Origin of the sequence: Thalassospira alkalitolerans (assembly GCF_002115745.1) — a bacterium.
GTDB classification, from domain to species: Bacteria; Pseudomonadota; Alphaproteobacteria; order Rhodospirillales; family Thalassospiraceae; genus Thalassospira; species Thalassospira alkalitolerans.
Window position 1 is genome coordinate 1 of record NZ_JFKB01000017.1, and the last position, 57,671, is coordinate 57,671.

A 57,671-nucleotide genomic window follows, 5' to 3' on the forward strand; every position below is an offset into this window, starting at 1 on the left:
ATTCTGACAAATCATGAAACGCTCTAGTGGCCACCACCCGGCGCAAAGAAATCATCAGATGACAGACCGCTTTTTTGCAACTGAGCCGTAACCTGAGACTTCAAACGATCCAGACCAGCTTCATCAGCTGCTTCACAGCGGGCAACGATAGCTGGCTGGGTATTTGAAGCACGTAACAACCACCAACCATCTTCGGTACTGACACGCACACCATCAATACCACTGACTTCGGCACCAGCCTCAGACAGGCGGGCGCGGACTTCTTCGATCAGGGCAAATTTGCGATCATCGGAGCATTCAATCCGTGTTTCTGGCGTATTGACCGCAACCGGCATTGCATCACGCCATGCATCAAGGCTTTTGCCGCTTTGGACCAAAATACGATACAGGCGAATAGCCGCATACATCGCATCGTCATAGCCATAGTAACGTTCGGCAAAGAAGATATGACCGCTCATTTCGCCGGCAATCGGTGCCTTTGCCTCGACCATTTTGGTTTTGATCAACGAATGACCAGTCTTCCACATGATCGCGTCACCGCCAAGACGGGTGACTTCATCAAACAAAGTCTGGCTGGCTTTGACATCGGCAATGATCGAGGCGCCTGGCAGACGGCCCAGGACATCGGCGGCATAAATCTGCAATAGCTGATCGCCCCACAGAACACGCCCCTGCCCGTCAACCACACCGATACGGTCACCGTCGCCATCAAAGGCAACGCCCCAATCCGCATCAAGCTTGGCAACCAGCGCCTTAAGATCAACCAGATTGGCCTCAACCGTCGGATCCGGATGATGGTTAGGGAAGGTTCCATCAATTTCATCAAACAGCAGATGATGATTACCCGGAAGCTTGGCAGTCAATTTACGAACCACATCCCCCGCAGCGCCGTTGCCGCAATCCCAAACGATGGTCATCGGCTTTGCCACGTCGCAATCAAGTTCCGCCAGAAGTCTTTCGACATAGCGGTCCTCGATATCGATATCCGTCACCGAACCCGCACCTGTTTCAAAATCGCCCTTGGCTGCGATACGACCCAGTTCCTGAATAGCCTCGCCAAACACCGACTTACCAGCATTCAGCATCTTAAAGCCATTATAGTCGGATGGATTGTGCGATCCGGTAACCATGATACCCGCATCGGTTTTTTGATCGTAAACCGTGAAATACAGCATCGGGGTCGGGCCGCGCCCAACCCGAACGACATCACAACCGGTCGCAGCGATACCGTCGACCAGCGCATCTGCCAGTTCGGGCGAGCTTAAACGCCCATCGCGGCCAACGGCCACGCGCTTTCCGCCAGACCGGCGCACAGTCGTACCGAATGCCTTGCCCAAGGCACGTGCATCGGCCACATGCAGGGTTTTGCCAACAACACCGCGCACGTCATACTCACGCAGCACAGAAGGATCAAACTGATGTCCGGCAGAAATGGTCATACTTTAACTTAGCCTCCGATTGATGCACGTCCGACGCAGGTATAGCTGAAACCCTGTTCTGCCATCTCGCCAGGTTCATAGACATTTCGCAGATCCACCACAATCGGGTGTTTCAGCGTAGATTTGATACGGTCCAGATCCATCCCGCGGAACTCGTTCCATTCGGTCAGAACGACCATTGCATCGGCCCCTTCGATGGTCTCGAAAGCGCCGTCGCAGTAAACAATATCGCCCAAAAGCTTCTGGGCTTCTTCCATTGCCTCTGGATCAAAGGCCCGAACCGTCGCGCCTGCTTTAATCAGTGCCGGAATAATATCAAGGCTTGGCGCATCACGCATATCATCGGTATTTGGTTTGAATGCCAAACCAAGGATGCCGATGGTCTTGCCCGCAACCGAACCACCACAGGCTGAAATGATACGATCCGCCATGGCTTTTTTGCGTTTGGCGTTCACATCGACCACAGTTTCAATAATGCGCAACGGGCTGCCATGTTCCTGTGCGGTACGAACCAGCGCCAAGGTATCTTTTGGGAAACATGACCCACCATAACCCGGCCCGGGATGCAGGAATTTCTTGCCAATACGGCCATCAAGGCCGATCCCGCGCGCAACATCATGAACATCGGCGCCAACTTTTTCACAAAGGTCAGCGATTTCATTGATGAAGGTAATCTTGGCCGCCAGAAAGGTATTGGCAGCATATTTGATCATTTCCGACGTCTCGCGGGACGTGAATACAATCGGCGTTTCGATCAGATATAGCGGACGATATATATCGCGCATCACGTCACGCGCACGTTCATCCGTCGTTCCGATAACCACACGATCCGGGCGCATAAAATCACCAATCGCCGACCCTTCACGCAGGAATTCCGGATTGGAAACCACGGCAAATTCCGCATCTGGTCGCTTTGCACGGATGATGCGCTCAACCTCACGCCCTGTTCCAACCGGAACGGTTGATTTCGTCACGATCACCGTAAAGCCGTCCATTGCCTCGGCGATCTCTTCGGCAGCGGCGTAAACATAACTCAGATCGGCATGACCATCACCACGGCGCGTTGGCGTCCCGACAGCAATAAACACCGCATCAGCATCCTTCACCCCAACCTTAAGGTCGGTTGTGAATTTCAGACGTCCCGCCTTAACGTTGTTTTCAACAAGAACATCCAAACCTGGCTCATAGATCGGCATGATGCCGTCCTCAAGACGGGCAATCTTGGTTTCGTCCTTGTCGACACAGATCACATCCGTGCCAAATTCCGAGAAACAGGCACCGGAAACGAGCCCCACATATCCGGTACCAATCATTGCTACGCGCATGGAAATTCTACCCTAGTCATGATGGCTGGCAGGTGTCTGTCCCGGCACCTGCCAGCAAGTTTGAATTTGGTTTCTGCTATTCTGCAGCTTCGCCTTCGGCAAACTCTTGAATGAGTTTGCGAACATCGTCACGCATGTCTTCGCGTGCGAGCGCAAAAGACATGGTGGCTTTCAAGAAACCAATTTTATTACCGCAATCGAAACGACGGCCTTCGAAACGATAACCATAGAACGGCACCTTGCCGATCATCGCCGCTAATGCATCGGTCAGCTGGATTTCATTGCCAGCACCGCGCGGAATATTTTCAAGAACCTCGAAGATACCCGGATCAAGAATATAACGCCCGATTGCCGACAGGGTCGAGGGTGCGTCTTCCGGCTTTGGCTTTTCAACCATGCCACAGGCACTGACCAGACGTCCATTGGTGCCTTCGACTTCAAGCACACCGTAACGCTGGGTTTCTTCGCGCGGCACATCCATTACCGCAACCATGTTGCCACCAGTCCGGCCATAACTTTCGACCATCTGCTTCATGCAAGGGACCTTTGACTGGATAAGGTCATCAGCCAGCAGAACAACAAACGGTTCGTCACCAACCAGCGACTTGGCACATAAAACCGCATGACCAAGGCCCAACGGGTTGCCCTGACGGGTATAGGTCACACGACCATGCTCCGGGATCATCGCAAGTGAGGTCACCAGCGCGTCATGCTTGCCGCGCTCCATCAAAATTGCTTCTAGTTCGGCAGAACGGTCAAAATGGTCCTCGATTGCGGTTTTGCCACGGCCGGTCACAAAGATGAACTCTTCGATGCCCGCAGCAATTGCCTCTTCGACGGCATATTGAATAAGCGGCTTATCGACAACCGGCAGCATTTCCTTGGGCATTGCCTTGGTTGCAGGCAAAAAACGGGTTCCCATACCTGCCACCGGGAATACAGCCTTCCTGATTCGTTTCGACATGCCTTCTTTCCTCTGTTTTGACCGCGCCATACCCGCATTCTCCGCATTCGGCCAATCTATGCTTCTGCCACATTTCAGAAATGCGGATCAAGCAAGCGCGCTGTGTAACCTATTCAATCTTTACAAAGCTGTAACAGAAGGCTTCGCGCAGCGTTGATCTTGGATGCAAGATAATCTGATCCGCCGTGGTCCGGATGGACCGCCTTGATCAGAACCTGATAGGCCCGGTTGATCTCTTCGCGGGTTGCGTTATCCGCCACACCAAGGATCTTTCTGGCCTCGCCTGCATCCATTTCTCCGCTGCGAAATCCGTTCTCAGCTTGCTCGTTATTCTGTCCGGCCTTGCCGTTTCCATGGTCATCCGCATTTCGGGACGCCTGCCAGTTACGCCAGCCGGAACAATCCGGTCGCCGATCCAGATAGGTTTCCAGAACGATCTGACTCTGATCTTGTGCGCCGCAACATTCAACATAAAATGACTGCAGTTCGTCAACCCCAAGTGTATCAACATCCCGTCCGGCCATTGCGCCTCGCACAATTGTACCGCCCAATTGTCCGTTATCGTGATCAAGATACATATGCAGATAATTGGTTTTTATTTCGGACACCCGACCGGAACCAACACCGGAACGCCCAGAAGAACGTCCAGCACCGCCCCGCGACCGGGCAGCTCCAAACATCCTGCGCAATAATGGCCACAATAAGCCAATTTTGAGGATTCTCGCGACGAATGGTATGGCAGCAACAAGGGCAGCAACCATAGCTGCAAGTTTACCCGTCAGCAGTAACCAGCCTGCTAGCAAAACAAGGACTAAAACAACCGCCCAAGCCCCAAGCTTTCTGACGTCCTTTGGTTCAGCGGCGGAAAGCCATTTAATGGCAAAACCAGCCCCGACAAAAAGTCCGATCCCCATCAAAAACCACTGCATCAGGACCGCTTCCGCAACTGGGCGCTCAGCAATTTGACGTCCTTGGCCGCGTTCCTGCCTGCGTAATCATCAAGTGCGGCAATCCCGCCAACGGCGAAACTTGCCACAGCGCCCAGCAACGCCCGCAGATGATCCGCCGCATTGGCATCAAAACGGGCAAAGGCCCCGCCGGTAATCCGGGCAATTTCGCGAAAGGCAGTTTCCGCCTTTGGATCAAATCCTTCCTGAAACATGAAAGCCCGAACACCTTTTAGTGCCAATTGCCCTGCAACCCCGGCCAGATTATCAAGGTCCTCTTCAAAGCAATCGCCGACATAAATTAAGGCATTAATCTTTTTATCGCGGGCTTGGCCTTCGACATGAGTTAACACGCGACCAAGCTGTGTATGCCCGGCACGACACGAGACCTTTGTCATATAATCGCGAAGTCTGGATGCATCCCGACACCACCCACTGGCTTTGCATTCAGACAGGCCGCAAAAAAATACCAGTTGGATATCAAGTGTACTGCCAATCCCTGATACTGCGTCAAACATTTCCGCCTGAAGAACGGCGGCGTTGTCCCAGCTTGGCTGGCGACTGGCCGTGGCATCCATGGCAAAGATCAGGCGCCCGTTTGCCGGGCCGGATGCAGGGGCGCCCTTGGCCAGGGTATTTGCCTTGGTCAAAAACGCGGCAACATCCGCCCGGCTTGATGCTTCGGGCGTGATATTGTTTTTCGACGCTGTTTTTTCTTTCGGCACGTTTTCTTTTGGCACAGACACCAACCAATTTTATCGGGCACGACCGTCGTGATATAGGGCGGCATATGTCAGATCGGCAACTCTTCACCGTCAGCAGGCGAAAATCCGACAATTTCCAAAAGCGCCCTAACTTCCTGACGGGCTGCCATATGTGACATGCTCATGGGGATGCCAACGCCCTTCTCGCGAAGATCCAAAAGCGTCAGCCCTTTAAGGAATAATTCCCTGTAAATTACACGTTCCCCAAAGCCCGGTGCGACACGGAACCGAATGCGACTGGCAAGCTTGTCGACGATTTCGGCAATGTCGCGTTTGTTCCGCGCATCAAGATGTGACAGACGATTACGCATAACGATCCAGTCAATGGTCCCGCCATCAACCCCGGCCCGGCGTTTGCGCGCATCCCAGACCATTTCGGCGTAGATACTGGGGCCTTTAATATCAAGGGTATCGGGATCGATACGTGCCAGCATGTCAAGATCGATATAGCTGTCATTGATCGGCGTCACGAGTGTATCAGCGCATGCATGGGCCAACCGCGACAAATAATTGTCACTTCCCGGACAATCCATAACAACGAAATTGCAGCTCATGACCAATTCGCCCAGCGCCTTGGTAAAGCGATCCCGTTCGTCAAGCTTGGCAGCATTTCCGTCTTCAAGCGCGCTGCGATGGACCGGGAGGTGGTCGGGAATCGGCAGGTTTAACTTCTTTTTTTCGTTAAAGGAAATGCGATTTTCGACATAACGGGTCAGCGTTCCCTGACGGGCATCGATATCAAGCGAACCAACCGAGAATCCCATTTTCATCAGCGACACAATCAAATGCATCGCTGTTGTCGATTTCCCTGATCCACCCTTTTCATTACCGATCACGATCACGTGGGCGCGTTTTGCCCCGGGCTGTTTGGCGGTCGCGGTCTGTTGGCCCGCGCTGTCCCCGGTTGCGCCGGTCTCTTGCACCGTCATTGCAGTATGCTCCGTTATTCAGGCAATTATTCTGTCCCCAGGGTCAATACCCTTCCCCCAATGACCGTCTTTATTCACAAAAATCAAGAACAAAGAACGTCACCAGAAGCAAGTCGGTGACTGGCCCCTAGCCAATCTATCACCGTAGAGGTAAAGATAGGAGTAGGGAAAAAATGATTTCTCCAGCAATAACATAAAGAAAGGACGCAAAGTGACCAATCGGGGGGCCCTATTGGGCGGCGTAATGGCCGGCACTTTGATAATGACAGGCGGATTTTCCGCAATGGCGCAGGATACGGGCGGTTTTGAACAAATTCCGACCGACCAAAGCCCGCTTGCCTTTGCCGCAGACATGCCTGTCACCAGCGTTTTTTTGCGTCAGTACCGCGAAAACAGTACTGTTTTTGTTGGCCGGTGGTTTGTGCCACCACAGGAAGGTAGCCTTAAGAATACACGTAGCGACCTGTTCATCGAAACCGTCTATTCGACCTCAGCACCCGGTTTCACATTCAGCAGTGAAATGCCATCCAACCAATTGCTGGGCATGTTTGACGGATTGCGCGGCAACAGCACAGTCAATGGCGCCAATTTCACGCAAGATACGCGCTATGGCCCAATTGCCATGACGCCCTTTACACGGGCGGGATCACAATGCATTTCCTTTGTCGCGCAATGGAATCCGGACACGCCCACGACGCGTGGCAGCCGCCTGTTAGGCTATTACTGCGATCCGATCACACGCCAAAGCGGAACCGAATACCGCAAACCACCCGCAACACTTGGCATGATCGATGCACAGCAATTTGCCGCCGCATTCTTTGGCAAATTTGACATCCAACTTCCCGAAGGCGTCACAAGGCCAACAGCTCCCGACGCGATGGAAACCCCATCTGCCACCGCCCTTCCGGAAAACAATACTGCCCCCACCCCGCCAGAGGGCCAGCCCATCACCATCAACTGGCAAGGTGTGCGCGGTCAGGGGGTATTGAAGTTCGATCAGCCTTCCGGTGAAGGCACGATGACAATCGACAGTGATGTTCGCCATTGTGAAGGCATCTGGCGTCATGACGGCGGGGCTTATCAAACAGGCACTTTGCCTTTTGGCAGCTGGTATGTTTTCTGTGATGACGGTTCGTCTGCGCGCGGGCATTACACCAGCGAAGGCCCCGGCAGCGTCACCGGCGAAGGTCAGGATAATCAGGGCCAAGCCGTCTATTTTCGCCAACTGAACTCATAAGCCCCGGATAGCCGTGCAAGCATGACCACCGACATTCAAACCGTAATCATTGGGGCTGGCGTTGTTGGCCTTGCCTGTGCACGCGCCCTTGCAAAAACCGGGCGTGAAGTTCTGATCATTGAACGTCACGATATGATCGGCAGTGAAACCAGCGCACGTAACAGTGAAGTCATCCATGCGGGGATCTATTACCCCAAAGGCAGCCTAAAGGCGCAATTCTGTGTGGCGGGACGGGATATGCTGTATCGCTATTGCGCGGAAAACGGCATTGATCACAAGCGCACGGGAAAACTGATTGTCGCCACCCACGAAGATCAGATACCGGCACTACGCGACATCGAAAAACGTGCAAACGAAAATGGCGTTAACGATCTTGTCTGGCTGGATGGGTCACAGGCCATAGCGCGTGAACCGGCACTGAACTGTGTTGCCGCCCTTGAAAGCCCATCGACCGGAATTGTTGATTCCCACCAGTTAATGGTAACCCTTTTGGGCGAGGCAGAGGCAAATGGCGCGACACTTGCGCTCAATACCGACGTTGTCGCCGCGACATACGAAAACGATGTATTCACCATTGAAACGCGCGACCGCGATGGTCAGGAAATGAACCTGACCTGTGCGGAACTTTTGGTCGCAGGTGGTTTGCATAGCCAGACATTAGCCCATAACTTTACCGGCCTTGCACAAGCCAGCGTTCCACCGCAACATTATGCACGCGGGTGCTATTTCACCCTGTCGGGCAAGGCACCCTTTTCAACCCTGATCTATCCTGCACCAGAACAAGCCGGGCTTGGCATTCACTTGACACTTGACCTTGGCGGACAGGCACGGTTCGGACCAGACGTTACCTGGGTTGACGAACCAAACTATGACGTGCCTGCGGAAAAGCGCGCCGGTTTTGCCGCCGCCATTCGCAGATATTATCCGGATCTGGACGAAAACGCCCTTCAGACCGGTTATGCGGGTGTTCGCCCCAAAATACAGGCGCCGGGTGAAGCCGCACGGGATTTCCTGATATCGGCCCGTGATGCACATGGCATTGATGGTCTGATAATGCTGTATGGCATCGAATCACCGGGATTGACGGCAAGCCTTGCAATAGCAGACCATGTCGAAAACATCCTGTCCCGGCAGAAGTTAAAGGCGGCATCGTGATGACAGAAACTGACAGGCAATTAACACAGTTTTCAAACCAGATCATGCGCGCGACCACATATCACCCCCACCGAAAAACCACCTGTTCAACATCAGTTCGGTTTTCCTGGAAACGTATCATTGCGGTCGGCGGCATTGTGCTTGGTGGTTTGCTTGCCCCTTTGTCGAACGTCAGCACGGTTAACGCCCAACAACTTGAACCGTTCGTGCCTGCACCCAACAGCCTTTCGAAACTCAACAATCAGACAGAATCCGGCAAACCGAATGTCGAATTTGCGGATGAAATGCGTGATTTTGTCATCCAACTGAGCCGCTGGGCGAAATCCTATCGCAGTGACTTTTCGATCATTGCCCTAAACGGACTTGAATTGACCGAATACCTGGAAACCACATTGTTCGCAGTACGTGGAACAGCCGAACCAGCCCGCGATTATCTGCGCGCTTTGGACGGCATCATGATCGAGGCACCGTTCTACGGGTACGAGAAATACGGTGAACCAACCGATGGTGAGGAAAGCAAATATATCCTTGGCTTTATGGAGCGCCTGAAAGCCATCGGACTTAGGTATTTTGCGCTTGATTACACTGATAAAAGCGATGCACAGCAAGCCGCACGCCAGAAGATCCGCAATTTTGATGCGCTGTATTACGCCGCACCGCCCCCCGACAAGCAGCTTTCAACGCTGGCCAAAACACCCCGCACACCAATAGGTGCGAACCCGCATGTCATAGACAACATCCGCGACGCCAAGAATTACGCGATTGTTCTGGATAGTTCGCCCTATGGCACCAAGGAAAACTTTATCAACGCGCTGCTCGACACCAATTACGACGTTCTGGTCATTGATCCGTTCCATCGCGGGACAATCCCGTTGACCTATGATGACATGAAGCGTCTGCGCTATAAAAAAATTGGTACACCGCGTACAATTCTTGCCTATCTCAATATCGGAACGGCTGAAACATTCCGATATTACTGGAAAAATGGCTGGCGCCCCGGATCACCGGCATTTGTCGGCGAAGGCAATCTTTTGGCGCGCTGGGGGCAGGAACACCATGTCTTTTACTGGTCCAAAGAATGGCAGGATATCCTGTTTGGCAACGAGAACAGCTATCTTGGTGGGATCATGAAACTTGGTTTTGATGGTGTTGTTCTTGGCGGCCTTGACGAATATTCGTGGTGGCTTGATTATTAACTACGGTCCCTGCGCCCCCAAGGTAAACTCACGCCCGACTATTTTCATCACAAGTCCGAGATATATCATCTGGCCATTTGACGACTGCAAAGCAGATCGGGCAAGGTTGGCGCATTGAAAAACAATGTGCTGCGGTCCTGCAGCCTTCCGGAGGTCCCAAATGTCCACGCCGATCATCCACTATTTCTTTGTTCAGTCGCCATGGGCGTTTTTTGGATTTCGCCGCGCAACTGAAATCGCACGCAAACATAACACTCCGATCATCCATAAACCGGTTCGGTCCGCCGATGTTTGGCAGCATGGCGGCGGTGTTCCACTGGCCAAGCGCCCGATACCCCGTCAAGAATACCGCCTTGTCGAATTGAAACGCTGGTCAGATTTTCTTGGCATTCCGATCAATTTTCATCCTGCCCATTTTCCCGTGGATGAAACACTGGCCGCACGCACCATTATTGCGGTTCAGGAAGATGGTAAAAACCCGGCTGGCCTGATTGAAACGCTGATGGGGGATATCTGGCTGCGTGAACGTGACATCACCGCCCCCCAGACCGTCCGCGAGGCTTTGATCAGCAACAATCTTTCCGGTGAATACCTGGATCATGCGGATTATCCGGCAATCGCCAAAATATATGAAACCAACAGCGAAGCCGCAAAGACTGACAATATCTTTGGCGTGCCGACATATTTCGTCAATGGCGAAATGTTCTGGGGTCAGGACCGGCTTGAATTCGTTAACCGCGCCCTTTCCAAACAAGACGAACCAATACAGACCTGATTGGCAAATTCCAAAACAACAAGGGCAGGTTTAGCCTGCCCTTGTTGTTTTGGCCGAAGGCCGATATCGCGTTCTACCGGTCAGTCACGGCGTTTGACGTGATCGACAACAAACCCGTCATCAGACGGATAGGTGTTTTCGATCATGGCAAGTGCCTTGTATTCATCCTTGGCAGCAACTTCATGAGTCTGCACATCAGCCCAACGGTCGTCAAAAATCTCGTGGGAACGATTCTCTTTGACGCATTCACGAACGGCCTGGTTGTGCAATTCAACCTGAAATACGGTTTGACGATGGTCTGTAAATGCAGACATATCAGCCCGGTCTCCTTACGTTGATCGACGACATCCGCCCTAGACGCCGTCATGTCCTGAACCGAACATTTCACAAAATCGAAATGTCCAACCACGAGTGTGGAACAAGTGGCTTAACGAGCCGTAAATCGTCCGGCTGGATTCCATGTTTAATTGAAATAGTCCGGAATGATATGCGTCGGTTTTGCATAGCAGGGTCCGGAACCGCGTAATCCTGCGGTGCAGCACAGATTTACACCGCGCTGCACCTTCGTGGAATTCAATCCGCAGAAATTGAATTTTTCGGTCTTTCGCCGTAAATTTATCCACCAGAAAAACCATAAAAAGACTCTTCTATGTGCATTTTCCAAAATAGAAAATTGTTGGCCTGCCATAAATCCGCATTTTAGTACGCGAAAGATTATTTCAAAGCGCAGCCCCCACGATCACAAAATTCCATCTTATGTCAGTCGTTTTATGGAAACGGTCTTTTTTAACCCAGACGCGATTTTGAAATTGATCAAAAAGCCAAGACATCAAACATAAAGGGACAACCAAGGGTCACCCCTTGCAACATAACGCGCTTGCATCAGGAGGCGACAACAGAATGAACGTGTTTTCCGATACCGCATTTGACGGCCACGAACAGGTCGTTTTCGCCAGTGATCCCGACACAGGCCTGAAGTCGATCATTGCTGTGCACAATACCAATCTCGGCCCGTCACTGGGTGGGTGCCGTATGTGGCCCTATGCGACCGAACAGGAAGCCATTCATGATGTTCTACGCCTATCACGTGGCATGACCTATAAATCCGCCCTTGCCAATCTGCCGCTTGGGGGTGGAAAGTCGGTAATTATTGGTGATCCACGTAGTCAGAAAACCCCGCAACTGTTCCGGGCCATGGGCCGTGCCATCGAACAAGTCGGCGGGCGCTATATCGTTGCCGAGGATGTCGGCACCACCCCGGCAGATATGGTCCAAATCGCCAGCCAGACCAAACATGTCGGCGGCATCAATGATGGCAAAGACCCGGCACGAACCGGTGATCCATCGCCTTTCACCGCCTATGGCGTGTTTATGGGCCTGAAAGAAGCAGTTCGCTTCAAGAATGGTCACGATGACCTTGGCGGTCTGCGCGTGGCCGTTCAGGGCCTTGGCAATGTCGGATATCACCTGTGCCGTATGCTGCACAAAGCAGGTGCACAGTTGGTTGTCGCGGACCTGAACGCAAACAACGTGAATAACGCTGTTACCGAATTTGGTGCGACCACGGTGCCCGCAGATGAAATCCTATATGCGGATGTCGATATTCTGGCACCTTGCGCATTGGGTGGTGTGATCAATGATCACAGCATCAACAAAATTCGCGCCCGCATCATTGCCGGTGCGGCCAATAACCAACTGGAATCGGATCGTCATGGTGACATGCTGCGCGAAGCCGATATCCTTTATGCGCCGGATTATGTGATCAACGCCGGGGGTGTGGTCGAAGTTTACTATTGCCGCGAAGGCAAACCGGTAACCGAGACCAACAAACATATCGAAGGTATTGGTGCCACGGTGCGCGAAATCTTTGAACGCGCCAAACAGCAGAACCTTTCAACCGGATTTGTCGCGGATCGTCTTGCTGAAGAACGCTTTGGCTCAAAAGCCAAAACAGTGACCTAATCTGCCCCTGCTCCATGCTGAACACAAAACAAAAGGCGAAGCCCCATGGGTTTCGCCTTTTCAATCACGCATTAAAATTCTGATAGCCGACTATTCAGCAGCAATTGGCTTGATGTTAGCGGTAACAGCAGCCGCATCTTCGCAATCACAATTGCCACAGTTTTTTGTCTGCGACAACTCGGCGCGCATGTGACATGCACATTTCCCACATTGTGGGGCGCAACCATGAAAACGAAAAACATCGGCAGGACGCGAGGCACCACCTTCTACGGCAGCCCGGCGCACATCGCGTTCTTTTAGCGCGTTACAAATGCACACATACATCAGCTAAATTGCAATCAGTTATTAATTACAGCACCACACCAGTAATCTACTTGCGAATAGTTTTCAAACACTTTTGCAACAAATCCATAAAAAATATCCCCAGCAAATTGGCAGATTTGCTGGGGATTACGAAAAAATCTTTTAATCACAAGGTGATCAGATGGTTGCGATGTGGCTCACCACGCGTTTAACACCCTTGATGCGACGAACAATCGAAAGCACCTTATCGAGTTCCTCGCCACTTTGCGCATCGCCCATGATGTAGACAATGTTGCTTACCGACTGCCAACGATAGTTGACCGAGCTCACGCCTTTCTCAGCCAATAACAAGGCTTTGATCTGGCTTTCAATCCAGGTATCGGAAACACTTTGGGTCGCCGAATCGGTTGGGACAGCGTTTTTGCCATATTCATCTTCGGCCTTGTGATAGGCATCGATGGTTTCCGCGTCCGCGACCTCCAGATGGTCATAAACCGTTTTAATTCGGTCATCCTGTTTAACAATCGACATGACGTCGAAATACTTGCCCTTGGAATCAACCATGCCGGTGATCATCACCTGCTGTTTCCAGATATCGACATTCACATCGATCAAATAGGTATGGTCGACCTTTGAAAACTCGCCAAGAATGCCTGACTTTATTTTGGTATCGACCCACTGGTCATTCCCGGTGCGGTCTTCCAGCGGCATTTGCAGCGGACCACATGCCGCAAGCGGCATCGCCAAAACGGCACATACCGATACGGCCTTCATCGCGTCGCGCCAACCTCGGGAAATTCTGATCATCTAGGTGCTCCTCCTTATGCCGATACATCGGCATATTCAAATTTCCTGAACCACTAATACAGTGGATCGCAATATAACTTTAACGCCCTGAACTACCTGTGGTTCCGCATCATGTTGTTGCAGGTGATTATGACAAAAAAAAGCCCGCGCACAATGATGCGGGCGTCGGCGCGCTTTAAAAAAGCAAAAGGCCGGGGTTATGCCCCGGCCCAATCTGATTCATATCACGCCCGCGGGCATATCATCACCCCGGACCTTGATTAACCTGACCGGTGTGCCCCAGATCAGGTTTCGTCCTCAGCTCTCGCCCATCGACATCAAGGATGCGTTTCCACCAGCGGCTGTTGTATTGATCGTAACTGTTTTTTCTGTCGCAAACCGATGCAGGAAGATTTCATCAGGCAACGCACCGTCATCATCGGCACCACTGTCAGAAATCAATGACAGGATCGCACCATCGCGCTTGGCCAGCAGTTGCTTGAACGAGGTCACCCGATCAAGCGGCGCCACACATGAAACACCAGCAACGTCGCCATCATACATCACGGCAATGCCAACTTTCGATGCGACGACCGTTACAAGCTTGGCCGGAAGACCGGCATCGGCAGAAAACTTTACCAGTCCCCCCAGCCATTTCTGATCCCCGGCAACAATCACCGCATTGCCAGCGGCAAGGGCCGCCGCGATATGGCGGATCACACGCGATGCCTCGGCATCGTTTTCAGCTTGCACCAAATAAACACCACGTCCCAGCATATAAAGATCATTGGTTTCGCCGGTCGGCCCCGGCATCCGGGTGGGTGCGACAAATCCGTTTTCTGAAATGGCTGCAAAATGCGCAAACAGATCAGCATTTTCCGACAAATCGCTGACGCTTGCATCGACCATTTTCGCGGACAGGTTTTCAAGAATACGCACCCGTTCATTGCCATCAACCGCCTGCCATTTACCCTGTGCGTCCAGCATCGTGCGATAGTCGGCATCATTCAGGGATGCCTTGATCACAATCGGCGAACGATCATCGGCAATCGCATCGTTTTCTTGGGGCGCTGTTGCGGCGCTACTTACCGGTTTGGCAAAACGTTCAACATAGTGCGGGCCACCAGCCTTGGGGCCGGTACCGGATTTCCCCTGCCCGCCAAACGGCTGAACCCCGACAACCGCACCGATCATATTACGGTTCACATAGCAGTTACCAACACGCAGCTTCTGCGAAATCTGACGCACCGTGCTATCGATCCGCGAATGGATGCCCATCGTCAGGCCGTAACCCGATGCGTTAATCTGATCGAGAACCTTGTCCAGATCGCGCGCCTTGAACCGCACGACATGAACAACCGGCCCGAACACTTCGCGTTCCAGAACATCAATCGATGGAATTTCAAAGCAATGCGGGGCAAAGAAAGTCCCGTCGTCACATTCGGGTAAAATGTCGCAAGCATGAAGCAGTTTGGCTTCCTTGGTCATCCGTTGAGCATGGGCGACAAGGGTCTTGCGAGACCGTTCATCAATCACCGGCCCTACATCAATATCAAGAAATTTCGGATCCCCAACGCGCAGTTCCTTCATCGCGCCGACCAGCATGTGACAAAGCTTGTCTGCGATGTCTTCCTGAACAAACAGGACCCGCAATGCCGAGCAACGCTGACCGGCGGACTGGAAACCGGAGATAATGACATCCTGCACAACCTGTTCTGGCAATGCGGTTGAATCAACAATCATCGCATTCTGACCACCAGTCTCGGCAATCAGCGGCAACGGAACACCCGGGCGTTTCGCCAATGCCTGATTGATGATCTGTGCGGTTTCAGTCGATCCGGTAAAGGCAACCCCACCAATACGCGGATCATTAATCAAAAGGCTCCCAACCACACGGCCCGGCCCCGGCAATAACGTAAATGCCGAACCTGGCACGCCAGCGGCAAGGATCAGTTCCGCGGCCTTGGCGGCTACCAGCGATGTTTGCTCGGCCGGTTTGGCGATTACGGCATTTCCGGCGGCAAGGGCGGCACTGACCTGCCCCAGGAAGATTGCCAGCGGGAAGTTCCATGGGCTGATGCAAACGAAAATGCCACGACCTTCAAGGACACTTCCCTCGCGGAAACTTTCCTCGGCCCGGTTGGCATAGTAACGGCAGAAATCAACAGCTTCGCGGACTTCTGCGACACCATCGGAATAAAGCTTGCCTGCTTCGCGCTGACACAGGGCAATGAACTCGTCCATGTTATCTTCAAGAAGATCCGCAAGACGACGCAGGCAGGCCGCACGTTCCTTGGCCGGGGTTTTATTCCAAATCCCATAACCCTTGGTCGCAGCAAGGATTGCGGCCTCGACGTCTGGGGCACCGGCCTGAACCAGTTCACCAACTTTTTCCTTGCGATTTGCCGGGTTTAAAACGTCAATCGGCTCGCCCGAAACCAATTTGCCATCAATCAGCGGGGCTGCGTACCAGACCTTGCCCTGGATCGATGCCAATTTTTCTGCCAACGGCAGCAACTTGGTGGTGTCGGTCAGATCAATGCCCTTGGAATTGACCCGGCCCGGACCATAAAGATCAATCGGCGCCGGAATTTTCGGGTGCGCTTTTCGCGGCAGAGCTGCCATTTTCTCCACCGGGTCGGCGATCATTTCCTCGATCGGCAGTTGTTCGTCCTGAATGCGGTTCACAAAGCTGGTATTGGCCCCATTTTCCAAAAGACGACGAACCAGATAGGCCAAAAGATCTTCGTGGGTGCCGACCGGGGCATAAACACGGCACGGCACATTTTCACCGGCCTTATCGACAATCTGCTCATACATGGCTTCGCCCATGCCATGCAGGCGCTGGAATTCAAATGTCCGGTCATTACCAGCCATTTCCAGAACCGATGCCACAGTATGGGCGTTGTGACTGGCAAACTGAGAATAAAATGCATCACGGTGCGACAGCATAAAACGCGCACATGCCAAATAGGAAACATCGGTCGCGGCCTTGCGGGTAAACACCGGATAGCCTTCGAAACCGTTTTCCTGGCTATTCTTGACCTCGGTATCCCAATAGGCGCCCTTGACCAGACGCACCATCATTTTGCGACCAACCTTGACCGAAAGATCGGCAAGCCATTCCAGCACGTGGTAAGCGCGTTTTTGATAGGCCTGAACCGCCAGTCCGTATCCTTCCCAGCCATCCAGATCAGGATCGGCAAAGACAGCTCCGATCACGTCCAGCGACAAGTCCAAACGATTGGCTTCCTCGGCGTCGACGGTAAAGCCGATATCGTATTTTTTGGCCAACAGCGCAAGTTGCTTTAGCCGTGGCACCAATTCGTTAATGACGCGATCATAATTGGCGAAATCATAGCGGGGATGGATCGCCGAAAGTTTTACGGAAATACCCGGACTGTTGATCGGGCCACGGTTTTTGGCGACCTTACCAATATCGTTGATCGCATCGACATAGGATTTGAAATAGCGATCCGCGTCTTCCATCGTGCGGGCGGCCTCGCCCAGCATGTCATAGGAATAGCGATAGCCCTTTTCCTCGTTCACCTTGGCACGTTCGGCGGCCTCGGCAATGGTGCGCCCCATCACGAACTGACGCCCCATGATGCGCATCGCCTGATTAAAAGCCTTGCGGATTACCGGCTCGCCGGAACGCGCGATCATGCGTTTCAACAACGCACCGGGATCGGCCTTTTCAGCCTTGCCAAATTTGATCACCTTGCCGGTCAGCATCAGTCCCCAGGTCGAGGCATTGACAAAGAAACTATCGGAATGCCCCAGGTGGCTTTGCCAGTTAGCGTCAAACAGCTTATCCTGAATAAGCTTGTCGGCCGTCACCGCATCGGGCACACGCAAAAGCGCCTCGGCAAGGCACATCAAAATGACGCCCTCCTTGCTCGACAGCTCGTATTCATGCAACAGCGCATCGATGCCGCTTTTACCATTGTCAGCCTTGCGAACGCGGGCAACCAGTTGATAAGCGCGATCCTGAACGCGGGCGGCCTGTTCAGGGGCCAAACGTGCCGCGTCGATCATCTGTTCAGCAACCGCCTCTTCGTCAGTGCGGTACGTTTCACGGATTTTCGCGCGAATTTCATTGGCCTGGGGCATATCGATGCGGAACATGGCGATGGATTCTCCTTGCAAAAGCAAATCTATCGTTCCCAATCAGGAACACAGAGTTATCTTCTCTACAGGCACAAAAGATATATTCGCATTTAAAAAATGTGCTGCCATTTTCCTTTATTTTACGATATATCATCCACAGAAACACTTTTAGCGCAGTCATAAACACTGGTCATAAGATTAAAATGCAGAAGAATCACAAAAGCCTGGATAAAATCGACAAACAGATTTTGCGCGAACTTCAAAATGACGGTCGCATGTCCAATGTCGAGCTGTCACGCCGCGTCAATCTAAGCCCGACCCCATGCCTTGAACGTGTTCGCCGCCTTGAACAGCAAGGCTTTATTACCGGCTATATGGCGCTGCTTGATCCGCGAAAACTTAACCAGTCACTGGTGGTTTTTGTTGAAATCACGCTGGATCGTACCACACCCGATGTTTTTGACGTATTCGCATCTGCCATTCGCAAGCTGACCGAAATCGAAGAATGCCATATGGTTGCCGGTGGTTTCGACTATCTGATGAAACTTCGGGTTGCCGATATGTATGCCTATCGCGAATTCCTTGAACGCCTTTCTTCCGTACAGGGCGTCAGTCAAACTCATACATATGTTGTAATGGAAGAAGTAAAAGTCCGCCCGGGCATAACGATCTCATAGATCCGTTTATTTTGTTGCACGACAATTGCTTAGTAGGTCACTATCGCCAAACCATCCTGACGATGGTTGCGCACCCTTTGCGTTAAAGCTCTGTGTTTTACGTCAATGATTGCGGGTCCCACAACATGTCAGAAGTCACGTTCTATTTTGATTTTTCATCACCCTATGGCTATCTGGCGGCGGAACGTATCGACGCATTCGTCGACCGTACGGGCATCACGGCAAATTGGCGCCCCTTCATGATCGGGGCTGCTTTCAAGCAAACAGGGCAAAGCCCGTTGCTTAGCCAACCAATCCGTGGCGACTATTTCAAACGCGATATGGAACGTTGCGCCAAATTACAAAACACACCGTTCCACATCCCGGCCAACTTCCCTTATTCCGCTCTGACACCGACACGCGCGTTTTATTGGATCGCCTCAACAAAACCGGCAACCGCCATCAAATTCGCCAAAGACATCTATCGCGGTTATTTTGCCGACGGACTTGATATGTCCGACCCGGAAACCGTTTTTGCCACCGCGACCCGCCATTCCATTGATGCCGGCGATTTGCGCAGGGCCGTCGAGAACCCAAAATGGAAACAGCATGTTCGCAAGGTCACCGACGAAGCCATCGCGCACGGTGCTTTTGGTTCTCCGTTTTTCTTCTATGAAGACGAAGCCTTTTTTGGCAATGACCGACTGGAACAACTTGAACACTGGATCAAGTTGCATAACCAAACTAACGGCTGATCCTGCTAGCCACCTGTCCTTATCCGCACAGCAGACAAACATCCACAGCGACCTCAACTGCGGCTGAAACCCGTGATATTTAAATAACCCGACCGCCTTTGGCCATGTCAGCCCCACCCTGACACCTTGAAATTCTGGCTGAATCCCCCCAAATTTTTGATATAAGTAAATTCGGTACTAAATTACCTATTTAATATTGACGTTTACGTAAACTTCCACCATAAAAGCAGCCATAAAATGCCCTTCACTTCGGGTCCGATTTGCCTTTTCAATCCGGACCCCGCAACAGACGGTGTCGATTGACGATGACGGTACTGAAATCTGCGGTAAATCCCCGCTCGGAAGATTTCCGTTACAATGCCGAACAGATGGAAAAACAGGTCGCAGACCTGCGCAACCAGATCGGACAGATCAAGCTTGGTGGTGGTGAACGTGCACGTGATCGCCATACGGGGCGTGGCAAACTGTTGCCGCGTGAACGTGTTCGCCAGTTACTTGATATCGGGTCCCCGTTTCTGGAGCTATCGCAGCTTGCTGGATACGGCATGTATGGTGACGAAGATGTTCCGGCTGCAGGCATCATCACCGGCATAGGTCGGGTTTCCGGCGTTGAATGTGTCATCATTGCCAATGATGCGACGGTCAAAGGTGGGTCCTATTACCCGATGACCGTCAAAAAGCATCTGCGTGCACAGGAAATCGCACTCGAAAACAACCTGCCTTGTATTTATCTGGTCGATAGTGGCGGTGCCAACCTGCCACGTCAGGACGAAGTTTTTCCCGATCGCGACCATTTCGGGCGCATCTTCTTTAATCAGGCAACCATGTCATCGAAAGGCATTCCGCAAATCGCGGTTGTCATGGGATCCTGCACAGCGGGCGGCGCCTATGTTCCGGCCATGTCAGATGAAAGCATCATCGTTCGCAAACAGGGTACGATCTTTTTGGGGGGGCCGCCGCTGGTAAAGGCTGCAACCGGCGAAGTCGTTTCGGCCGAAGATCTTGGCGGTGCTGATGTTCATTGTAAAACATCTGGTGTCACAGACCATTATGCACAGGACGATGCCCATGCATTGTCAATCGCGCGTAATATCGTCAAGAACCTGAACTGGACGAAAAACCCCGGTTTGACCCTGACCGCACCGTGCGATCCGATCTATGCCCCGCGCGAGGTTTATGGCGTCATCCCCAGCGATTCCAAAAAACCCTATGACGTGCGCGAAGTGATTGCCCGCATTGTCGATGGCTCGGAATTCGACGAATTCAAGGCCCAATACGGCACGACGCTGGTCACCGGGTTTGCCCGAATTTTTGGTTATCCGGTTGGCATCATTGCCAATAACGGCATCCTGTTTTCCGAAAGCGCACTGAAAGGTGCGCATTTCATTGAACTGTGCACCCAGCGCGGCATTCCGCTGGTCTTCTTGCAAAACATCACCGGCTTTATGATCGGCCGCAAATATGAAAGCGGCGGCATCGCCAAAGATGGCGCCAAATTGGTTACCGCCGTTGCCACGGCCAAAGTCCCGAAATTCACCGTTCTGATCGGTGGATCATTCGGCGCCGGAAATTATGGCATGTGCGGCCGCGCCTATAGCCCGCGCTTCCTTTGGATGTGGCCCAATGCGCGTATTTCGGTCATGGGTGGGGAACAGGCGGCCAATGTGTTGACCCAAATCCGTGCCGATGCACAGGAAAAACGCGGTGAAACCTGGCCGATTGAAGAACAGGAAGCCTTTAAGGGGCCAATCCGCGATCAGTACGAGGAACAAGGCCATCCCTATTATGCCTCGGCCCGCCTTTGGGATGATGGTGTCATTGATCCAGCCGACACCCGTATGGTTCTGGGCCTTGGTCTTTCGGCGGCCCTGAATAAACCCATCGAGGAAACGCGCTTTGGCGTGTTTCGGATGTGAGGTCGTTATGAATAATGTAAACAACGATAACAAAACGCCGTCTACCGACGCTGTAATCTGCCAAATCAGCGCATCAGGTGTTGCCCGCATAACGCTTAACCGCCCGGAAATCCACAATGCTTTTGACGATGTTCTGATTGGCGATCTGACCACCAAACTTGAAACGTTGAATGCCGATCCTGCTGTGCGTGTCGTGATCCTGACCGGAGCAGGCAAAAGCTTTTCCGCCGGTGCTGATCTTAACTGGATGAAACGCATGGCCGGGTATGACCATGCGGAAAACCTTGCAGATTCCCGCGGGCTTGCACGCTTGATGAAGACGCTTAACTTTTGCAGCAAACCCACCATTGGTTTGGTCAATGGTGCGGCTTTTGGCGGCGGGGTTGGTCTGGCCGCATGTTGCGATATCGTCATCGCATCTGACCGTGCAAGTTTCTGTTTGTCCGAGGTCAAGCTGGGCCTGATCCCGGCGGTGATTTCGCCCTATGTGATCGAAGCTATCGGCATATCGCAGGCGCGGCGTTATTTCCTAAGCGCGGAACGCTTTGATGCCGCCACCGCACAGGCCATCGGTTTGGTTCATGAAGTGGTTTCAAGCGACGACCTGACAGCGCGTGGTGATGCGATGACAAAGCTTTTGTTGGCCAATGGTCCGAATGCCATGACGGCGGCAAAGTCACTGATTTCTGCTGTTGCCAACAAACCAATTGATGATGACGTGATTGACGATACCGCCAATCGGATCGCCCATCAGCGCGCAAGTGCCGAAGGCCGCGAAGGTGTCAGCGCATTTCTTGAAAAACGTCCCGCGAAGTGGAGTGAGAAATAATCATGCCGCGCAAAATTCTAATCGCCAACCGTGGTGAAATTGCCTGCCGCGTGATTGAGACTGCCCGCCGCATGGGTATTCAAACCGTCGCGGTCTATTCCGATGCGGACGCCAATGCCCTGCATGTCAAACGTGCGGACGAGGCCTATCACATCGGCGGGGCAGCCCCGAAAGACAGCTATCTGCGCACCGACCGCCTGCTTGAAGTCATCGCGCAATCCGGGGCCGACGCAGTTCACCCCGGGTATGGTTTCCTGTCGGAAAATGCCGATTTTGCCGAAGCACTTGAAAATATCGGCTGTGCCTTTGTCGGCCCGCCGGCAAGTGCAATCCGTGCCATGGGATCGAAATCCGAAGCCAAAAAAATCATGGGCAAGGCCGGTGTACCGCTGGTGCCGGGTTATCACGGCGAAGACCAAAACCCTGACCTTCTGGCGGCTGAGGCCGATAAAATTGGTTATCCGGTCTTGATCAAGGCATCAGCCGGTGGTGGCGGCAAAGGCATGCGTGCCGTTGAAAAATCAGCTGATTTCAAAGACGCATTGGTCAGCTGCAAACGCGAATCTGCCAGCAGCTTTGGCGATGATCATTGCCTGATTGAAAAGCTGATTGTCAAACCACGCCACGTTGAAATTCAGGTCTTTGCCGACAGCCATGGCAACGCAGTTTACCTGTTTGAACGTGATTGTTCCCTACAACGCCGCCATCAGAAAGTCATCGAAGAAGCCCCCGCCCCGAATATGCCCGAAGACCTGCGTGCGCAAATGGGCAAGGCCGCCGTTGATGCCGCCAAGGCGATTGGCTATCAGGGTGCCGGCACGGTTGAGTTCCTGCTGGATGCATCGGGTACATTCTATTTCATGGAAATGAACACCCGCCTTCAGGTCGAACATCCGGTGACGGAAATGATCACTGGCGAGGACCTTGTAGAATGGCAATTACGCGTCGCCGACGGTGAAAAATTGCCCAAAAAGCAGGGTGATTTGCGCATAAATGGGCATGCCTTTGAGGTGCGGATTTATGCCGAAGATCCGCATAATGACTTTTTGCCCGCCACGGGGAAACTCGTTCATATGCGCATGCCAACGGCAAATGATCATGTTCGGATCGATACCGGCGTTTACGAAGGCGGCGAAGTTTCCATCCATTATGACCCGATGATCGCCAAACTGATCACCTGGGACACAGACCGAAAATCCGCCCTTCGTCGCATGGCAACCGCCCTTAATGACGTGCAGATTGTTGGCGTTACGACCAATACCGCCTTCCTTGCCAATATTGCCCGCCATCCCGCATTTGAACGCGGTGAAGTCGAAACCGGTTTCATTGGTCAATATCTTGCCGACCTGATCCCCAACCCGACCACGCCCGATAACGAGGCACTGGCCTTTGCCGCCCTTGATATCTTGCTGCATCGTGATGCAGAGGCCACAAGCCATGCCGCCCAAAGCAGCGATCCTTACTCACCATGGCACAGTACAGCGGGATGGCGTCTAAATGACGATAATCATCATGACTTGATCCTGCGCCACGATGGATCGGACTTGCTGATTAAGGTGCATTACCGCAATCAGGGTTATGTCATCGACATGCCCGATGGCAGTGCCATCACGGCATCCGTCGAACTTGGCAATGACGGCGCGATCCATGCGACACTTGATAATGTTCGCAAGCGCGCCTGTGTTCTGCGCGATGGCAACCGGCTGACGATCTTCCGCGATGGCCGCTCTGACCGGCTGGAAATCTTTGATCCGGTCGCCGCAGCAGGCGGCAACGAAGGTGCCGGTGGCGGGTTAACCGCACCAATGCCCGGTAAAATCATTGCCGTTCTGTGCGAACCGGGGCAATCTGTTGTTGCGGGCGACAAACTTGTAGTGATGGAAGCAATGAAAATGGAACACACCATTTCAGCACCGGTTTCGGGCACAATTCGCGAAATATTCTTTGCTGTCGGCGATCAAGTCGATGACGGTGCAGAACTGATCGCGATTACGGAGGCAGAATAAGATGCCCCGCCTTTCGGACCTGCCCAAGCACGTCAAAATTGTCGAAGTTGGCCCGCGTGACGGGCTACAGAATGAAAAGACGATGGTTGCGACCGACACCAAGGTCGAACTGATCCATCGCCTGAACGATGCCGGATTGTCGGTGATCGAGGCCACCGCCTTTGTCAGCCCCAAATGGGTACCACAAATGGCCGATGCATCAGATGTAATGGCACGCATCACACGCAAACCCGGTGTAACCTATCCTGTGCTGGCCCCAAACCTTAAAGGGCTAGAAGCCGCCATCGCCGCCAATGCGACAGAAGTCGCGGTTTTCGGGGCTGCGTCGGAAAGTTTTTCGCAGAAAAACATCAATTGTTCGATCATAGAAAGCCTTGATCGTTTTCGTCCGGTCATTGATGCCGCCCGTGCGGCTGGTATTGCGGTACGCGGCTATGTTTCCTGTGTCCTTGGCTGCCCTTACGAAGGCGATATCGCACCGGAAAAGGTAGCCGAGGTTTCAAAGGCCCTGTTTGATATGGGTTGCTATGAAATCAGTCTGGGCGACACGATTGGCACTGGCACGCCGGGCAAAGCCCAAGCCATGATCGAGGCGGTTGGCAAGCATGTCACCATTGACAAACTTGCCGCCCATTTCCACGATACCTATGGTCAGGCATTGGCAAACCTTCTGGCGGTTCTGCAAATGGGGGTTACCACCATTGATAGTTCTGTCGCCGGTCTTGGCGGCTGCCCCTATGCCAAGGGCGCAAGCGGCAATGTCGCGACCGAGGATGTTGTCTATATGCTAAACGGGCTTGGCATCGAAACCGGTATTGACCTTGAAAAGCTTGCCGAAACCGGCAGTTGGATCACCGGAAAGATTGGCCGTATATCCGGCTCAAAGGCAAACCTGGCGCTTGCCGCCAATCGCGATACTGTCGGGGCCTGACGGCGATGACCGCCGCCGAAATATATCGTTTTCGGCGTGCCGTCCCCAACGACCTCCCCATGATCCGCCGCTGGCTTCATGTGCCTGAAATTATCCGCTGGTGGGGGGCCCCGGACGAGCAGATCGAATTAATTGCCGAGGACATTGAACTGCCGGAAATCGCCACGCTGATTGTGTCCTATCGCAATCGGCCGTTTGCTTTTGTCCAACATTATAATGCACACCATTGGCCGCAGGAACATTTCGCACATCTTCCTGAAAACGCGCGTTGTCTTGATGCATTTATTGGCATGACCAACATGATGGGCTGCGGGCACGGGCAGATGTTTCTGAAAACTCTGACACAGAGGCTATTTAAGCGTGGCGTCCCCATGATCGGCATTGATCCCGACCCCGAAAACGAGCGTGCTATTCGCTGTTACGAGGCGATCGGCTTCATTGCACAGGGCGAACATCAGACGACAGAAGGCTTGTGCCATCTGATGACGCTCCATCCTTAAAAGAAAACCTAAACCGTCCTAACTCCATTAAGGAATTCTTCCACCTTCTGACGCAGCAATTCTGATTGCTCAGACAGCTCTCCCGATGCACTTAAAACATCTTCAGCCGCCGCCCCTGTTGAAGTTGCAGCTTGGTTTACACCAATGATATTTTCAGAAACTTCAGATGTTCCAGCCGCCGCTTCTTGCACATTTCTGGTGATTTCCTGGGTCGCAGCACCTTGTTGTTCAACCGCACTTGCGATGGCCGCAGCAATTTCACTGATTTCTGAAATGGTGCTTGATATAGATGCAATTGCATCAACGGCACCATCGGTTTCCTGCTGAATGCTTGTGATCTGGGATGTGATATCGTCTGTCGCCCTAGAGGTTGCTGTCGCAAGATTTTTGACCTCTGCCGCAACGACGGCAAAGCCCTTACCTGCATCCCCTGCACGAGCAGCCTCAATGGTCGCATTCAAAGCCAGAAGGTTGGTCTGCTCGGCAATATCACTGATCAAGCCGACCACATCACCAATCTTCTGGGCCGCCGCAGCAAGGCCACGCACCTGCACATTGGTACGTTCGGCATCAATTACCGCACGACCTGCCACCGTCGAAGACTGACTGACCTGATGGGTGATTTCTGCAATGGATGCGCTCAGTTCTTCTGAAGCACTGGCAACGGTCTGCACATTGTTTGATGCCTGCTCTGCCGCAGCAGCGACGATGCTCGACTGTCGGCTGGTTTCCTCGGCCGTGCTCGTCATGCCCGTTGCGGTCGTTCTCATTTCGGTCGAAGCAGACGCAAGCGCCTTAAGAACCAAGGTCACATCCTGATCAAAGCCCGATGTTAGTTCATTGATTTTTTGGACACGTATTTCACGATTTTTGGCAGATTCCGCCTCTTGCGCAGCCAATTCGTCAGCACGGATCATGTTTTCCTTGAACACCAAAACGGCTTTGGACATATCACCGATTTCATCTTTGCGATCCTGTCCTGGGATTTCGGCCTGTTTGTTACCACCCGCAAGCCCATTCATCGCATCCGTGATCGCACGTATTGGGCGGGAAATACCCACACCAATTCCCCACGCGGCGAAAATGCCAAGAACGATCGCAATTCCAGCGAATATTTCGGTAACCAGAATGGATTGCTCGGCTGCCTTTGTGGCACGTGGTCCGATCTCATCCTGCTCGGCCTTTACAGCCAGTTTTAATTTTTCAAGGTTTTCGGCAATTATTGGCCCAATTCGATCCAACGTACCAGTCACCAAAGTGTCGCGTGCCGGATCATTTGCAGGCATTAATATAATCCTATCGAAAGCATCACGATAAGATTTCAGGTGCTCATCAGCGACCTGCGCCATTTTGTGATATTCGGGATTATCCAGAAGATTTATCAGTTGCTCATTCAATGTGATCGACGAAGAAAGGCGGTTTTTAACATTTTCAGCTGATGTTTCAGACCCGGTCAAAAGGTAACCTTTGACCGAAACACGTGCTTCAAGCAGATTGGCTTGGACACGACCGGCTTGATTGGATTGCAGGGCAATTTGACGGTAACGAATAAAATCGTCACCCACGCTGCTGATCGACAACACTGCAAACAGTGACATCACCGCGAGCAGCGCGAGCACAACACCAAAGCCACCAAAGACCTTTGTCGATATCTTTAAGTGGTTGAAAATAGATATCATTTCAGTCCCCATATAAGAAAAACAATTTTACCTGATATGGGAAAGGGAGATGTTTTTTACAACCCAAATGTATATATATCAAATCATACCAAAGTTAAAACACAACGACTTAGGTAGTAGACCCTATTTCCGGTTCGCCAGTGCAAGCTAAAGGCTGTGCTCGGCAAGCAACTCGGTAACTTACAATTCCTGTTACCGCACCAAACAAAACAATACCAGCCGCCTGCCCAGCCAATACGCCAACCGCCCCAAGATAATAACTGCCAAGCCAAACCAGCGGGATCACCCCCAACAGCTCCTTAGCAAGGTCAAAAACCATCGCAAGGTTCGGGCGACCGGTGACATTAAAAAAGGTATGCGATGAAAATTGTAGCCCCTGAAACACATAGAATGGTGCGGTAAAACTACAAAAGATTGCAAGATAGGCCGTTGTTTGGTCGGTCGCGCTGAACAGCCGGGAAATTTGCCCTTGAAACAGGAACAGCGCACTGCATACGACGACACCATAAACCGCAATCAGCGCCCAGACGTTATGCCAAATACGTCGTACCCGATCCATTTTTCCCGCAGCAAAATTCTGACCGATAATTGGCCCGATTGCCTGCGGCAGCGCCATGTAACCGACAAAGACAAAGGGCGCGATGCGCTCAATAATAGCCATAGCAGCCACCGCATCAGAACCAAACTTTGCCATGCTGGCCATGATAAAGGCACTGGCCATCGGCGGACCAACTTTTGCCAGACCAACCGGCACCGTTACCCGCGCGATATCGCCAATATCCTTGCGGAACAATTCCCCATTAAACCGGCCCAGCATATGGTGAACATTGCGCACGCCGTAAAAGGCCACCGCCATAATGGCGATGCGTGACAAAACAGTCGCCCATGCAGCCCCTTCAACACCCCAGTCAAAGCCGAAGATAAAGATCGGGTCGAGGATTGCATTAACGCCTGCGCCAACCATTTTCGACCACATGGCACGTTGCTTGGCCCCGATGGCGCGCAACAATGCGCCTGAAGACATGCTCAGCACCAACACCGGCAAACACAGAATGACAATCTGTACATAGGTTGCACCGATTTCATGCGCCTTGCCGACTGCCCCGAAAACACCCAGCATAAGAGGTGCTGCCAGCCACAGGACCACGGTCATCACGCCAGATAGAGCAAGACCAAACACCAAAATATGGGTGGCATATATTTTTGCCCGTTCACGATCACCAAGTCCCTCGGCGCGAGATACAAGGGCCGTCATGGCCGTTGAAATGCCAAGAGAAACGGCCAGTGTGAAAAAAATAATTGGCCAGGCAAAACCAAGCCCGGCGATAATTTCAACATCGCCCAGAAGGCTCAGAAAAAACAAATCCAGCGCATCGACCAGCACCATCGCCACCAGTGCAAGCATGCTGGTATGGGCCATCGAAAAGATATGGCGCAGGATTGAACCCGACACAAAATATTGCGACGCCATAGCCATTAGAAATTATACCCGCGCGAAGACATAAACACGATCAGCCATCATTGTTCGGCCGCAGGATATATTCGAATTCCCGTTCCTCGGTCGAAGCACAATCATCGCCGGATAAATGCGATATCCGTGCAGTTCGGGCATTCGCCAATTTCGGCAACGCCCCTTGAACGGTATCCCCCAGAACTGCATCCGGGCCGATTTTCCATTTTGCTGCAATCACACTGGGGTTTTCGGTATCAAATTCGTCAAGCTTGCGACGAATGCGCGATTGTATCACCGGGGCATATGGGAATTTCTGCGAGGTCCAGAACCGTTTTGACGATTGGAAATAACCGACCTCGTCAAGGAATGACACGCCGAAATAATAACAGGATTCAAGCGAGTTATAGAACTTGCTGTCCGGTACAAAACTGCCATCACGCTTTAGCGACTGGGCAAGGCACCAATCGAGCATCCCGGCAATCTGATCGCGCGCGAGTTCCCGTTCGCTGGAACGCATATGCGGCCAGCCATAACGAAATATTTTCGCAACATCGTAATTGTTGTGATTGTTAAATGCGCCCCGGCTGAGCCAACCTTGCGGGTATTCAAACGTGCTGCTTTCAAGGGTCGTCCGAATAATGTTTGGCCAATATCCAACCCGCCCCTTGCGGTAAGATACAATATGGAAAGTATAGCTCAGATCGTCATAGCGATAGGTCTTGCCATCCGACACATACCAAGGGCCCCAATAACCCGTTTCAGGGTTCTGGATTTCATCAAGAAAATCGCGAAACGCATCGACATAGCTTTGATCAAGCTCGATGCCCAATACATTTTCCTGCGCATAGCGGCGAAGCGACGGTTTGAAACACAGCTGCGCCAGACAGCATATAACGCTGCCAAATTCGTCACGCTGGTTGCGCCCGGTTGTCGCAATATCGGAAACCAGCAATTTTTCCAGATAGTCGCGCATGGCTGGTGCCGTTGCGATAGGTTCCAAGAAGCTTAGCGGATAACGCGGTGCACGCCCTTCGCGGACAAGCTCATGCAAACGGACGATGGTTGCATCGAATTTGTGATGGAATTCATTATATTGCCACCCCCACGACCCATCGATTGATGATTGGCGCGCAACATAACATTGATCAGCGTCATCAAAACTGTTTTCAAGCCGATCAACCATCCGATCAAGCTCTGGCCAATAGGCAGTATAACGCGCCAACCATTTGGCATAGATATAAAGTTGCTGGGACGCCAGCATGGTTCGGCTGTATTCCGAAAACTTGCGCAATGCGATTGAAAGTGCGCCCAGATTATCGATATATTTGAGCGCCTTATCCTGATAACCCTGATCATACCGGGTAAAATCCCGTGTAATCACGCAGTTGTCACCAAATCCTGTCAGGCTTTGCTCGATCGACATTGGAAGCCTTTTCCTGTTGAAGCCAGAAACGCGAACCCAAATTCCAAAACCCGACCGTTATTACCATCACGTCGGTCAGATTTTTCCCAATAATCGCCCCCTAAGAATGCACCCATTTGTTGGTCAACATATATTATTGATCGCCTTTTTGGCCAAATAAATCAATCGATTGATTTATTATGGTTGTCTAAAATACCACAGAAAACATCTTATAAGTGTATATCGCGTCACCTGACAGAATACCACCCAAAAGGTGAATTCCGATCAAAACAAACTATACAAAAGAATAAATAATCAAGGCAATGAGATAGATTTCGTTCCATCTCGCCAACGCATAAATGCCATCAACTATTTGCAAAAAATACTGTCTTAATCAGGGCAAAAGAAAAGGCGCCCGAAACGGGCGCCTTAAAGGTCGAGCTTCAAAGCCCGGTCCGAATTAACAAACAAATATCAGGAAGCAGTTTTAATTGCTGCACGCCGCTGCTCACGAAGCGACGCCGCAGTCGCCCGCCCATCGCCTGTTGGCTGGTAGTAAACCGTCATTTCCTTCAACGCGGCCCGCACCTTGGTCAAAGAAACATCATCATCATTTTTCAGTTCATAGGCATCAAAACCACAACGATGCATATAAAGGATCTGATCACGCAATACGTCTCCGATCGCACGTAGTTCGCCCTTGAAACCAAAGCGTTCACGCAGAACACGAGCATAGGAATACCCCCGTCCATCGGTATAAGCCGGGAAATTGACCGTAATGATCGACAGACGGTCCAGATCATCGGCCAGATCTTCGGGTGCATCACCAGAGTTCAATTGAACACCAAGACCGCCATTGCGCCCAATCAGCGTTTCACGTTCTTCCTTGAACCGCGCCAACGGCACGATAATGTTTTCTTCGCCCGCTGGCAGGTCGCCTTCGATATCAACCGTGATCCATTCCTGATCGATCACGCTGTCATTCTTAACGATCGCCATAAAGCACCTCTTTGAACGGGTCCATGCCGACACGGCGATAGGTATCAATAAAACGTTCGCCGGTTTCACGAATACCAAGATATTTGGTCACCAGACTTTCGATGGCATCCACAACTTCGGCCTCAGAAAAACCAGCTCCGGCGATCTTGCCGATTTCGGCATTCTCGCTGGCGTCACCACCAAGGGTAATCTGATAAAATTCCTTACCGCGTTTATCGAGGCCCAGAATACCAATATGACCAACGTGATGATGCCCGCAGGCATTGATGCAGCCGGAAATCTTGATTTTGAGCTCGCCGATATCATGCTGGCGATCCAGGTCGGAAAACCGTTCCGAAATGCGCTGCGACAACGGGATCGAACGCGCGGTTGCCAAGGCACAGTAATCAAGCCCCGGACAGCAAATGATATCCGAAACATAGCCAAGGTTGGCGGTCGCCAGATTGGCGTTTTTAAGCTCGGCCCAAAGCGAGAACAAATCGGCTTTTTTGACGTGCGGCAAAACAAGGTTCTGTTCATGCGTTACGCGAACATCGCCAAAGCTGTATTGATCCGAAAGATCAGCAACCAATTCCATCTGGGTATCGGTTGCGTCCCCTGGAATGCCGCCAATCGGTTTGAGCGATACATTGGCAATCGCATAACCCGGTTGTTTATGTGCAATCACGTTCGAACGTACCCAGTTTGCGAATTCGCGGTTCTCTGCCTTACGGCGTTCGAACTCGGCATCATCGTCAGTCAGGGTTTCAAAAGCGGGTGGTGCAAATTGTTCGATGTAATGCGCGATTTCCGCATCATCAACACGCAACGAGCCGTCCTTGATCAGGTTCCATTCTTCTTCGACCAGACGCTGAACTTCCTCAATCCCGATTTCATGAACCAGAATTTTGAAACGGGCTTTGTATTTATTATCCCGGCGGCCAAAGCGGTTATAAACACGCAGGATCGCTTCAAGGTAAGAAAACAGATCGTTCTTACCGATGAAGTCGCGCACGGTTTTGCCAACAAACGGTGTTCGGCCAAGACCACCGCCAACAATGACTTCAAAACCGACTTCCCCCGCATCGTTATGATGCATACGAAGCCCGATATCATGAACTTTGACCGCTGCGCGATCATTCGCCGAACCGGTTACGGCGACCTTGAACTTACGCGGCAGATAGGTGAATTCCGGATGGAAAGTCGACCACTGGCGGATCAGTTCGCAATAGGGGCGCGGATCTTCGATTTCGTCGGCAGCAGCACCGGCATATTGGTCGGTCGTGGTATTACGAATGCAGTTCCCCGACGTCTGAATGGCATGCATTTCGACCTTGGCAAGATCAAGCAATGCGTCGGGAATTTCATCAAGCTTTGGCCAGTTATACTGGATATTCTGGCGCGTTGTAAAATGACCATAGCCTTTGTCATAACGACGCGCGATATAGCCAAGCTGGCGTAATTGATCAGCGCGCAGCGTGCCATAGGGAACGGCAACACGCAGCATATAGGCGTGAAGTTGAAGATACACACCGTTCATCAGACGCAGCGGGCGGAACTGTTCCTCGGTAATATCACCAGAAAGGCGGCGTTCCACCTGTTCGCGGAATTGTTCGGTACGTTCCAGCACCAGCTGGCGGTCGAAATCATCATAACGATACATGGCTATCTCCTTACCCGGCCTGATAGCCGAGATCCTGTCGCACACTCGGACCTTTGGTGCGCAGGATTTCACGGTATTTCGTCGGAACCAGTCCACCGTCTTGTTGTTCGACCTCGATCAGATACGGGCCGACAATTATGATATCGAGTTCGGGAACGCTGGCCTCGGCCAGCAAGGCGTTTCCCGCCTCTTTTCCGTCGGCAACACGTGCCTGGTCGATGTTTTCGCTCCAACCACCATCAGCGGTCAGAAACACCACCAGCCCGTCATCAAGACGGTTTGCCGTGACAACTTGCAGGGACATTCGGTTCTCTCAGCCTGTAAATCTCTCTGGGTGATGTCCTGTCTATGGACATTTTCTGCAGCAGAATTTGGATGATTATTCTCTATTGGTCAAGTTTTTTTGTTAAATATAGTAAAGTACATTATTAAAGTGTGTTAATTAATCCGGACTTGACCAAATCGCTTATGACTTCTAGGTCAGATAACATCTGTCCCGCCCGAAAGAATTCGAACACATCATGCCCCTTCACCTGATCAAACTCAGCGTCGGTACTGAAAGCCCCGAAACACTGCGCCAATGGCAGGCTTATTTCGGTGGTCTTCATGGCCGGATTTTCCACACCACGCGAATGACTCCGAAACGCCGTGCAGAAATTCTGGATGATGGATCAATTTATTGGGTGATCAAGGGGGCTATTCGTGCACGCCAACGCGTGCTCGACCTGGAAGAATTCATCGACGAAGAAGGCGTCAAATATTGTCGTATCGTCCTTGACCCGGAACTGATTGAAACGCGTACCTATCCGCATCGTGCGTTTCAGGGATGGCGTTACCTGACGGCGGACAAATGCCCGCCCGATGAAAAACAGAGCCGCGGTACAGACACCCTGCCCGAAGACATGGCCGACGAACTACGCGAATTGGGCCTGATTTAATCGGAGGCAAGCGTTATCACCGTCAAGGCGGGCTGGTTTTCTTCGATGTCCTTAAGGGTCGCTGCGACTTCGTGCTTTAGCCAGCGAATAAACGCCTGCACACGCGGCCGGTTCATGTTTTCCTCGGGACAAGTCAAATAATAGGCATAGTTTGACGCCACGGTTTGCGGAAAGGGTCGCACCAGCAAACCAGCCTTCAAATCCTGTGCGGCCAGACTGGTCCGCGCCATACCGATGCCCTGCCCCATCAAAGCGGCCTGAATGACCATATCGCCGGAATTGAACCGCAAACCACGGCGCAGATCGATCCCCTTAACCCCGACTCCCTCCAACCAGAATTGCCAATCGGCTGCGCGCGGTTGATCAATATGTGACGTCGCATCATGCAACAGCTGATGCCCCGCAATATCGGCAGGCCGATTTAACGGCGCACTGGATGCCAGATAATCCGGACTGCAAACCGGGAAAACCTCGTCGCGCATCAGAAGTTCTGTGTAAAGATTGGGATAGCGCCCCCGCCCAAACCGCACGGCAAGGTCTATGCCTTCGCTTCGAAAGTCGACCAAGCGGTCATCAGCATGAATGCGGACATCAATATCAGGATGTTCTTTGCGAAAATGCCCAAGGCGCGGAATCAGCCATTTGACAGCAAAAGATTGCAAGACACTGACCGTCACCACCCCGGCTTCTTCGACCGCACGCAGACTTTCGATTTCCCCGGCAATACGTGAAAACCCTTCATAGGTCGCGCGTGCCAGCCGATCACCTTCCTCGGTCAATTGCAATCGCCGCGGCAGCCGAAAGAACAACCTGAACCCCAGATATTCTTCAAGCTGGCGAATCTGCTGGCTGATTGCGCCTTGGGTAACAAACAATTCTTCGGCTGCGCGGGTAAAGTTCAGATGCCGGGCCGCGGCATCAAAGGCCCGCAAAGACTGTAACGGTGGCAAACGCATGACGGCCTCGGGTTAAATCATCATTAGACAGACTAATACATAACCCCAGAAATACTCGTTTGTCACGCGCTCCATTTCGCAGGATTATGCCCTCAACAGCCTCAAACTTCCATTAGAGGAATTCAATTCGGGAGAACGACCATGGCACATACGCATTGCCAGACGACTTCTGGCCACAACCTTCTTCACGCACAGCACAACACCCCACGTCACGCAGGCGCGATACATCATTTCGGTAAAAACCTGCAAAACGGTATCAACCAGATTTTCGATCAGTTTGCGGATGCATTGGCAAAACGGGCACAGCGGCGTGCCCTGATGCGTCTTAGCGAAAGTGAGCTTTCCGATATCGGCCTTTCACGCAGCGATGCCGAGGCCGAATACCGGAAATCCTTCCCGCTCTGATACTGAAAAAAGACGCCATGATCGGAAACCCCGTTATCGGGAATTGATCTACCTCCTTGCGCGCCCTTTCGATCATGGCGCATTTATGTCAATGTAATTTTCCATTAAAATTGCAGGGACATTGGCGTAATGGCTGCCAAAAAGCAGAATGAACCAGCGAAGAAAACCGGAAACTCTGACAAATCAATCCGTAGCGCGGTGAGACAGACCGGACGCAGTCGCAAGGCGGCTAAACAGCACCCCAACCTTTCATCACTTGATAGCGAAGCCCGTGACCGGTTTTTGCTTGATGCCGAAAACCTGACAATGGATCGACTTGACGATAATCCGTCAAAGAATCAAGACGATACAGAAACGACAACTTCCCCGGATGAAATCCCGCCTGATGTCGACCTTGACCCAACGGCCCATGCAAAAAAAATGCATGGCAAACAGTATCTTGAACTGATTGCGCCGCTGCATATCGAGTTGCTGAAACTTCAAAACTGGATCAAAGACGAAAACATCAAATCTCTAACCATATTCGAAGGTCGTGATGCTGCGGGCAAGGGCGGCACGATCAAACGGTTCACCGAACATCTGAACCCGCGCGGCGCACGCGTGGTTGCCCTTGGCAAACCAAATGACCGCGAAGTCACCCAATGGTATTTTCAGCGTTATATCGAACATCTGCCATCCGGCGGAGAAATGGTTCTGTTTGACCGATCTTGGTATAACCGCGCGATGGTCGAACGTGTCATGGGTTTCTGCAATATGTTCGATGTCAGCGAATTTCTGCAATCGGTTCCGGCCCTTGAACGGATGCTGATCCGGTCCGGTATTCGCATGACAAAGTTCTACTTTTCGGTCAGCAAGAAAGAGCAAGCACGCCGGTTTGACCAACGCCAACAAGACCCGCTGAAACAATGGAAATTAAGCCCCGTCGACTTGGCATCGCAAAACCTGTGGGATGCCTATACCGAAGCCAAAACCGAAATGTTTTTCCATACATCGACCTCGGACAGCCCGTGGATCATTGTTAAGTCGGATGACAAGAAACGTGCCCGTGTTAATGCCATTCGCTATTATCTGTCGCAGTTCGATTACCCCGGAAAACGCCCGGAATTGCTGACCTATGATCGCCGGGTCATCCACACCGTCAGCGAAGAATTATCGATAGATGACTGATTTGACAACCAACAGGCATTCCGGATCGTGGAAACATTGTAACCATGACACTCCCCCGGATTGACATTCGGGGGGCGGCCTCCTTTACTGGTAGGACCAATTCAAGGGAGGCACGAAATGACGAAATGTGCATTTATCGGGCTGGGTGTCATGGGATATCCCATGGCCGGCCACCTGCAAAAAGCAGGGCACGACGTTACAGTATTCAACCGCACTGCGGCAAAATCCGAAAAATGGGCGGGCGAATATGGCGGAAAATCCGCCCCAACCCCGGCCGAAGCGGCCAAAGGGGCCGAGTTTGTTTTTGTCTGCGTTGGCAATGACGACGACCTGCGCAGCGTTACACTTGGTGAAACCGGCGCACTTGCGGGCATGACGCGTGGATCAGTGATGGTTGATAACACCACGGCATCTGCCGATGTTGCCCGCGAACTTTACGCCGCAGCCAAAGATGTCGGAGTATCCTTTATTGATGCCCCGGTTTCCGGCGGTCAGGCTGGTGCTGAAAATGGTGTACTGACGGTTATGTGTGGCGGCGATCAAGAAGCGTTTGATCGTGCGGCGCCAGTAATTGATGCCTTTGCACGATCCTGCCAGCTGATGGGTAAAAGCGGTTCAGGCCAATTGACCAAAATGGTCAACCAGATTTGTATCGCGGGCCTTGTTCAGGGACTTTCCGAAGGTGTCAATTTCGGGCGCAAGGCCGGGCTTGACATGGGCAAGGTTCTTGATGTGATTTCCAAAGGTGCAGCAGGAAGCTGGCAAATGGAAAACCGCGGCAAGACCATGGTCAATGACACATTTGATTTTGGTTTCGCTGTGGACTGGATGCGCAAGGATCTTGGCATTTGTCTGGAAGAATCCAAGCGCAACGGGGCGCGCCTGCCGGTAACCGCCCTTGTCGATCAATTCTATGCCCAGGTACAAGAACGCGGTGGAAATCGCTGGGATACCTCCAGCCTGATTGACCTTCTTGCACGCGGCTAATTACGCATTTATCAAAAACAGAAACGCGGCCCTGAATGTGGCCGCGTTTCTGTTCTAATTCTGCTTAAAAGAATTATAGACCGGCCCGCAAAAGCGGTTCGACCTGATCACGGTAGACAGCAAGCTGACCATCACCAAAATAACCAACTGCACATTCCAGTACGGTATCACGCTGCAACTCGGTGACGACCTCGTCACCTTCGGTCTCAGCCGGGGCATCATTGGTTGCAGCTTTGCCGATACGCGTAACATTGATATCGCGCTCGCAACTTGCGGCTTTCATTGATGCCAACACTCTGCGCGGGTCTCGACGACGCGGTGGCAATGCATGTTCCAAATCGACTTCACGCCCGAAATCTTCCTCGTCTTCCAGCTTGATTTCGATATCCGGCACTACACCATTTCCCTGAACGATATGATTTTCCGGGGTCGTGTAATATCCAGTCGTTATCTTAAGGCCACCACCCGCAGTCAACGGCATGATCCGCTGCATTGAACCTTTGCCAAAGGATCGTTCGCCGATAATTACACCCCGGCCGTTTTCACGCAGGGCCGCGGCCATCAATTCGGCCCCGGATGCGGACCCACGATCCAACAGGACCGCCATGGGGACACCCTTGAAATATTCGCTACGATCAGCTTCATAACTACGCATTTTGCGTTCACCGCGACCTTCGGTCGCGACAATCAGACCGTCACTCAGAAACTGGTCGGCAATATCGGCAGCACTATCAAGCAGACCGCCCGGATTACGTCGCAAATCAACGATAAGGCCACGCGGTGTTCCACCAATTTTATCGTTTAGCATTCCCAGATATTCACGGGTCTGATCCAGCGTACTAGCATCAAAACGCGACACACGGATATAGGCCAGATCGTTATCAATAATTGATGCCGTGACTGACGGCACTTCGATCCGTGCGCGTTTGACAGTAACGTCAAAGCTGTCTTCCTTACGCAGGACCGTTAGCGTAACGGCATCGCCAATACGACCGCGCATAAGACGAACCGCTTCGGAAATCGGCTCGCCCTTCATGTCATGCCCGTCGATATGAGTAATCCGATCATTTGGTTGCAACCCGGCACGTGCCGCCGGGGTATCGTCAATCGGTGATACGATCCGGATCTGTTTGTCTTCGTCCTGGGAAATAACAATCCCGACACCGGCAAAGCTGCCTTCGGTGCTTTCCTGAAGACGACGGAACATTTCATCCGACATATAGGCACTGTGGGGATCAAGATCATGCAGACTGTCATCAAGCGCCGCCCCCACAACACCAATCGGTGTATGGTCCTCAGTCTCCAACGTTTCCAGACTGGTGATCGCTGTTTTAACAAAAGTCGGGCGATCAACATTTTCAACATAGGTATCTGAAAGCACTTGAACGGCTTCGACAAACAATTTATCCGCCCGGTCATATTGATCGCGCGTGGCGGTGTCGCCGACATGGTCGCGATAGGCTTCAAGAAAACGTTGCTCATCATCGCTCGGCCAGACCGGACCGGCACAAGCCACCAATCTCGTTCCGGCGAATGAAATCACCACCGCGAACAAAATCGGCAATATTCCCTTGCGCAGCACCACCATACTCCTGTGTTTGTTATTTTTTCAGATTTCGATCCAGTTACAGAACAGCCAGTTTAGCCCGCCTGTATGAAGATGGCGACCCTGCAACCATGCCTTTATTCAAATTAATATCGGAACAATTTCGCGTTTTTGCCAGTGATACATGGCAACACCCACTGTCCTCGACCAATGTCTGACAAGAATTTGCCCGTATTGTGACGAAACAGACTCGATCTTCGTGACGGGGCTGATTATGCTGTCACACAACAACAACGCCCCGCAATGAGGGCGATACCGAGCGGGCGGCTCACAATTCAGGGAGACGTCTTTTTTCATGACCGACTTTACGCCACCAATCCGTGATCTGCGGTTCCTGATCCATGATGTGATTGGATTACAAACCGTTGCAGAGCTTCCGGGTTTCGGAGAAACCAGCCCCGATCTTGTTGATGCAATCCTTGAAGAAGCAGGTAAACTTGCCAAAGGTGTTCTGGCGCCGCTTAACCGCATCGGCGATCAGGAAGGATCCGTTCTTGATGATAATGGCACGGTCCGGACACCGACCGGTTGGAAAGACGCCTACGAAAAATTCTGCGAAGGTGGTTGGCAGGGAATAAGCGCACCTGAAAAAGAAGGCGGCATGGGCCTGCCGTTACTACTTGGCGCGGCAGTCGGTGAAATGTGGCATTCAGCCAATATGGCGTTTGCCCTGTGCCCCATGTTGACATCCGGTGCAATCGAACTTCTGACAATCCATGGAACGGACGAACAGCGCGCACTGTATCTTTCCCGTATGATTAGTGGTGAATGGACAGGCACGATGAACCTGACCGAACCGCAGGCAGGGTCTGACCTGTCGAAAGTACGCAGTATGGCGACCCCGGTCGGTGACGGCACCTATCGCATCACAGGACAGAAGATATTCATCACCTATGGCGATCACGAAATGACGGATAATATCGTCCATCTTGTGCTGGCCCGGACACCGGATGCGCCAAATGGGGTGAAGGGAATTTCACTTTTCATCGTTCCCAAATTCATCGTCGACACCAATGGCAAGATTGGGCCGCGCAATGATGTGAAATGTATTTCTCTTGAACACAAGCTTGGCATTCACGCCAGTCCGACCGCTGTTCTATCCTTTGGCGACAAGGGCGGTGCTACCGGATATTTGGTTGGAGAAGAAGGTCATGGACTGGCCTGCATGTTCACCATGATGAACAATGCCCGCCTTGCCGTTGGCCAACAAGGTGTCGCGATTTCAGAACGCGCCTATCAGCAGGCTGTGGCATATGCCCGTGACCGAAAGCAGGGTAAATCGCCGACCACAGGACAAGACGACGCCATCATTCATCATGGCGATGTACAGCGAATGCTAATCCGGATGCGCGCAACGACGGAAGCCGCACGCGCGCTTTCACTTTATGCCGCAGCCCAGCTTGATATTGCCCACCACCACGAAAATGGGAATACGCGCAAATCAGCACAATCCCGCGCGGATATCTTGATCCCAATGGTCAAGGGATGGTCTACCGACCTTGGGGTTGAAAACGCGTCACTTGGTATTCAGGTCCATGGTGGCATGGGCTTTATCGAAGAAACCGGTGCCGCACAGCATCTTCGTGATGCCCGTATTGCCCCGATCTATGAAGGAACAAATGGCATTCAGGCGCTTGACCTTATCGGGCGCAAGCTCCTTCGAGATAACGGTGTTGCCATGCACATATTAATTGACGAAATCCGCGGAGCCCTCATTGGTGATTTTACTGACGCCGACGTCACTCATACCGCGAAGACACTTGGCCAAGCCGTGAACCAACTCGAAACAACAACAAACGACATCCTGGCACGATGCGCAAATGGTGCAGAACTGGCGCAATCTGTTGCGTCACCGTACCTGCGCCAGGCGTCAATCTGTGTCGCCGGCTGGCTGATGCTTCGTTCTTTGCAGAAACTTGCGAACATCAACGACAACGATGGCTTTGCCGCGTCCAAACGACTGAACTGTAACTTCTTCTTCGGCCAAGTCGTACCAGAAGCACAGTTTATGGCATCACAGATAGCAAACACAAAAGACGCCTGCTTGCACGAAACAACGCCATTATTCTGACACAGCTTTGACGCTGTAATCCCTGTATGGCTTCGAGGCCCGAAAGGCGCTTCGAAGCCATGTCTTTTCGCCTTTAACGACAATCAGTTGCGATACTGCTTCCCCTTACCGCCCCGCCATGCGATGCCAAGGTGCAATTGCTGCAGTTGACACGTATTTTCCTGTTTCGGTTTTTGATTGCTTCTCTATAATCCGCCCGATGAATCGTTTGACCCGATATATGCTGAAACAGCAGCTCATCATGATGGTGTTCGTGACACTTGGCTTGCTCTGTGTCATCTGGCTGTCACAAAGCTTGCGTTTTGTTGAGATGATTGTGAACCGGGGTCTTTCGATCTCGGTCTTTTTGCAGTTGACCTCGCTGTTGCTCCCCAGTTTCCTGACGATTATTTTACCAATTTCGCTCTTTTTTGTTGTTGTTTTCACTTACAACAAACTGATTCAGGACCGTGAATTGATCGTAATGCGGTCTGCGGGCCTAAGCCAATGGGCCCTGGCAAAGCCAGCGCTTATCCTTGCGTTGCTGACGACCGCATTTGGCTATTTCATGACGTTGTTTTATCTGCCCTATAGCTATCAACAATTCAAAGAGCTGCAGTTTTCGATCCGCAATGATTTCTCGTCCGTGCTTTTGCAGGAAGGCAGCTTTACCGATCTTGACGGCCTTACCGTCTATGTTCGCGAAGTTGGTCAGGATAACGAACTGCTTGGCATTCTGGTTCACGATTCAAGAAACCCGAATGCCCAAACCACGATGATGGCCAAGAACGGCGCATTGGTGCGCACCGATAGCGGCCCGCGTATTGTCCTGCTTGATGGCAACCGGCAAGAGGTCAACACCAAGGACGGCACCATGTCGATCCTTTACTTCGACCGCTATGCTGTTGACATTGCACATAGCAGCGAAGACCCGGCCATGCGCTACCGCGAGGCACGTGAACGCAGCGTTTACAATCTGCTGACAGGCGTAGCGCCCAATATCAATGAAAACGACATCCCATCTTTCCGGGCAGAAGGGCATGACCGCTTGGTTTCACCTTTATATGCTATCGGCTTTGCCAGCATTGCCCTTGCGGTTCTGGTTTCAAGCAGCTTCTCTCGTCGGGGACAAACCGGTCGTTTATTGCTGGCGATTGCTGTGATGATCGCATTTCAAGCAATTGGCATCGCCATGAAAAACCTTGCCGCAAAAAATCCGGACCTCATCGCGCTTATGTATCTGAATGCTTTGATTCCAATTGTTGGCGGTCTTTACTGGACTTTCCGGGGACCACAAATTCGTGCAAAGCAGACAGCTAATGGTGATGAGGTAAGAGCATGAGAATTTCGCCAACCCTCACTGTATACTTCGGTAAACATGTTCTGATTTCTATCCTTGGAATCCTGGCGCTTTTAATTGGCTTGATTCTGGTTGGCGATGCCATCGAGTTGCTGCGCCGTGCAGGAGGAAAACCCGATGCAACGATTGGCATCGTCTTCCAAATGGCCGCAAGCCGCATCCCGTTCATGACGGAAAAGGTCCTTCCCTTCGCCGTTTTATTCGGATCTATGTATTCGTTCTGGAAACTGACCGGCAATCAGGAGCTGGTAGTGACGCGCGCGGCGGGTGTTTCTGCCTGGCAGTTTCTGCTGCCTCCCATTCTTTGTGCGCTCCTTTTAGGCGCCATTCAGGTGATGGCACTTAATCCCCTGTCATCGATCCTTCTACAGCGATATGAAACACTCGAAGCACGCTACCTGCAGGGTAACAACAGTGTTATGAACCTATCCTCAAGCGGTTTATGGCTAAGACAAGGCACCCAGGATGGACAGGCCGTGATCTATGCTCGGGAAGTTCGTAGTCAGGCAAGTGATCGTATCGATCTGCGCGGTGTCACAGTGTTTCGCTTTCAGAATGCGGATGATTTCACCACCCGGATTGATGCCCAACGTGCATTGCTTGAACCTGGCACCTGGCATTTTTACGATGCGTGGACTTTTCATCCGGGTCAGACAAGTGAATTTTCATCTGAAATGATGCTTCCAACCAATCTGACAGCCAGAAAAATTCAGGACAGCTTTGCGTCGCCGGAAACCATGTCCTTCTGGGATTTGAAACCGTTCATCAACCTTCTGGAACGCGCAGGTTTCAATGCAACGCGTCATCGCATTCACTTCCACAGCCTACTCTCTCGCCCCTTGCTTCTTTGCGCTATGGTTCTAATTGCAGCAGCGTTTTGTCTTAAATTCTCTCGACGTCGCAGGGTATCTCTTGTTATCGGTGGTGGTGTTGCAACCGGGTTCATTTTGTATTTTTGTACGGATGTCATTTCAGCACTGGGTGTATCGGGTGGTATTCCACCGGTATTATCAGCTTGGGCACCTGCCGGTATTTCTCTGTTATTGGGGGTTTCGACCTTGCTACATCTTGAGGATGGCTAGCCAGATGGCCAGAACAGGGGGAATTGTTAAAAGACTGGCAACAAGTACGATACTTGGCTGCGCATTTGCACTTGCAGGAAGCTATCTGAATACTGCCAAAGCGCAACAAACAGACACGGTTTCAACCGGTGCAAATGAACAATCCAAGATTCTGTTCAGTGCGGATGAAGTTGACTACAATCGTGAACTTCAAACTGTTACCGCACGTGGCAATGTCGAGATTTCTCGCGATGGGCGTATTCTGCTTGCCAATACAGTAAGCTATGATCAATCACAGGATGTTTTGACCGCGTCGGGAAATGTGAGCATCACAGAACCAAACGGTGAAGTAACCTTTGCCAGTTATGTCGAGCTCAGTGGTGACTTCAAAAACGGTATCATCGAAGACATTTATATTCTGCTGGACGAAAACACACGTATCGCAGGCACAGGCGCACGCCGTAGCAATGGCAATTTCACAGAGATCGCCAAGGCTGTTTATTCACCTTGCAAAGTTTGTGAAGATGATCCTGAAACACCGCCACTTTGGCGGATAAAGGCCGCACGTGTATTGCATGACGCCAATGAGAAAACAGTAGAATACAAAGATGCTCGTCTGGAGTTCGCCGGAATACCCATCCTATATTCCCCTTACTTTCAACACCCTGATCCCACTGTCAAACGACAATCAGGTCTTCTCACTCCTTCCTTTGGGAGCACCAGCTATGTCGGTTCTTTCTTTGAGCAACCTTATTACTGGGCAATCGACAAGAGCAAAGATTTGACCTTGCGCCCCATCTACACCACAGACGAAGGCCCCGTACTGGCTAGTGAATATCGCCAGCGATTTGACAGCGGTGAAATGGAAATCGTCAGCAGCGTCACCAACGATGACAATGACGAATGGCAAGGCCATATTGATGCCGAGGGCCGCTTTGATATAGATGAAAGCTGGCGCTGGGGTTTCGATGCCGAACAAGCCTCGGAAAAAACTTACATGAGCCGTTATAGCTTTGGCTCCCCATCGGTTTTAACATCGAACCTGTTTACAGAAGGCTTCCGTGGGTCCAGTTATACCCGCGTAGATGGATATTATTTCCAAGGATTAAAGAGCGAGGATGACCGAGATACAACACCGATCGTTCTGCCACATGCCCAGTTTCATGGCCAAACCGCTCCAGCAAAACACGGCAGCTATACGACGCTTGATCTTGATGCTCTTTCGCTAACACGCGAGGAAGGCACAGACTCGCACCGCCTGTCGGCGAAGGCGGGCTGGGCATTGCCTTATATCGGATCACTCGGAGATGTTACCAAGCTAAGCCTGTCGGTCCGCAGCGATAATTACATGGTTTCAGATGTTTCCCGTACAGATCAAGCCAATTACGATGGTTATGCCGGAAGGCTGCTGCCTCTTGCTGCTGTCGACTGGAACATGCCATTTGTCAATGATCAGGGAAGCTTCCATCATATTATCAAACCGATTGCGATGGCAGCTTGGTCGCCAAACGGTGGAAACCCTGATGAAATTCCGAATGAAGACTCCCAGTCTTTTGAGTTTGATGACATTAACCTGCTGTCGCACGACCGTTATAGCGGCTTGGACAAGGCCGAAGATGGCTTCCGTGCCAGCTATGGACTAGAATGGGGGGTCTATGGCCAGAACGGCGGCTATACCAGCACAATGTTTGGCCAAAGCTACCGCGCAAATAAAAATGATACCTTTGCTGAGGGGTCGGGTCTCGAAGAACATATGTCTGATTATGTCGGACGCGTTACAGTTTCACCAAATTCATTCATCGATCTGACCTATCGTTATCGTCTTGACAATGAAGATTTCTCGGCCCGCAGGAATCAGGTATCGGCAGGTATTGGCTCTAAAGATACACTGCGACTGAATCTCGACTATGTACATTTCGCCGATGATGCGGGAACAGATGAGTTCAACGAACGGGAAGAAGTTTACTTCCACGCCGAACGTCAATTTAACCAATTTTGGTCTGCCACTGCCTATGGTAGATACGACATGGATCGGAGTGATCCCCTTGAGTATGGCATTGGCTTCGTTTACGAGGATGAATGCTTCATCTTTGATGGCCGGATCCGTCGCACATTCTATGAAGATCAGGATTTGGGGGAATCGGATGAATTCCTGTTCCGTCTGGTCTTTAAAACCCTTGGCGAATTTGCATCGCAAACTGGACTTTAAACAGATATGGCTCTGCGTATTAAACACATTACCGGCATTATTTTTTCGGCTCTTTGGATCACCGCATTCGGGGTTCCTTTGCAACCGTCAAAGGCTCAAAACGTCATTGGTGTTGCCGCAGTGGTTAATGATGCGCCGATCTCTGTTGTTGATCTGGTTGAACGTATCAAACTTGTTGCAGCATCTTCGAATATCCAGATGACGCCTCAACGTAGACAGGAAATGGCCCCGCAAATATTGCAGCAGCTGATCAATGAAAAGCTGCAATTGCAGGAAGCCGAACGCCGCGGCTTCGAAGTGACCGATGAAGACATTGACCATGCCAAAAACCTGATCGAACAGAATTCGGGTCTTCCAGCCGGGGGGCTTGATCGCTTTATGGCGCAGAACAATATTGCGACAGATACCATTCGCAATCAAATACGTCCGCAAATCGGTTGGCAAAAGCTGTTAGGTTCGATGCGCCGAGAAATTCAGATTTCAGATGCCGAAATCGACGACAATCTGGAACGTATTCGCACCAACCAGGGAAAACCCCGCAATAACGTTCAAGAGCTTTTCCTGCCGGTCGATAATCCGCAGGACGAGACCAAGGTTTATCAGAATGCATTGGACGTCATCCGCGCACTGGATCAAGGGGCCAATTTCGGTGGCCTTGCCCGGCAGTTCTCGGCAAGTTCAAGTGCGGCTAATGGCGGCAATCTAGGTTGGCTTTATACAGGTGAAATGGCCGGTGAACTTCAACAGGCAATCGATCAATTGGCCCCCGGAAATGTCAGCCCACCGATCAAAACAATCCGTGGTTATTACATCTTGAAACTGCTGGATCGTCGTCGTGGCGATGCCAATGCCCTGACAGATGTCAAATTAGACCTTTATCAGCTATTCGTCCCCATTGCCGCCGGGACAGCACCGGAAGAAGCAAATACCAAACTTGGCATCCTTCAGAATGCCAAGCAGTCTGCAGATAGCTGCCAGGCATTGGCCAACGTTGCCGTTGACCTTGGTTCAGACATGAGCGGCAAGACCGAAGGCATTTCGCCGAACGAGCTTTCTGGTACGGTGCGAAATGCTGTCGAAAATCTAGACAAAGGCGGCATTTCTGATGTCATCCGTGTTGATGGCGGTGCTCTTCTGGTCATGGTGTGCGACAAGATAGAAGAAAGCAGCCTTCCTGATCGCGATAACATTCGTGACCGCCTGATGGCCGAGCGCTTGGAAATCCTGGCACGACGCAAACTGCGTGAACTGCGACGCAACGCGTTTATCGATATCCGGATCTAATCCGGAAAGGACGCACAACCATGAACGATATCAAGCCAATCGCACTGACCATAGGCGAACCCGGTGGTATTGGCCCGGAGCTTGCTATAAAGGCATGGCATGCACGCAATCAGTTTGGCTTGGCGCCCTTTTGCATTATCAGCCCCAAAACCATCCTAAATCAGGCCCGTAATATTCTTGGCCTTGGCACGCCGGTATCGACAGTCACGAATATCCATCAGGTTGACAATATATTCGATACAGCCCTGCCCGTATTGGAAATTTCGGAAAACAACTCTCAGGTTACACCGGGGATTGCGTCAAGTAGCACAGCATCAATCGTAATTGACAGCATTACAAAAGCGGTTGAATTGACCCGTTCCGGGGATGCAAGTGCCATCGTCACCAACCCGATCCAGAAAAGCGCATTATATCAGGCAGGGTTCAAACACCCCGGCCATACCGAGTTTCTGGCCGAGCTTTCTGGTCCTGGCACCATTCCCGTTATGATGCTGGCCAATAGCCAATTGCGCGTGGTGCCAATGACAATTCATATCGCATTGTCCGAGGTTGCCAAGCACCTGACAGGGGAATTGATCATCCAACTGACCCGCATCACGGCAAAGGCACTGCAACATGACTTTGGTATTTCCAAACCAAGGATCGCCATTGCCGGATTAAATCCGCATGCCGGTGAAGGCGGATCAATGGGCAGTGAAGAAATCACAATCATGCGCCCCGCGATCAAGGCGTTGCAAGATGAAGGGCTTGATGTCATTGGCCCCTTACCCGCCGACACCATGTTCCATACAGAGGCCAGAGCAAACTACGATGTCGCCCTTTGTCCCTATCATGATCAAGCATTGATCCCGGTTAAAACATTGGATTTCCACGGTGGCGTCAATGTCACGCTGGGGCTGCCGTTTATAAGAACGTCTCCGGATCATGGCACGGCACTTGATATCGCTGGCAAAGGCATTGCACGCCCCGACAGCCTGATTGCCGCCATCAAGATGGCTACCGATATGGCACGCAAGCGCATCTCACAAGGAGCCTGACGTATTGTCAGACCATAATACAAATAGTAACAATCTTGCCAACGACGGGCTCCCGCCTCTGCGCGACGTCATTGCAACGCATGAATTGTCGGCGCGAAAGAAATTTGGCCAAAACTTTCTGTTCGATCTAAACCTGACGGGTCGGATTGCACGTGCCGCCGCACCACTGGAAGATGCGACAGTCATCGAAATTGGACCGGGTCCGGGTGGTTTGACCCGCGCACTTCTGTTTAATGGCGCCAAAAACCTGACCGTGATCGAACGCGACCCACGTTGTCAGCCGGTTCTGGAACAGATCAGCAATCATTACCCCGGTGCCTTGCATGTTATTGACGGCGATGCCCTGGAAGTCGATGTGATCTCGCTTGGCCCAGCCCCGCGCAAGGTTGTTGCCAATCTACCCTACAATATCGGAACGCAGTTGCTATTGGGCTGGTTGATGCAAATTGACCAATTCACAAGCCTGACTCTTATGTTCCAAAAAGAAGTGGCCGAACGCGTCGTCGCCTCCCCGAAAAGCAAGGCTTATGGACGTCTTTCCGTCCTCTGCCAGTATCTTTGTGATTGTCAAATTCTGTTTGACGTTCATCGCAGCGCCTTTACCCCGCCGCCCAAGGTGACATCGGCCGTGGTCCAGTTGCGCCCAAAAGCAGATCGCGGACCGGAAATAAACCTTAAAAGCCTCGGTAAGGTCACTCAGGCCGCTTTTGGCCAAAGACGCAAAATGCTGCGCGCCAGCTTGAAAACCTTGAATATTGATGTTGGACTTTTGCTTGAACGCGCAGCCATCGTTGAAACGGTACGGGCCGAAGAACTCAGCATTGCGGACTTTGTCCGCTTAACTCAGGTCTATGACGAAATGACCGCCTGAAAAGGCGGTCATTATCTTGGTTCTCAATCCGTCAAAAGCTTTTTGACAAAGCCCGGCAATTGGGACTGCCGTTCGCGTTTTACGCGTTCTGCCCCGATGATATGTTCAACATCGGCCAGACAACGTTCCAGATCATCATTGACCAGAACATAATCGAATTCTTCCCAATGGCTGATTTCTGCACCAGCCTTGGCCATGCGTTTCATGATGACCTCATCGCTATCCTGACCGCGATCACGCAAACGGCGTTCAAGTTCGCCGGATGACGGCGGCAGAATAAAGACCGAAACAACGTCATCCCCGCCTTTTTCCCTAATCTGGCGTGCGCCCTGCCAATCAATATCAAACAAGACGTCGCGCCCTTCGGACAAAGCCTTTTCAACCGGTGCCCCAGGTGTTCCGTAATAATTGCCAAACACTTCCGCCCATTCCAGAAGTTCGTCATCGGCGATCATATGCTTGAAGGCATCAACGGATTTGAAAAAGTAGTGCTTGCCTTCATCCTCCCCCGGACGGGCTTCGCGGGTTGTTGCCGAAACCGACAACGATATCTGGCTGTCCTTTTCCAAAATCTGGCGCGTAATCGTCGTTTTTCCGGCCCCGGAAGGCGCGCAAAACACCAACATCACACCGCGACGCTTGGTCTGATCGGTCATCGAAATTCCTTTTGCGTCATCATTCAACATTCTGAACCTGTTCGCGAAGCTGATCGATAATTACCTTCAGTTCCATCCCGCAATTAGTCAGTTCAATATCATTTGCCTTCGAACACAGTGTATTGGCTTCGCGATTAAATTCCTGACACTGAAAATCAAGCTTGCGGCCAATTGCCCCGCCTTTTTTAATCATGTCACGGGCGGCAACGATATGTGCTTTCAGGCGGTCAATTTCCTCGCGGATATCAGCCTTGGTGGCAAGTAATGCTGCTTCCTGATGCAGGCGTTCAGGATCAAACTTGCCATTCTCCATTAACTCATCAATCTGACGTTTAAGCTTTACCTTGATCGCGTCACTACGCACCGACGCACAGTTTTCCGCCAGAAGAACCGTTTCTTCAATCCGGTCAATGTGACCACGCAGCATTTCATCAAGTTTCGCACCTTCTTCGGCGCGATGTGCAGCCATCTGGTCAAGCGCCTCGATAAAGCTTTTAATAATGGCGGCATCGACAGCTTCGCGGCTATCTTCGTCTTCCTGTTGCTCCACCGTTTCAAGGACACCGCGCACATTCATCAGGTCAGCTATGGTTCCAGCCGAAAGGCTACTATCGCGGTCGAATTCCTCGGCCAATGTAACCAGTTCGGCAAGAAGATCACGATTAACGCGATAGGCACTGGTATCCCCCGGGCGCACAACATTCAGTGTCACCCCCAAATTGCCGCGTTTGAAACGTTTGGAAACGGCATCGCGAATTGCAGGTTCAAGGCGTTCGAAACCACCATTCAGGCGCACACGAACGTCGAGCCCCTTGCCATTGACACTGCGTAGCTCCCAGGTCCAACCAAAGCCTTCTGCACCACTGTCGGTACGCGCGAACCCAGTCATGCTTGATACGGTCATCATCTTATCCAGTCTGATTTCTCTGTTGGCCGTTTATAACGTTTGTGCCACCAAGCGCCAAGAGATTGTAAAAGCCTTTATACACAGCAAAGACAGACTGTTCTTGTCCGCTTTTCATAATGCTGCCCTAATGCTGTCCCATGGTCCACCCCAACCAATCATAACGTCGTCTAACGGGATTTTGCTTAACAATGTCACTGCAATACCATGCCATTCTGATCACGGGTGCCAGTTCGGGAATCGGTGCCGCATTGGCCCGCCACTATGCGCGCACCGGTGTGACCCTGTTTATCAGTGGCCGCAACCAGACACGCCTAAAACTGGTTGAAAACGAATGCCGTGCGAAGGGCGCCAATGTTTTTGCCGATGTGCTTGATGTGACCGAACGCGAAACCATGGCGGAATATGTGACAAAATGTGATCAGATCTCGTCACTAAGTCTGATTGTCGCCAATGCGGGGATTTCTGCAGGAACAGGCAGCACGGGCGAAGATCCCGAACAGATACGCGATATTTTCGCCACCAATGTTGCCGGTGTCCTCAATACGATTGATCCCGCTATTACTTTCATGCGCGCCCGCGGGCATGGTCAAATCGCGCTGGTATCATCACAGGCATCCTGGCGTGGTTTGCCATCCGCCCCCGCCTATTGCGCCAGCAAGGCCGCCGTAAGGACATATGGCGAAGGACTGCGCGGCGCGCTTGCCCCATTTGGGATCAAGGTTAACGTCATCTGCCCGGGGTTTGTTAAAAGCCGCATCACAGATGCCAATGACTTTCCGATGCCATTTTTCATGCAGGCTGACAAGGCAGCGATCAAGATCGACAAGGGGCTGTCAAAAAACAAGGGAATGATCGCCTTTCCCTGGCAGATGAATATCCTGATCGGTGTTCTAAAAATGGTGCCGCAGGCATTCCTGGACAAGGCAGCATCACGTATCCCGCGAAAGGCTTCAAATACCCGCCACCACCAATTGGCCGCACCTACTCAGGCAGCACAGGCATATCCCCAGAAACAGTCCAGCCAATCATCTGCGGCACAACACCACCCGTCGCAATCACAACAATAAGTAAACCATTACATTACTGACTGTCGCGAATGCGCCGCCAGCGTGCAACATTGCGATTATGTTCATCAAGAGTTCGGGCAAAAGCATGCCCACCAGTTCCATCGGCGACGAAATACAGCTCGTCGGTTTCGGCAGGGTGTAAAACGGCATAGATTGCATCACGACCGGGATTGGTAATTGGCCCCGGCGGCAATCCTGATGACACATAGGTGTTATAAGGACTGTCAAATTTCAAATCTGCCCGCGTAAGCGCGCGATCCAGACGCTTATCCGGACTGATTGCATAAGCAACAGTCGGGTCTGATTGCAAACGCATCTTTTTATTCAGCCGGTTGACAAACACACCGGCAACACGCGGCCGTTCGGCAGCAACACCGGTTTCGCGTTCCACAATCGATGCCAGAACAATTGCCTGTTCAATCGTATCAAAAGGCAAGTTTTCCTTACGATCAGGCCATAGTTGCGTAACCAAATCGTCATGGGCGGCAACCATACGGTCAAGGATGCTTTGCTTGGTATCCCCATATGAGAACTGATAGGTCTCGGGCAGAAGCATACCGTCAGGCGGAATACCAGCCACGTCACCTAGCAAGCCATCAACAAGATTGATACGATCAACAATCTCGCCGGAACGCAACCCTTCGGGGAAAGTAACGAATCGTTTAACCGTCTCGCCGGTTGCCAATATTTCTACGGCCTGTTTGGGGCTGACACGTGCAGGAAAATGATATTCCCCGGCCCGCAAGGAGCGATCCAGCCCCGAAATCCGGACCCCCATCAGAAAAACCAGAGGTTCTTCAATGATATGTTCACGACGGAAGATATCGGCAATTCCACGAACACCGGTTCCTTGCGGAATAACGATATCACTGCCCTGCACCAATCTGCTGGGAGATGTGTATTGCACATAAACATACACCGCCGCCCCACCAATGGTGAGAGCGGCGGTGATGCATAAAAAGCCAAGAACAAGCAGAAAACGCTTCAAGGGGTTCCCCTCTTTCAGGTTAAATCTGCTGCCTTAAACGCCTTTGAAGACGAGCGAGGCATTGGTGCCACCAAAGCCGAACGAATTAGACAAGGCAACATTAACCTTGCGTTTCTTCGCTTCGAGCGGAACCAGATCCATGCCATGGCACGCATCAGAAGGATCACGCAAGTTCAAGGTCGGCGGAACCACACCGTCATGGATAGCCAGGACCGAGAACACAGCCTCGATCGCGCCAGCAGCCCCCAGAAGGTGTCCGGTTGCCGATTTGGTCGAAGACATCGACAATTTCGTGGCGGCATCACCGAACAGGCGTTTAACAGCACCCAGTTCAATTTCGTCCCCCAACGGGGTCGATGTGCCATGTGCGTTGACGTAATCAACTTCTTCAGGGTTGACGCCGGCATTGCGCAAAGCATTGCGCATCGCACGGAATCCACCGTTGCCATCGGGTGCCGGTGCCGTAATGTGATGGGCATCACCCGACATGCCGTAACCGACGACTTCGGCATAAATCTTCGCGCCACGCGCTTTGGCGTGTTCATATTCTTCAAGAACGACGCAACCGGCACCTTCGCCCATGACAAAACCGTCGCGGCCCTTGTCCCACGGACGAGAGGCCTCGGTCGGGGTGTCATTATAAGCGGTCGAAAGCGCACGGGATGCGGCAAAACCTGCCATGCCAATGCGACAAACAGCGGCTTCGGCACCACCGGCAACCATGACATCAGCATCGCCAAAGGAAATCAGGCGGGACGCATCGCCAATCGCATGAGCACCGGTTGAACATGCGGTAACGACCGCATGGTTCGGGCCTTTAAGGCCGTGTTTGATCGAAACCTGGCCCGAGACCAGATTAATCAGACATGACGGAATAAAAAATGGGCTGACTCGGCGGGTATTGCCGTGATTGACCAGTTCGGCGGCTTCAGAAATACGTGGAAGCCCACCAATGCCCGAGCCAATCATGACGCCAGTGGCTTCCTGATCTTCGTCGGTTTCGGGTTTCCAGCCAGAATCGGCCAATGCCTGGTCAGCAGCTGCAATGCCATAGACGATAAAATCGTCCATTTTTTTCATGTCTTTGATCGAAACATGATTCTCGGCGTTAAACAGCCCTTCTCCGTCACCCTTAGGCACAAGACCGGCAATCTTGGCGGGGATATCGGAAACATCGAAATGTTCAATGCTCTTGATGCCAGACTGGCTTGCCAGCAGTTTTTGCCAGGTTGCCTGAGCACCGCTTGCGAGCGGTGTAACAGCACCAATACCGGTAACAACTACGCGTCTCATCCCGCTTTACGCCTTATCTTATGAAATCCTGCATAGACGAAAAGGGCGCCCGAGGATGCCTCTGGCGCCCATCAACAAAGGCCAAATTAGGCGTTTGCTTTTTCGATGAAGTCGATCGCGTCTTTAACGGTCAGAATTTTTTCAGCAGCGTCATCAGGGATTTCACAACCAAATTCTTCTTCAAACGCCATAACCAGTTCGACAGTGTCCAGGCTATCCGCGCCCAGATCGTCGATGAAGCTTGCGTTTTCGGTGACCTTGTCTTCCTCGACACCGAGGTGCTCGACAACGATCTTCTTCACGCGATCTGCGACATCACTCATAGCTCAAATCCTTCAATAGGTTTTCTGTCAGTTGGTTTTGGTTGGTTCTTCACGCCTTCCCCCTATTGAAGGAATTTGCGAGGACCGGAATCCGACAACCGCAATTGCCGGTTTCGTGATTTTATATAGCGGCCTCTTTTAAACAGAAAAGCAAGCAACCCGCAACGGGTTAAATCATCGCCATTCCGCCATTCACATGTAAGGTCTGCCCGGTAACATAAGCAGCTTCGTCACTTGCCAGATACAGAACCGCTGCTGCGATCTCTGTACTTTCGCCCATTCGACCCGCCGGAATATTGCTCAGAAGCTTTTCTTTCTGGCCTTCATCAAGCTCGTTGGTCATTGCTGTGGTAATAAAACCCGGTGCAACACAGTTAACAGTAATTCCACGCGATGCAACTTCTTGTGCCAGCGATTTTGACCAGCCAATCATGCCAGCCTTAGCCGCGGCATAGTTGGTCTGCCCCGGATTCCCGGTCACACCAACAATCGATGTAATGTTGATGATGCGGCCATGACGGCGTTTCATCATGCCACGCAGCGAATTGCGCGCGAGCTTGAAGGCTGCCGTCAAGTTCACATCAATAACTGCCTGCCAATCTTCATCTTTAAGACGCATGGCAAGCTGGTCACGCGTGATGCCGGCATTGTTGACCAGAATATCCAACTGCCCACCAAGGGCTGCTTCAGCTTGCTTGATCAAATTGGCAACCGATTCCGGATCAGAAAGATTGCCCGGAACAATGACGGCATTTTCGCCAATTTCAGCGGCAACGGCTTCAAGACGTTCGGCGCGCGTGCCAGAAAGAGCAACCTTTGCACCGGCCGAAGCCAGAAGTTTGGCAATGTCGCCGCCAATACCACCGGTCGCCCCGGTTACAAGTGCGGTCTTGCCTGCAAGATCAAACATCAATCTATCCCTTTAGGTTCGTCTATTTCGTACAACGCTTTAAAGCGTGCCGAGAAAACTTTCAATATCGGCCGGTCCGTTCACGGCCACACCGGTCAAGTCACGATCAATACGGCGAACCATACCACTCAGAACCTTACCCGCGCCCAGCTCCACCAGATTGGTAATGCCCTGCTCTTTCATATAAAGAACCGATTCACGCCAGCGCACGGTCCCACAAACCTGCTCTACAAGGAGTTTACGAATGGTTTCCGGATCTGCAGTTTTTTCTGCAATCACGTTCGCGACGACCGGTTTTGCCGGCGCAGTCATCAAGACACTTGCCAACGCCTCCGCCATGCGATCCGCCGCTGGCTGCATCAGCGGGCAATGGAACGGGGCAGATACCGGCAAAAGAACAGCGCGCTTTGCACCTTTTACCTTGGCAATTTCAATGGCGCGCTCGACGGCAGCCTTGTGACCGGACACAACGACCTGACCATCGGCATTATCATTGGCCGCAGTGCAAACATCGCCTTGGGCGGCTTCTTCAGCAACGGCAACGGCATCGACATAATTCAGACCAAGAAGGGCTGCCATTGCACCAACACCAACCGGCACTGCCGCCTGCATGGCTTGACCTCGAATTTTTAAAAGGCGCGCCGCATCAGCAATCGCAAAGGTCCCAGCCGCGGCAAGGGCCGAATATTCCCCCAACGAATGACCAGCAACCAAATCGCATTTATCGGTAAGGGTAAAGCCCCCCTCGGCTTCGAGAACGCGCGTAACCGCAAGGCTGACCGCCATCAGGGCAGGTTGCGCATTTTCGGTCAGCGTCAATTCGTTTTCAGGGCCTTCGAACATCAGGGCGCTGAGTTTCTGCGACAATGCATCATCAACTTCCTGGAAAACTTCGCGAGCAACCGGAAATGCTTCTGCCAGTTCCTTGCCCATACCTACCGCTTGCGACCCCTGGCCGGGGAAAACGAATGCGCGTGTCATTATATCTAATTTACCCTTGTCTGCTTTCGTCGGGATAGCGGATCAACCGGATCCCCAATTTTCGAGCTACCCTTGATACTGTTCGAACGCCCTGTGTCAAGAACTGACGACATTGTCATGTCACTTTCACGTACAAATATTCAGTTTTGCCACCAACGACCGCCAAATATCAGCCCGAAAGGTAACAGACTTGTCATACGCCGAAAACAAAACCTTGTTGCGCAGTGCAATGTCAAACACAGGCCCACAACAGCCCCCGGCTTTTCCCGTCCTTATATAATGGCTATCTTGTACGGTAACAGACGGCACACCTCTCGCATTTTCCTCTTGGTCATTCCCGATCATGGTCCAACGCATACTCCAGTGGCATAACGGCTTTTTGCAGGACACACCGAGGGGTGCTAGGGCGAAATTTTCAAGGGGATCAACACAGGGGATTTCCGGTTGCATGCCCTGTGGAAAAGTGTATATTCCGCGGTCTCACGGCTCCTTGCCGGGGTTGCCCGGCTATGCCTGCATGACACGAGGTCATGTAAGGAAGAGATAAGCCAAAAGGAGTAATAGGAGTATTATGAGCAAGTACGAAAGTGTGTTCATCGCACGTCAGGACTTCTCGACCGCACAGGTTGAAGCCCTGAATGAAAAACTGACCCAGACCGTTGAAGGTCTCGGCGGTAAAATTGCCAAAACCGAATATTGGGGCCTGCGTTCCCTGACATACCGTGTCAAGAAGAACCGCAAAGGCCACTATACTCTCTTCCAAATCGAAGCCGACAACGCCACGATCGCGGAATACGAGCGTCTGATGCGCCTGAACGAAGACGTTCTGCGTCAGATGACCGTCAAGGTTGAAGAGTTCGAAGAAGAACAGTCAGCCATTCTGCGTAATCGCGACGAGCGCGGCGGCCGTGGCGGCAATCGCCGTGGCGGTCCCCGTCAGCACGGCTAACAGATAGCGAGGAGAATTTATTATGGCTGGACGTCGTCTGTTTTTCCGTCGTCGCAAAACCTGCCCGTTCTCGGGTGCGGATGCGCCGAAGATTGACTACAAAGATGTTAAACTGCTGCAGCGTTTCGTTTCTGAACGCGGCAAAATCGTTCCGAGCCGTATCACTGCGGTTTCGGCCAAGAAGCAGCGCGAACTGGCGAAAGCCATCAAACGTGCACGTTTCCTGGCGCTGCTGCCATATTCAGACCAAGTCTGAGGCAGTCGGCAAGAGACCCTCTTGCGGTCTCGGGCCGGGAGTAATTAATGTCGCGTAACACTCTTATGGCAATCGGTGCGGGTCTGGGCAGTTCTGTCCTGTTCTTGCTTGTGTTGTCGGGTAATCCGCTGGCGCTGTTACTCTCATATTTCGGGCACCTGCCGCTTTTCCTTATTGGATTGTGGCAAGGTCCAAAACGCCTGCTGGTTGCGGCAATTGCCGCATGCAGTGCCCTGGTTCTACTGGGTGGACTGCTGCCATTCACGGTCTTTTTGGTCGTGTTTGCCGGACCGGCGATGTTGTTGACCCGCATGGCGCTGGTCATCCGCAAGGACAAAAACGGGCAACCGGATTTTGTTCCGACCGGAATAGTGGTGAGTGCCATGGCCGTCATGATTGCAATGGTGATGATTGTCATCATGGGCAGTGTAACGGCGGAAGGTTTGGACATTCAGGAATTCATTTCGCAATTCCTGGGTCAGATGTATTCGGAAATGGGCGTCCCTATGACGCCGGATGTTCAGAATGTCATCGGCATGTTCCAGACATACTTCCCGGCGATTGTAGCGGCAAGCTGGCTTCTTATGCTGTTTGCCAATGCTACACTTGCACAGGCAATTCTGGTGCGGTCCGGTCGCAATATGCGTCCGTCGCCCGATCTGGCCTTGATGGCCTTGCCTGGATGGTCACTGTTTGCGTTTGCCTTGGCTGGTTTTTTGGTCGGCTTTGCCGACGGATCTTTGGCTTATG

Annotated in this window: 52 protein-coding genes (1 of these 52 running past the window's edge); 27 read left to right on the forward strand and 25 right to left on the reverse strand. The window is 51.9% G+C overall.

Annotated features, from left to right (window positions below):
• Positions 1–23 precede the first annotated feature (23 nt).
• The 6 genes from pgmG to TALK_RS18305 all read right to left on the reverse strand — a co-directional run bounded on the left by pgmG (position 24) and on the right by TALK_RS18305 (position 6,368).
• Positions 24–1,439 (reverse strand): phosphoglucomutase/phosphomannomutase PgmG, encoded by a 1,416-nt coding sequence (gene pgmG / locus TALK_RS18280; protein ID WP_085620599.1) that lies wholly within the window; start codon positions 1,437–1,439, stop codon positions 24–26.
• A gap of 8 nt (positions 1,440–1,447) precedes the next feature.
• The gene (locus tag TALK_RS18285) at positions 1,448–2,764 is read right to left on the reverse strand and encodes a UDP-glucose dehydrogenase family protein (RefSeq protein ID WP_085620600.1); all 1,317 of its coding nucleotides are present in this window, start codon (positions 2,762–2,764) and stop codon (positions 1,448–1,450) included.
• A gap of 76 nt (positions 2,765–2,840) precedes the next feature.
• Positions 2,841–3,728: a UTP--glucose-1-phosphate uridylyltransferase GalU gene (gene galU / locus TALK_RS18290; RefSeq protein WP_085620601.1), complete on the reverse strand. Its 888-nt coding sequence runs from the start codon at positions 3,726–3,728 to the stop codon at positions 2,841–2,843.
• Positions 3,729–3,841: 113 nt separating this feature from the next.
• Positions 3,842–4,657, reverse strand: coding sequence for a J domain-containing protein (locus TALK_RS18295; protein ID WP_245830031.1), 816 nt, complete (start codon positions 4,655–4,657; stop codon positions 3,842–3,844).
• Entirely contained in the window at positions 4,657–5,400 is a 744-nt protein-coding gene (locus TALK_RS18300) for a VWA domain-containing protein (RefSeq protein ID WP_245830032.1), read from the reverse strand. Before TALK_RS18300 ends, TALK_RS18295 begins: the two co-directional genes overlap by 1 nt.
• A gap of 68 nt (positions 5,401–5,468) precedes the next feature.
• Positions 5,469–6,368: a division plane positioning ATPase MipZ gene (locus tag TALK_RS18305; protein WP_085620602.1), complete on the reverse strand. Its 900-nt coding sequence runs from the start codon at positions 6,366–6,368 to the stop codon at positions 5,469–5,471.
• Positions 6,369–6,651: 283 nt separating this feature from the next.
• On the opposite strand from TALK_RS18305, the gene TALK_RS18310 reads away from it, so the two are divergent.
• The 4 genes from TALK_RS18310 (at position 6,652) to TALK_RS18325 (ending at position 10,731) form a co-directional block, all read left to right on the forward strand.
• Positions 6,652–7,605: a hypothetical protein gene (locus TALK_RS18310; protein WP_245830033.1), complete on the forward strand. Its 954-nt coding sequence runs from the start codon at positions 6,652–6,654 to the stop codon at positions 7,603–7,605.
• A 21-nt stretch (positions 7,606–7,626) separates the two neighbouring features.
• On the forward strand, positions 7,627–8,760 hold the full coding sequence (locus TALK_RS18315; protein WP_085620604.1) for an NAD(P)/FAD-dependent oxidoreductase: 1,134 nt from the start codon (positions 7,627–7,629) through the stop codon (positions 8,758–8,760).
• Positions 8,760–9,956, forward strand: coding sequence for a hypothetical protein (locus TALK_RS18320; protein ID WP_245830035.1), 1,197 nt, complete (start codon positions 8,760–8,762; stop codon positions 9,954–9,956). Before TALK_RS18315 ends, TALK_RS18320 begins: the two co-directional genes overlap by 1 nt.
• Positions 9,957–10,116: 160 nt before the next feature.
• Positions 10,117–10,731, forward strand: a complete 615-nt coding sequence (locus TALK_RS18325; RefSeq protein ID WP_085620605.1) for a 2-hydroxychromene-2-carboxylate isomerase — start codon at positions 10,117–10,119, stop codon at positions 10,729–10,731.
• A gap of 80 nt (positions 10,732–10,811) precedes the next feature.
• Here TALK_RS18325 and TALK_RS18330 read toward each other — a convergent pair whose 3' ends face one another.
• Positions 10,812–11,045, reverse strand: a complete 234-nt coding sequence (locus TALK_RS18330; protein ID WP_085620606.1) for a hypothetical protein — start codon at positions 11,043–11,045, stop codon at positions 10,812–10,814.
• A 586-nt stretch (positions 11,046–11,631) separates the two neighbouring features.
• Between TALK_RS18330 and TALK_RS18335 the strand changes: the two genes are divergently transcribed.
• The gene (locus TALK_RS18335; protein WP_085620607.1) at positions 11,632–12,693 is read left to right on the forward strand and encodes a Glu/Leu/Phe/Val dehydrogenase dimerization domain-containing protein; all 1,062 of its coding nucleotides are present in this window, start codon (positions 11,632–11,634) and stop codon (positions 12,691–12,693) included.
• A gap of 90 nt (positions 12,694–12,783) precedes the next feature.
• On the opposite strand, the gene TALK_RS18340 is transcribed toward TALK_RS18335, so the two are convergent.
• The 3 genes from TALK_RS18340 to putA all read right to left on the reverse strand — a co-directional run bounded on the left by TALK_RS18340 (position 12,784) and on the right by putA (position 17,910).
• Positions 12,784–13,017 carry a (2Fe-2S)-binding protein gene (locus tag TALK_RS18340; protein WP_085620608.1) on the reverse strand — a complete coding sequence of 78 codons (234 nt, stop codon included), beginning with the start codon at positions 13,015–13,017 and terminating at the stop codon, positions 12,784–12,786.
• 156 nt (positions 13,018–13,173) lie between these two features.
• The gene (locus TALK_RS18345; RefSeq protein ID WP_085620609.1) at positions 13,174–13,803 is read right to left on the reverse strand and encodes a BON domain-containing protein; all 630 of its coding nucleotides are present in this window, start codon (positions 13,801–13,803) and stop codon (positions 13,174–13,176) included.
• A 297-nt stretch (positions 13,804–14,100) separates the two neighbouring features.
• On the reverse strand, positions 14,101–17,910 hold the full coding sequence (gene putA, locus TALK_RS18350; RefSeq protein ID WP_085620610.1) for a bifunctional proline dehydrogenase/L-glutamate gamma-semialdehyde dehydrogenase PutA: 3,810 nt from the start codon (positions 17,908–17,910) through the stop codon (positions 14,101–14,103).
• 185 nt (positions 17,911–18,095) lie between these two features.
• Between putA and TALK_RS18355 the strand changes: the two genes are divergently transcribed.
• From TALK_RS18355 to TALK_RS18385, 7 genes are all read left to right on the forward strand, one after another.
• The gene (locus TALK_RS18355) at positions 18,096–18,569 is read left to right on the forward strand and encodes an Lrp/AsnC ligand binding domain-containing protein (RefSeq protein WP_085620611.1); all 474 of its coding nucleotides are present in this window, start codon (positions 18,096–18,098) and stop codon (positions 18,567–18,569) included.
• A gap of 125 nt (positions 18,570–18,694) precedes the next feature.
• Entirely contained in the window at positions 18,695–19,303 is a 609-nt protein-coding gene (locus TALK_RS18360; RefSeq protein WP_085620612.1) for a 2-hydroxychromene-2-carboxylate isomerase, read from the forward strand.
• A 305-nt stretch (positions 19,304–19,608) separates the two neighbouring features.
• Positions 19,609–21,219, forward strand: coding sequence for a carboxyl transferase domain-containing protein (locus tag TALK_RS18365; protein ID WP_085620613.1), 1,611 nt, complete (start codon positions 19,609–19,611; stop codon positions 21,217–21,219).
• Positions 21,220–21,226: 7 nt separating this feature from the next.
• Positions 21,227–22,048 carry an enoyl-CoA hydratase/isomerase family protein gene (locus tag TALK_RS18370; RefSeq protein WP_085620614.1) on the forward strand — a complete coding sequence of 274 codons (822 nt, stop codon included), beginning with the start codon at positions 21,227–21,229 and terminating at the stop codon, positions 22,046–22,048.
• A 2-nt stretch (positions 22,049–22,050) separates the two neighbouring features.
• On the forward strand, positions 22,051–24,054 hold the full coding sequence (locus TALK_RS18375; RefSeq protein WP_085620615.1) for an acetyl/propionyl/methylcrotonyl-CoA carboxylase subunit alpha: 2,004 nt from the start codon (positions 22,051–22,053) through the stop codon (positions 24,052–24,054).
• A 1-nt stretch (position 24,055) separates the two neighbouring features.
• Positions 24,056–24,985 (forward strand): hydroxymethylglutaryl-CoA lyase, encoded by a 930-nt coding sequence (locus tag TALK_RS18380; protein ID WP_085620616.1) that lies wholly within the window; start codon positions 24,056–24,058, stop codon positions 24,983–24,985.
• Between the two features lie 5 nt (positions 24,986–24,990).
• Positions 24,991–25,485 carry a GNAT family N-acetyltransferase gene (locus TALK_RS18385; RefSeq protein WP_085620617.1) on the forward strand — a complete coding sequence of 165 codons (495 nt, stop codon included), beginning with the start codon at positions 24,991–24,993 and terminating at the stop codon, positions 25,483–25,485.
• Between the two features lie 8 nt (positions 25,486–25,493).
• Here the strand turns inward: TALK_RS18385 and TALK_RS18390 are convergent, their stop codons facing one another.
• From TALK_RS18390 to TALK_RS18415, 6 genes are all read right to left on the reverse strand, one after another.
• Positions 25,494–27,164, reverse strand: coding sequence for a methyl-accepting chemotaxis protein (locus TALK_RS18390; RefSeq protein ID WP_139833878.1), 1,671 nt, complete (start codon positions 27,162–27,164; stop codon positions 25,494–25,496).
• Between the two features lie 109 nt (positions 27,165–27,273).
• Positions 27,274–28,641: an MATE family efflux transporter gene (locus TALK_RS18395; protein ID WP_245830037.1), complete on the reverse strand. Its 1,368-nt coding sequence runs from the start codon at positions 28,639–28,641 to the stop codon at positions 27,274–27,276.
• 34 nt (positions 28,642–28,675) lie between these two features.
• The gene (locus tag TALK_RS18400; protein ID WP_085620618.1) at positions 28,676–30,040 is read right to left on the reverse strand and encodes a hypothetical protein; all 1,365 of its coding nucleotides are present in this window, start codon (positions 30,038–30,040) and stop codon (positions 28,676–28,678) included.
• Between the two features lie 453 nt (positions 30,041–30,493).
• Positions 30,494–31,018, reverse strand: a complete 525-nt coding sequence (locus TALK_RS18405) for a DUF934 domain-containing protein (RefSeq protein WP_085620619.1) — start codon at positions 31,016–31,018, stop codon at positions 30,494–30,496.
• Positions 31,005–32,660, reverse strand: a complete 1,656-nt coding sequence (locus TALK_RS18410; protein ID WP_085620620.1) for a nitrite/sulfite reductase — start codon at positions 32,658–32,660, stop codon at positions 31,005–31,007. The genes TALK_RS18405 and TALK_RS18410 overlap by 14 nt, the downstream gene beginning before the upstream one ends.
• Before the next feature lie 10 nt (positions 32,661–32,670).
• On the reverse strand, positions 32,671–32,964 hold the full coding sequence (locus tag TALK_RS18415) for a DUF2849 domain-containing protein (protein ID WP_085620621.1): 294 nt from the start codon (positions 32,962–32,964) through the stop codon (positions 32,671–32,673).
• Between the two features lie 217 nt (positions 32,965–33,181).
• Here TALK_RS18415 and TALK_RS18420 point away from each other — a divergent pair, with 217 nt between their 5' ends.
• A complete protein-coding gene (locus tag TALK_RS18420; protein WP_085620622.1) occupies positions 33,182–33,598 on the forward strand; it encodes a DUF1489 family protein in 417 nt (138 codons plus the stop codon).
• Here TALK_RS18420 and TALK_RS18425 read toward each other — a convergent pair.
• Complete coding sequence (locus TALK_RS18425; RefSeq protein WP_085620623.1) at positions 33,595–34,554, reverse strand: transcriptional regulator GcvA; 960 nt, start codon at positions 34,552–34,554, stop codon at positions 33,595–33,597. The two genes, TALK_RS18420 and TALK_RS18425, sit on opposite strands and share 4 nt — an antisense overlap.
• A 141-nt stretch (positions 34,555–34,695) precedes the next feature.
• Here TALK_RS18425 and TALK_RS18430 point away from each other — a divergent pair, with 141 nt between their 5' ends.
• The 3 genes from TALK_RS18430 (at position 34,696) to TALK_RS18440 (ending at position 37,113) form a co-directional block, all read left to right on the forward strand.
• Positions 34,696–34,959 carry a DUF1127 domain-containing protein gene (locus TALK_RS18430; RefSeq protein ID WP_085620624.1) on the forward strand — a complete coding sequence of 88 codons (264 nt, stop codon included), beginning with the start codon at positions 34,696–34,698 and terminating at the stop codon, positions 34,957–34,959.
• A gap of 129 nt (positions 34,960–35,088) precedes the next feature.
• A complete protein-coding gene (gene ppk2 / locus TALK_RS18435; protein ID WP_085620625.1) occupies positions 35,089–36,126 on the forward strand; it encodes a polyphosphate kinase 2 in 1,038 nt (345 codons plus the stop codon).
• 117 nt (positions 36,127–36,243) lie between these two features.
• A complete protein-coding gene (locus TALK_RS18440) occupies positions 36,244–37,113 on the forward strand; it encodes an NAD(P)-dependent oxidoreductase (protein WP_085620626.1) in 870 nt (289 codons plus the stop codon).
• 73 nt (positions 37,114–37,186) lie between these two features.
• Here TALK_RS18440 and TALK_RS18445 read toward each other — a convergent pair whose 3' ends face one another.
• Positions 37,187–38,701, reverse strand: a complete 1,515-nt coding sequence (locus tag TALK_RS18445; protein WP_085620627.1) for a S41 family peptidase — start codon at positions 38,699–38,701, stop codon at positions 37,187–37,189.
• A gap of 313 nt (positions 38,702–39,014) precedes the next feature.
• Between TALK_RS18445 and TALK_RS18450 the strand changes: the two genes are divergently transcribed.
• From TALK_RS18450 to rsmA, 7 genes are all read left to right on the forward strand, one after another.
• A complete protein-coding gene (locus tag TALK_RS18450) occupies positions 39,015–40,790 on the forward strand; it encodes an acyl-CoA dehydrogenase (protein ID WP_085620628.1) in 1,776 nt (591 codons plus the stop codon).
• Positions 40,791–41,010: 220 nt separating this feature from the next.
• The gene (gene lptF / locus TALK_RS18455; RefSeq protein WP_085620656.1) at positions 41,011–42,111 is read left to right on the forward strand and encodes an LPS export ABC transporter permease LptF; all 1,101 of its coding nucleotides are present in this window, start codon (positions 41,011–41,013) and stop codon (positions 42,109–42,111) included.
• Positions 42,108–43,211, forward strand: coding sequence for an LPS export ABC transporter permease LptG (gene lptG, locus TALK_RS18460; protein ID WP_085620629.1), 1,104 nt, complete (start codon positions 42,108–42,110; stop codon positions 43,209–43,211). Before lptF ends, lptG begins: the two co-directional genes overlap by 4 nt.
• 4 nt (positions 43,212–43,215) lie before the next feature.
• Positions 43,216–45,399, forward strand: coding sequence for an LPS-assembly protein LptD (locus tag TALK_RS18465; RefSeq protein WP_085620630.1), 2,184 nt, complete (start codon positions 43,216–43,218; stop codon positions 45,397–45,399).
• Between the two features lie 6 nt (positions 45,400–45,405).
• On the forward strand, positions 45,406–46,683 hold the full coding sequence (locus TALK_RS18470; RefSeq protein WP_139833879.1) for a peptidylprolyl isomerase: 1,278 nt from the start codon (positions 45,406–45,408) through the stop codon (positions 46,681–46,683).
• Positions 46,684–46,703: 20 nt separating this feature from the next.
• On the forward strand, positions 46,704–47,720 hold the full coding sequence (pdxA, locus tag TALK_RS18475) for a 4-hydroxythreonine-4-phosphate dehydrogenase PdxA (protein ID WP_085620631.1): 1,017 nt from the start codon (positions 46,704–46,706) through the stop codon (positions 47,718–47,720).
• A 4-nt stretch (positions 47,721–47,724) separates the two neighbouring features.
• On the forward strand, positions 47,725–48,591 hold the full coding sequence (gene rsmA / locus TALK_RS18480; protein ID WP_085620632.1) for a 16S rRNA (adenine(1518)-N(6)/adenine(1519)-N(6))-dimethyltransferase RsmA: 867 nt from the start codon (positions 47,725–47,727) through the stop codon (positions 48,589–48,591).
• A gap of 23 nt (positions 48,592–48,614) precedes the next feature.
• Here rsmA and gmk read toward each other — a convergent pair whose 3' ends face one another.
• Both gmk and TALK_RS18490 read right to left on the reverse strand, forming a co-directional pair.
• Positions 48,615–49,247: a guanylate kinase gene (gene gmk, locus TALK_RS18485; protein WP_085620658.1), complete on the reverse strand. Its 633-nt coding sequence runs from the start codon at positions 49,245–49,247 to the stop codon at positions 48,615–48,617.
• Positions 49,248–49,266: 19 nt separating this feature from the next.
• Positions 49,267–50,136: a YicC/YloC family endoribonuclease gene (locus TALK_RS18490; protein ID WP_245830040.1), complete on the reverse strand. Its 870-nt coding sequence runs from the start codon at positions 50,134–50,136 to the stop codon at positions 49,267–49,269.
• 206 nt (positions 50,137–50,342) lie between these two features.
• Here TALK_RS18490 and TALK_RS18495 point away from each other — a divergent pair, with 206 nt between their 5' ends.
• Positions 50,343–51,221, forward strand: a complete 879-nt coding sequence (locus TALK_RS18495; protein WP_085620634.1) for an SDR family NAD(P)-dependent oxidoreductase — start codon at positions 50,343–50,345, stop codon at positions 51,219–51,221.
• A gap of 13 nt (positions 51,222–51,234) precedes the next feature.
• Here the strand turns inward: TALK_RS18495 and mltG are convergent, their stop codons facing one another.
• The 5 genes from mltG to fabD form a co-directional block, all read right to left on the reverse strand.
• On the reverse strand, positions 51,235–52,209 hold the full coding sequence (mltG, locus tag TALK_RS18500) for an endolytic transglycosylase MltG (RefSeq protein ID WP_085620635.1): 975 nt from the start codon (positions 52,207–52,209) through the stop codon (positions 51,235–51,237).
• 33 nt (positions 52,210–52,242) lie between these two features.
• Entirely contained in the window at positions 52,243–53,502 is a 1,260-nt protein-coding gene (gene fabF / locus TALK_RS18505) for a beta-ketoacyl-ACP synthase II (RefSeq protein ID WP_085620636.1), read from the reverse strand.
• Between the two features lie 86 nt (positions 53,503–53,588).
• Positions 53,589–53,825, reverse strand: coding sequence for an acyl carrier protein (locus tag TALK_RS18510; protein WP_085620637.1), 237 nt, complete (start codon positions 53,823–53,825; stop codon positions 53,589–53,591).
• A 169-nt stretch (positions 53,826–53,994) separates the two neighbouring features.
• Positions 53,995–54,735 carry a 3-oxoacyl-[acyl-carrier-protein] reductase gene (gene fabG / locus TALK_RS18515; RefSeq protein ID WP_085620638.1) on the reverse strand — a complete coding sequence of 247 codons (741 nt, stop codon included), beginning with the start codon at positions 54,733–54,735 and terminating at the stop codon, positions 53,995–53,997.
• 39 nt (positions 54,736–54,774) lie between these two features.
• Entirely contained in the window at positions 54,775–55,716 is a 942-nt protein-coding gene (gene fabD / locus TALK_RS18520; protein ID WP_085620639.1) for an ACP S-malonyltransferase, read from the reverse strand.
• A gap of 571 nt (positions 55,717–56,287) precedes the next feature.
• Between fabD and rpsF the strand changes: the two genes are divergently transcribed.
• The 3 genes in view from rpsF to TALK_RS18535 are tightly spaced (at most 47 nt apart) and all read left to right on the forward strand, a layout consistent with a single transcriptional unit that may run on beyond the window.
• On the forward strand, positions 56,288–56,665 hold the full coding sequence (gene rpsF, locus TALK_RS18525) for a 30S ribosomal protein S6 (RefSeq protein WP_085620640.1): 378 nt from the start codon (positions 56,288–56,290) through the stop codon (positions 56,663–56,665).
• A 22-nt stretch (positions 56,666–56,687) separates the two neighbouring features.
• Positions 56,688–56,921, forward strand: a complete 234-nt coding sequence (gene rpsR / locus TALK_RS18530; protein WP_007090355.1) for a 30S ribosomal protein S18 — start codon at positions 56,688–56,690, stop codon at positions 56,919–56,921.
• 47 nt (positions 56,922–56,968) lie between these two features.
• Positions 56,969–57,671 carry the 5' portion of a DUF2232 domain-containing protein gene (locus TALK_RS18535; RefSeq protein ID WP_085620641.1) on the forward strand. It continues 236 nt past the right edge of the window, so only the first 703 of its 939 coding nucleotides appear in the window; the start codon lies at positions 56,969–56,971; the stop codon falls past the right edge of the window.

Coding starts and splice junctions, on each gene's coding strand:
- pgmG (WP_085620599.1), bottom strand. CDS start 1,439: ATGACCATTTCTGCCGGACATCAGTTTGATCCTTCTGTGCTGCGTGAG.
- TALK_RS18285 (WP_085620600.1), bottom strand. CDS start 2,764: ATGCGCGTAGCAATGATTGGTACCGGATATGTGGGGCTCGTTTCCGGT.
- galU (WP_085620601.1), bottom strand. CDS start 3,728: ATGTCGAAACGAATCAGGAAGGCTGTATTCCCGGTGGCAGGTATGGGA.
- TALK_RS18295 (WP_245830031.1), bottom strand. CDS start 4,657: ATGCAGTGGTTTTTGATGGGGATCGGACTTTTTGTCGGGGCTGGTTTT.
- TALK_RS18305 (WP_085620602.1), bottom strand. CDS start 6,368: ATGACGGTGCAAGAGACCGGCGCAACCGGGGACAGCGCGGGCCAACAG.
- TALK_RS18310 (WP_245830033.1), top strand. CDS start 6,652: ATGGCGCAGGATACGGGCGGTTTTGAACAAATTCCGACCGACCAAAGC.
- TALK_RS18315 (WP_085620604.1), top strand. CDS start 7,627: ATGACCACCGACATTCAAACCGTAATCATTGGGGCTGGCGTTGTTGGC.
- TALK_RS18320 (WP_245830035.1), top strand. CDS start 8,760: ATGACAGAAACTGACAGGCAATTAACACAGTTTTCAAACCAGATCATG.
- TALK_RS18325 (WP_085620605.1), top strand. CDS start 10,117: ATGTCCACGCCGATCATCCACTATTTCTTTGTTCAGTCGCCATGGGCG.
- TALK_RS18330 (WP_085620606.1), bottom strand. CDS start 11,045: ATGTCTGCATTTACAGACCATCGTCAAACCGTATTTCAGGTTGAATTG.
- TALK_RS18335 (WP_085620607.1), top strand. CDS start 11,632: ATGAACGTGTTTTCCGATACCGCATTTGACGGCCACGAACAGGTCGTT.
- TALK_RS18340 (WP_085620608.1), bottom strand. CDS start 13,017: ATGTATGTGTGCATTTGTAACGCGCTAAAAGAACGCGATGTGCGCCGG.
- TALK_RS18345 (WP_085620609.1), bottom strand. CDS start 13,803: ATGATCAGAATTTCCCGAGGTTGGCGCGACGCGATGAAGGCCGTATCG.
- putA (WP_085620610.1), bottom strand. CDS start 17,910: ATGTTCCGCATCGATATGCCCCAGGCCAATGAAATTCGCGCGAAAATC.
- TALK_RS18355 (WP_085620611.1), top strand. CDS start 18,096: ATGCAGAAGAATCACAAAAGCCTGGATAAAATCGACAAACAGATTTTG.
- TALK_RS18360 (WP_085620612.1), top strand. CDS start 18,695: ATGTCAGAAGTCACGTTCTATTTTGATTTTTCATCACCCTATGGCTAT.
- TALK_RS18365 (WP_085620613.1), top strand. CDS start 19,609: ATGACGGTACTGAAATCTGCGGTAAATCCCCGCTCGGAAGATTTCCGT.
- TALK_RS18370 (WP_085620614.1), top strand. CDS start 21,227: ATGAATAATGTAAACAACGATAACAAAACGCCGTCTACCGACGCTGTA.
- TALK_RS18375 (WP_085620615.1), top strand. CDS start 22,051: ATGCCGCGCAAAATTCTAATCGCCAACCGTGGTGAAATTGCCTGCCGC.
- TALK_RS18380 (WP_085620616.1), top strand. CDS start 24,056: ATGCCCCGCCTTTCGGACCTGCCCAAGCACGTCAAAATTGTCGAAGTT.
- TALK_RS18385 (WP_085620617.1), top strand. CDS start 24,991: ATGACCGCCGCCGAAATATATCGTTTTCGGCGTGCCGTCCCCAACGAC.
- TALK_RS18390 (WP_139833878.1), bottom strand. CDS start 27,164: ATGATATCTATTTTCAACCACTTAAAGATATCGACAAAGGTCTTTGGT.
- TALK_RS18395 (WP_245830037.1), bottom strand. CDS start 28,641: ATGGCTATGGCGTCGCAATATTTTGTGTCGGGTTCAATCCTGCGCCAT.
- TALK_RS18400 (WP_085620618.1), bottom strand. CDS start 30,040: ATGTCGATCGAGCAAAGCCTGACAGGATTTGGTGACAACTGCGTGATT.
- TALK_RS18405 (WP_085620619.1), bottom strand. CDS start 31,018: ATGGCGATCGTTAAGAATGACAGCGTGATCGATCAGGAATGGATCACG.
- TALK_RS18410 (WP_085620620.1), bottom strand. CDS start 32,660: ATGTATCGTTATGATGATTTCGACCGCCAGCTGGTGCTGGAACGTACC.
- TALK_RS18415 (WP_085620621.1), bottom strand. CDS start 32,964: ATGTCCCTGCAAGTTGTCACGGCAAACCGTCTTGATGACGGGCTGGTG.
- TALK_RS18420 (WP_085620622.1), top strand. CDS start 33,182: ATGCCCCTTCACCTGATCAAACTCAGCGTCGGTACTGAAAGCCCCGAA.
- TALK_RS18425 (WP_085620623.1), bottom strand. CDS start 34,554: ATGCGTTTGCCACCGTTACAGTCTTTGCGGGCCTTTGATGCCGCGGCC.
- TALK_RS18430 (WP_085620624.1), top strand. CDS start 34,696: ATGGCACATACGCATTGCCAGACGACTTCTGGCCACAACCTTCTTCAC.
- ppk2 (WP_085620625.1), top strand. CDS start 35,089: ATGGCTGCCAAAAAGCAGAATGAACCAGCGAAGAAAACCGGAAACTCT.
- TALK_RS18440 (WP_085620626.1), top strand. CDS start 36,244: ATGACGAAATGTGCATTTATCGGGCTGGGTGTCATGGGATATCCCATG.
- TALK_RS18445 (WP_085620627.1), bottom strand. CDS start 38,701: ATGGTGGTGCTGCGCAAGGGAATATTGCCGATTTTGTTCGCGGTGGTG.
- TALK_RS18450 (WP_085620628.1), top strand. CDS start 39,015: ATGACCGACTTTACGCCACCAATCCGTGATCTGCGGTTCCTGATCCAT.
- lptF (WP_085620656.1), top strand. CDS start 41,011: ATGCTGAAACAGCAGCTCATCATGATGGTGTTCGTGACACTTGGCTTG.
- lptG (WP_085620629.1), top strand. CDS start 42,108: ATGAGAATTTCGCCAACCCTCACTGTATACTTCGGTAAACATGTTCTG.
- TALK_RS18465 (WP_085620630.1), top strand. CDS start 43,216: ATGGCCAGAACAGGGGGAATTGTTAAAAGACTGGCAACAAGTACGATA.
- TALK_RS18470 (WP_139833879.1), top strand. CDS start 45,406: ATGGCTCTGCGTATTAAACACATTACCGGCATTATTTTTTCGGCTCTT.
- pdxA (WP_085620631.1), top strand. CDS start 46,704: ATGAACGATATCAAGCCAATCGCACTGACCATAGGCGAACCCGGTGGT.
- gmk (WP_085620658.1), bottom strand. CDS start 49,247: ATGACCGATCAGACCAAGCGTCGCGGTGTGATGTTGGTGTTTTGCGCG.
- TALK_RS18490 (WP_245830040.1), bottom strand. CDS start 50,136: ATGACTGGGTTCGCGCGTACCGACAGTGGTGCAGAAGGCTTTGGTTGG.
- TALK_RS18495 (WP_085620634.1), top strand. CDS start 50,343: ATGTCACTGCAATACCATGCCATTCTGATCACGGGTGCCAGTTCGGGA.
- fabF (WP_085620636.1), bottom strand. CDS start 53,502: ATGAGACGCGTAGTTGTTACCGGTATTGGTGCTGTTACACCGCTCGCA.
- TALK_RS18510 (WP_085620637.1), bottom strand. CDS start 53,825: ATGAGTGATGTCGCAGATCGCGTGAAGAAGATCGTTGTCGAGCACCTC.
- fabG (WP_085620638.1), bottom strand. CDS start 54,735: ATGTTTGATCTTGCAGGCAAGACCGCACTTGTAACCGGGGCGACCGGT.
- fabD (WP_085620639.1), bottom strand. CDS start 55,716: ATGACACGCGCATTCGTTTTCCCCGGCCAGGGGTCGCAAGCGGTAGGT.
- rpsF (WP_085620640.1), top strand. CDS start 56,288: ATGAGCAAGTACGAAAGTGTGTTCATCGCACGTCAGGACTTCTCGACC.
- rpsR (WP_007090355.1), top strand. CDS start 56,688: ATGGCTGGACGTCGTCTGTTTTTCCGTCGTCGCAAAACCTGCCCGTTC.